Raw genomic sequence first — 57,671 nt, 5'->3', positions numbered from 1 at the left:
TCTGAGAAGCATTCAAGGCTTGCTTGAGTTGTTTAAAGCCCATCTCATCATAGAATTTCCCAAGATTTTCCACATCTGGACCGCTATAAACCAAATCATCCAGTCCAATCTCAATCGGTGCTTTCGTATCAATCGTTGCCAGTGTTTTAGACAGAAAGGCTTGCTCCTTATCATTGATGAGATTTTCCTTCATCTTAGAAGCCTTCATCCCATCGATATTTTCATAAATACCTTCGAGCGAGCCATGTTCTAACAAGAGCTTGATACCCGTCTTTTCACCAATCTTAGTTACACCAGGGATATTATCTGACTTATCTCCCATGAGGGCTTTAAGATCAATGAACTGAGTTGGTGTGAGGCCCATCTTTTCCATGAGATATTCTGGTGTAAATGCCTCAAACTCAGCTACACCTTTCTTAGAAATCTCAACCACTGTATGTTCATCTGTCAACTGGATCAAGTCCTTGTCTCCACTGACGATAGTTACATCAAATGAATCCTTTTCAGCCAAACGACCCAAGGTACCAATGATATCATCCGCCTCATACTGGTCTAACTCATAATGACGAATCCCAAGATGATCTAGCAACTCACGAATAAAAGGGAATTGCTCGCGAAACTCATCTGGAGTCTTAGCACGACCACCCTTATAATCAGCATACATCTCTGTACGGAAAGTCGTTTTACCCGCATCAAAAGCAACCAAGATATGACTCGGTTGAACACGCTCCAACAGGTGATTTAGCATCAAATGAAAACCATAGATTGCATTGGTATGTAGTCCATTGTCATTTTTAAAACGATCTAGTTGCTGATAAAGGGCAAAAAATGCTCGGAAAGCAACTGAAGAACCGTCAATTAGTAATAATTTTTTCTTGTCCATACACCCATTATAAAGGAAAGCAGGGAAAAATACCATTAGGAAGAGCCCAAATGCTGAATAACACTTATGAGGCTGGTTTTTCTACTCGAACTCCATCACCATCAACTTGAAATCCATCGATAGTAGTATTTACTGCCAATTCTCCAGATGCATTTACATAGTAATGTTTTCCTGAAACCTGGAACCACTGACTGGTTTTCATAGCTCCAGAACTTTCCAGATAATACCAAATGCCCTTATCCTTTAACCAACCTGTCTGCATTTCACCAGATGACTTCAAGTAATACCAATTCGAACCTTCTTTTAACCAGCCTGTCGTCATTCTACCATCAGCTTGCAAATGATACCAATTCCCATTTATCTTCTTCCAACCGACTGCTTTTTGACCATTGTCATAGTAGTACCAACTTGTTCCCTCTTTTTCCCAACCATTTTTAGAGCTGCCTGTTTTAGTTAAGGGGATATAGCGTCTGTTTCCACTTCGTGAAATATAACTAATCCATTTATAGCCTTCTTTTTCAAAGGTTTGATCATAATGAACACTCATTCCAGCTTCGTAGTAATCAATGACAGTAGCTGTCAGTGTCGGCTGATCCATAATAGCTGATTTTTCTGTGAAGTGATGAGTTCCACTGAAAGCTAGTAGAGACTGATGAGGCCCTACACTAGCATTCCCAACATCTTTAAAGTGAATAAAACCAGTCATAGAACTCGCCTTTACAATTCTACGATGATACGTTTCTGTATAATCGTAATTGTACTCCTCAATTTCAATCATGTCTCCAATCACGTTAGATACCCAAGCTACGTGACCATATTGCCCTCTTGTACTCCAAGCAATCGCACCAATTGCTGGTTGCTGGTCCACACGATATCCTTCTTTTTGGGCTCGATAACCCCATTGATTGGCATTCCCATAAGCAGCTGGTAGCTCAAAACCATTGACACTACTTAAACGAAAAGCAGCAAAAGAGGTACACTGTCCTGAGTACATGCGCCACTTATCAATTTTTTGACTTCCATTTTTATAATAATAGGGATAATCATCTCCACGTGCCTGTGATCCATTGTTTGCCTGGTTGGCATGAACAGTTCCTCCACCAAATAAAAAAGCTCCTGCTAGTAATAGTGAAGCTGATCCTACAGCTGTCTTTCTGAGAAAAGTTCCCTTTTTATGTCCTGCTTTAGTAAATGTCATTCATTCTCCTTCAAATAATTAGATTTTTGAGGTTGACCTCATCTATATCATTCGAAAGAAAATAAAAAAAGTGAGAAATCTTCTCACTTTCATGATTATCCTTAATCCAAATAATGAATTAAGTTCTTTTCTGTCAAAATATCTGAATAGGTGAAAGATTCAACATAGACATTAGCCTGTTTGTCTCCTTCAACATTTCCAAACTCAACGATGAAGAGCGATGGATAAACCTCAATTAGTTTTCCCAAACGATTCTTTTGGCGTTTACGGCCATTTTCTAAGGTCATTTCCACCACTTGTCCCTCATGCGCCTTAATCTCTTCTTTAATTTTTTTCATTTTAGCCACATCTGTAAATGCGTCTGTCATCTTGGTTCCTCCATCTTCGAAATACTTGAAAATTTATTATATTCTTTTTGGAAAATCAATTCTACCGTTCCGCGAGCACCGCTACGGTTTTTCTCGATAATCACTTCTACTTTATTATTTGGAATTCCTTCCTCCTCTTCACCACCGCGCTCATAATAGTCATCACGATAGAGAAAGGCTACGATATCAGCATCCTGCTCAATAGATCCAGATTCACGAATATCAGACAAAACTGGTCTCTTATCTTGACGTTGCTCTACACCACGAGAAAGCTGACTAAGAGCTATAACTGGAACTTTGAGTTCTTTTGCTAGGATTTTCAACTGACGGGAAATCTCAGATACTTCTTGTTGACGATTTTCTCGACCAGTCCCTGTGATAAGTTGAAGATAGTCAATCAAAATCAAGCCTAGATTACCTGTTTCTTGAGCCAGTTTACGGGAACGAGAGCGAATTTCTGTGATCCGAATCCCTGGTGTATCATCAATGTAGATACTTGCATTAGCCAGATTACCCTGAGCAATCGTATACTTGCGCCATTCTTCCTCGGTCAATTGACCTGTACGGATAGAATGCGACTCTACCAAGCCTTCCGCAGCCAGCATACGATCGACCAAACTTTCAGCACCCATTTCCAGAGAGAAAATAGCAACTGTCTTGTCTAATTTGGTTCCGATATTTTGCGCAATATTCAAAGCAAAGGCTGTCTTACCAACCGCAGGACGAGCTGCCAAAATAATCAATTCTTCCTCATGCAGACCTGTCGTCATGTGATCTAAATCTCGATAACCTGTCGCAATACCCGTGATATCTGAAGTCTGTTGCGAACGAGCTTCTAAATTCCCAAAGTTGATATTCAATACATCGCGAATATTTTTAAAGCCATTTCGATTGGCATTCTCACTAACGTCAATCAAACCTTTTTCTGCACGAGCGATAATTTCGTCCGCAGGTTGAGAAGCTTCATAGGCTAGGTTTACAGACTCTGTCAACTTAGCAATTAGACGTCGAAGCATAGCCTTTTCTGCTACAATTTTAGCATAGTATTCCGCATTGGCAGAGGTTGGCACCGAATTGACAATCTCAACCAGATAAGACAAGCCTCCAATAGTTTGTAAATCACCCTGACTATCTAGTATCGTCCGAACTGTGGTTGCATCAATAGCATCTCCACGATCAGATAAATCAACCATAGCCTGAAAAATCAAACGGTGAGCATACTTAAAGAAGTCCTGTGAATCGATATATTCTCGGACAAAAACGAGTTTAGTCTCATCAATAAAAATAGCTCCTAAAACAGATTGTTCTGCCAGGATATCTTGAGGCTGAACACGCAGTTCTTCAACTTCTGCCATCAGACTTTCCTTCCTTTTACAATATTGTCAACCAATCGTAAATTAAGCTTCCTTGACACGAAGATTGATTACACTTGTTACATCTTGATAAATCTTAACCGGAACATCAATCAAACCAACTGCTCGAATTGGTGATTGAACTTGAATGTGGCGTTTATCAATTTTAATACCAAATTGTTTTTGCAATTCTTCTGCAATCTTCTTGTTAGTAATTGACCCAAAAGTTCGTCCGTCTGGACCAACTTTTTCGACAAACTCAACGATTGTTTCTTCTGCTTCCAGTTTTGCTTTAATTTCCTTCGCTTCTGCAAGCATCTCTGCATGTGCTTTTTCTTCTGATTTTTGCTTACCACGCAACTCACCAATGGCTTGAGCTGTAGCTTCCTTAGCAAGGTTTTTCTTAATTAAAAAGTTTTGTGCATATCCAGTTGGTACTTCTTTAATTTCACCTTTTTTCCCTTTACCTTTAACATCTGCTAAAAAGATTACTTTCATTCTTCTGACTCCTTTTCTTTTGTTTCATTAAAAATAACTGTTTTCAGTTTATTTCCTGCTTCTTGCAGGCTCATATCTGTCAAACGTGCCGCAGCTAAGTTAAAGTGACCACCGCCACCTAACTCTTCCATAATTCGCTGGACATTGATCTTACTTCTGCTTCGCGCAGAAATGGAGATTGCTCCTTGACTATTCTTAGCAACTACAAAGCTGGCCTCTATACCAGACATGGCAAGCATAGCATCAGCAGCCTTACTAATAACAACCGTATCGTACTCTTTATCCTCCAAAGCTTGAGCAACCAGGATTGATGGCTGTACCATTTGCCCCTGCAAAATGAGTTCATTTACCAATCGATATTCTTCAAAATCAGTGGCCGAAATTTCCTGAATGACAATGCTATCACTCCCTCTCGTTCTGAGATAACTTGCAACATCAAAAGTTCGACTAGTTACCCGAGAGGTGAAATTTTTAGTATCCAGCATCATCCCTCCCATAAGAACACTAGCCTGAATACGACTCAAACGTTTCTTCTTAGAGTTTTGAAATTGAATCAATTCTGTTACTAGTTCACTAGCACTACTAGCTCCACTCTCGATATAGGTAATGACCGAATTATCTGGAAAATCTTGGTCACGACGATGATGGTCAATGACAATCGTCTGGGTAAACAAGTCATAAAACTCTTTGGATAAGGTTAAAGCTGTCTTAGAATGGTCAACCATCACCAGTAAGGAGCGTTTGGTAACCATTGTCATCGCTTGATTTAAAGGAAGAAGTTTTGAAACACCCTCATCTTCCAAATAATTGATCGCTCGAGCGATATCTGGAGACAGCTGTGTAGGATCATAAACCACATAACTATCTTCTAGTACATTACTCGAAAACAACTGCATTCCAACTGCTGAACCAAGAGCATCCATGTCAAGATTCTTGTGACCAACAACAAAAACTCGATCGACACTTTTAAGTTTATCTGAGATAGCTGTCATCATAGCACGAGTTCGTGTCCGAGTTCGTTTAACAGATGCTGCTGAACCGCCTCCAAAGTAGATTGGATTTTTGGTTTCATCATTCTCTTTTACAACTACTTGGTCACCACCACGAACTTCGGCTAAGTTGAGATTGAGGAGAGCAACCTTCCCAATCTGGTCGTGATTCCCATCACCATAGGAAACTCCTATACTCATCGTTAGTGGTAAATTCCGTTGCTTAGCTTCCTCACGAAAGGTATCAATAACAGAAAACTTATCCTGCATCAAGTGATCAAGTACAGTGTAGTCAGTAAATAGATAAAACCGATCCATACTCACTCTACGAGAAAACATGGCATGTTTCCCAGCAAATTCTGAAACAAAATTTGCAACAAAGCTATTAATATGACTAATGTCTGATTCAGACGTTTCATTTTCCAAATCATCATAGTTATCAACTGAGATAATCCCGATTACCGGTCTACTTGTCACAAGCTCAGCAGTAGCCTCATACTCACCAGAAACATCAAAAAAGTATAAGACACCTGAATTTCTATCTAAATGCACTGCATAACGTTTCTCCCCAACAATGGCATAAGCCCCTGGGGAAGAAATCGAACTCTTTAAAATCTTTTGAAATTGAGGAAAATCAATTTCTCCATCCTCAGTTGTTAAAATTAATTCCGCATAGGGATTGAACCATTCAATCTCACTGCTGTCCATGTTTAATTTAACAACCCCGACAGGCATTTGCTCTAGGAGGGCACTCAAACTATCCGTAGCCTGATGATTGACATACTGGATTTGCTCGATATCTGTTTTTTTGTAATATTTTTTCTGGAAATTAAATAGCAGAACATAGAATACGATAATTAAAAATAGACTTGCTATAGTGATAAGATTATCCTTTACTAACACAATCAAAATGGTCATAATCGTAAAGGTTACTATAGCAATCAGATACATAAAAAAGGGATTTATTTCATTTTTTTTCATTACAAACCTCTTGCGCATTATTATACCATAAATGTAGCCAAAATGCGACTTTTAAAGAGGTAGCCCTAAAGTCAATCAAGAGTAAAATGTCCAAACTAAAAAGTGGTTTACACTAGTGTAAACCACTTTTACAGACTAATTTTTTTGATTATTTAACTTCTAGAAGACCAATGTCTCCATCTTCACGACGATAAATAACATTTGTTGTTTCATCTTCAACATCTACATAGATGAAGAAGTCATGTCCCAATAAATCCATTTGTAGGATAGCTTCTTCCAAATCCATTGGTTTCAAATCAATTTGTTTTGAACGAACAACTTTTGGTTGTGCTACATCTAAGTCCTCAACTAAAGCATCTGTAAAGAGTTGACTTGTTGATACTTTATTTCTGTTCTTACGTTCAATTTTAGTTTTGTTTTTACGAATCTGACGCTCAATCTTATCTGTCACCAAATCAATAGAACCGTACATATCTTGAGAAATATCTTCTGCACGAAGAGTAATAGATCCAAGCGGAATGGTTACTTCTACTTTAGCAGTCTTTTCGCGGTAAACTTTCAAGTTAACACGCGCATCCAATTCTTGGTCTGCTTGGAAGTATTTTTCGATCTTTTCGAGTTTAGAAACTACATAATCACGAATTGCTTCTGTTACTTCTAGGTTTTCACCACGGATACTATATTTAATCATATAAGTACCTTCTTTCTAAACATATTTGTTTTTCTAATTATATTATAACGCTTTCATATTTTTTTTGCAAACTTTTTCCTCATCTTGCGAGGGAAAAAGTTTTAATATTCTGACAACCAGCCTCTAATAGCATACTTTTAAGACGATTCAGCGTGGTACCAGTCGTATAAATATCATCAAATAGTAAGATATTTTCTGGAAGCTTCACGCCATCTTTCAGCAAAAAGGGAAATTCTGCAAGTAAGCGATCCGATCGATTTTTTGAAGAACTAGCCTCCACTTCTTTTTTAACCAAAATATCCAGATATGCTAACCCAGTATCCTTTATCAAACCTTCAACTTGATTAAAGCCTCTGCTTTTTAAACGATGGTCACTCAGAGGAACAATCACAATCTGATAGTCCTTATACTTCTTTAACTCTTTTTGCAATATCTCAGAAAATACCTTTCTAAGAAGATAATCACCATCAAATTTATAGCGACTAAAATATTCTTTCATAGCCTGATTATAGGAATAAAGAGCCACATGATCAACCTTTACACCTTTTTTACACCAAAATTGACAATCTTGACAGATGATTGACATTCCTTTTTTAAAACAAGTAGGACAATGATTACCACCAATGCTCTCGAAAGACGAAATACAGGATTCACAGACTAGTTCCTCCTCCTTTTTAAAACAGAGCAGGTTAGTAAAGGTTATCTCTGTTTGCAACCTTTTACCACACAATAAACACTTCATACTCCTGCCTCCTGATTCATTTGCTTAATCTCCTTTATGGCTTTCTTAATGGACAGATTGAGTCCGTCATGGAAAAATATCAATTCTCCAGTAGGACGATCCATGCTTCTTCCAACTCGCCCACCAATTTGTACTAAACTTGACTTGGTAAAGAGTTGATGATTGGCTTCCACCACAAAAACATCTACACGAGGGAAGGTAACTCCACGCTCTAATATAGTTGTGCTTATTAATATCGTCAACTCTCCATCTCGAAAGGCTTGTACCTGCTCTAATCGGTCTTCTGTGATTGAAGATACAAATCCTATCTTCTCATTCGGAAACTTCTCCTGCAAAATTTCTTTTAGCTTTTCCCCCTTTTTTATTTCAGATGCAAAGATTAGTAAGGGATAGGCTGTCTTTCTCTGTTTCTCAATGTAAAGTTTTAATTTTGGAGGTAAGCCATTTTTTTCTAAATATCTATTAAAATGCGATAACCAGATTGGCTTGGGAACAATGAGAGGATTTCCATGAAAACGACGAGGTAAACTAAGACGCTTTAACTCCCCTTGTTTAACTTTTCTATCTAACTCATCAGTTGAAGTTGCTGTTAAAAATATTCTCAATCCGGTCTCCTTTACACAATTGTTGACAGCATGGTAAAGCACTGGATTATCAACATAAGGAAAGGCATCCACTTCATCCACAATCAATAAATCAAAAGCTTGATAAAATTTTAGTAGTTGGTGAGTGGTTGCTACAACTAAAGGTGTACGAAAATAGGGATCCGACTCCCCATGTAATAGTGCAATCTCACATGAAAAATCATTTTGTAGTCGTTTATGTAGCTCTAAGCAAACATCTATCCTTGGACTGGCCAAACAAACAGCTCCACCTTGATCAATCACCTTAGCGACAACTTGGTAGATCATCTCTGTCTTACCAGCTCCTGTCACTGCATGTACCAAGGTGGCCTCCTTCTTATCTACCGCCTGAAGGAGTCCTTGTGATACCCGCTCTTGAAATGGAGTCAGTTGACCTGACCATTTTAGTACATCTTGCTGTGGAAACCTTTCTTGCGGAAAGTAATAGAGTTTTTGATCACTTCTTATTCGCTTCATAATCAAGCATTCTCGACAATAAAAAGCACCAATAGGCAAATGCCATTCTTCTTCTATCTGACTACCACAACGCTGACAAGATAGTTGCCCCTTTTCTTTTTTCATGGATGGAATTTGTTTTGCTTGTTGTCTCTCCTCATGACTTAATTCTTGCTCGGTAAAAAGGCGACCGAGATAATTTGGATTTACTTTCATATTTCTTTATTCGTAAAATGTAGAACTTTACGCTATTTTTTAGTACAATAAAAATATGGAATACAGAACTATAAAAGAGGACGGACAAGTCCAAGAAGAAATCAAAAAATCACGCTTTATCTGTCATGCCAAACGTGTCTATAGTGAGGAAGAGGCTCGTGATTTTATCACAACTATTAAAAAAGAACACTATAAAGCTACCCACAACTGCTCTGCTTTTATTGTCGGTGAGCGTAGTGAAATCAAGCGAACTAGTGATGATGGAGAACCTAGTGGGACTGCTGGCGTTCCTATGCTAGGAGTTCTGGAGAATCACAACCTTACTAATGTCTGTGTTGTAGTTACTCGTTATTTTGGTGGTATCAAACTAGGGGCTGGTGGTTTGATTCGCGCTTATGCTGGTAGTGTTGCCCTAGCAGTTAAGGAAATTGGCATTATTGAAATTAAAGAACAGGCAGGGATCCAAATTCACATGTCCTATGCCCAGTATCAAGAATATGGGAATTTTCTTAAAGAGCATAATCTCATAGAATTAGAGACAAACTTTACAGATCAAGTTGACACTATGATTTTCATTGATAAAGAAAAGAAAGAAGGTATCAAGGCTGATCTCATTGAATTTTTCAATGGAAAAGTTACTCTAACTGACAAAGGTTTACGTGAAGTTGAAGTACCTGTAAACCTATCGTAAAGAAAGGAAATATCATATGGCTTTTGGAAGATTAATTCAGGGACTCGCTGGAAACTTCAGTGAGCAAAGTAAAGAAGCTCTTACCAAGGAGTTTGGACAATATTTATTAGAAAATGAAGAAATTCAAAGCGGATATAAACTCATTCGTGACTCAATTATCTTTACAAATATCCGAATCATCTTTACAGATAAACAAGGGGCAACCGGACGGAAGATGTCTATCAAATCAATTTTCCTCATGAACATTGTCAATGTTGAAATGGAAACTGCTGGACTTGGGATTGATGATAGTGAGATTACGATTACTTATTTAGAAAATGCCTTTTTAAAATCTCACAATGAGCATTTTAATTCTCACAAATTTGAATTTCCAAAGAAAACTGATATTGTACCTCTTTACACCTATCTATTTGACTTAGCTTATCATAATCGTTTGAATATGAATGGTTTGAATCACTGATATAAAAAAATCCTATCACTCCGATAGGATTTCTATATTTTACAAAAGTTAAAGTTAGCGTTATACTAGTAGCATCTTATATAAAGAGGTGCTAATATGGCAATTTATAACAATATCACAGAACTCATCGGTAGAACACCGATTGTTAAATTGAATAACATTGTACCAGAAGGTGCAGCAGATGTTTATGTAAAACTTGAAGCTTTTAACCCAGGATCGTCAGTTAAGGACCGTATCGCCCTAAGCATGATTGAAAAAGCAGAACAAGAAGGTAAATTGAAACCAGGTTCTACCATTGTAGAAGCAACTAGTGGGAACACTGGTATTGGTCTCTCATGGGTTGGTGCCGCTAAAGGCTATAAAGTTGTTATCGTTATGCCTGAAACAATGAGCGTGGAACGTCGTAAAATTATCCAAGCTTATGGAGCTGAACTAGTCCTCACTCCTGGTAGCGAAGGAATGAAAGGTGCGATTGCAAAAGCGCAGGAAATTGCTGCTGAGCGTGATGGTTTCCTACCATTACAGTTTAATAACCAAGCTAACCCAGAAGTTCACGAAAGAACAACAGGAGCTGAAATTCTAGCTGATTTCGGAGCTGATGGTTTAGACGCCTTTGTTGCCGGTGTTGGTACTGGAGGAACTATTTCTGGTGTTTCTCATGCTCTTAAAACTGCTAACTCAAACATTCAAGTTTTTGCTGTTGAGGCAAACGAGTCAGCTATCTTGTCTGGTGAAAAGCCAGGTCCTCACAAAATTCAAGGTATCTCTGCTGGATTCATTCCAGATACACTTGATACAAAAGCTTACGATGGTATCGTTCGTGTAACATCAGATAATGCTCTTGCACTTGGCCGTGAAATCGGTGGAAAAGAAGGATTCTTAGTCGGTATTTCTTCTGCAGCAGCTATCTATGCAGCAATTGAAGTCGCTAAAAAACTTGGAGCAGGTAAAAAAGTCCTTGCGCTTGCACCAGATAACGGAGAACGTTACCTATCTACAGCACTCTATGAATTCGAAGTGTAGTCTCCTAAATACACTAAGCCCTTGTATAGGGCTTTTTGTTTACCGTTTAAAATAAAAAAAGGATTCCTATGAATCCCCTCTAACAAAAGAAAAGGAAGCAAATTAGCTTCCTTACTTTTTTATTAGTTATTCAAGGCTGCTGCCATTGTAGCTGCAACTTCTGCTTCAAAGTCGTTTGCAGCTTTTTCGATACCTTCACCAACTTCAAAGCGAGCGAACTCAACTACTGAAGCGTTAACTGATTCAAGGTAAGCTTCAACTGTCTTGCTGTCATCCATGATGTAAACTTGTGCAAGAAGTGTGTATGCTTGGTCAACTTTAGTGTTGTCAAGCAAGAAACGATCCATTTTACCTGGGATGATTTTATCCCAGATTTTTTCTGGTTTGCCTTCTGCAGCCAACTCAGCTTTAATATCAGCTTCAGCTTGAGCAATCACTTCATCAGTTAATTGAGCTTTTGATCCATATTTCAAGTGTGGAAGAGCTGGTTTACCAACCATAGCACGGCTTTCGTTATCTTGATCGATAACGTGATTCAATTGTGCCAACTCATCTTTAACAAATTGCTCATCCAATTCTTTGTATGAAAGAACTGTTGGTTTCATAGCAGCGATGTGCATTGAAATTTGTTTAGCAAGTGCTTCATCTCCACCTTCGATTACAGAGATAACACCGATACGTCCACCGTTGTGTTGGTATGCTCCGAAGTGTTGTGCATCTGTTTTTTCAATCAAAGCAAAGCGACGGAATGAGATTTTTTCTCCGATAGTTGCTGTTGCAGACACATAAGCCGCTTCAAGAGTTTCACCTGAAGGCATTGTCAAAGCAAGAGCTTCTTCGTTGTTAGCTGGTTTTCCTTCTGCGATCGCTTTAGCTGTTGCGTTTACCAACTCAACAAATTGAGCGTTTTTCGCAACGAAGTCAGTTTCAGCATTTACTTCAACAACTGCTGCAACGTTACCGTCAACATAAACACCAGTCAAACCTTCTGCAGCAACACGGTCAGCTTTCTTAGCTGCTTTTGCCATACCTTTTTCGCGAAGCAATTCGATCGCTTTTTCGATATCGCCTTCAACTTCAACCAATGCTTTTTTAGCGTCCATAACACCAGCACCAGATTTTTCACGCAACTCTTTAACAAGTTTAGCTGTAATTTCTGCCATTTTGATTCTCCTATATTTTTTAAAAATAGGAGAGCCGGGCTAAGCCCCGCCCTCCTAGGTAATTACTATTTATATGAATTAAGCGTTGTCGCCTTCTACAACTTCAACGATTTCTTCGATTGAGTCTGCTTGAGCTTCTGAAGCTGCAAATTCTGCTTCAACTGCTGCAACAGCATCTTCACCTTGGCGACCTTCGATGATAGCGTCTGCCAATTTAGCTGTAATCAACTTAACTGCGCGGATAGCGTCATCGTTAGCTGGGATGATTACATCGATATCGTCTGGATCTGTGTTTGTGTCAACCATCGCTACAACTGGGATTCCCAATTTTTTAGCTTCTTTAACAGCGATTTGCTCTTTATGTGGGTCAACTACGTACATTACATCTGGAATACGAGGCATATCTTCGATACCACCCAAGAATTTTTCAAGACGTGCACGTTGTTTGTTAAGAAGTGCAACTTCTTTCTTAGGAAGAACTTCAAAAGTTCCATCTTCTTCCATACGTTTGATTTCTTTCAAACGAGCGATACGTTTTTGGATTGTTCCCCAGTTTGTAAGAGTTCCACCCAACCAACGGTGGTTGATGAAGTATTGACCTGAACGTACTGCTTCTTCAGCAACTGCGTCAGCTGCTTGTTTCTTAGTACCAACAAACAATACAACTGCATCATTAGCTGCAGCATCACGCATGAAGTCGTATGCTTGGTCAGCGTATTTTACAGTTTGTTGCAAGTCGATAACGTGGATTCCGTTACGTTCAGTGAAGATGTACTTAGCCATCTTAGGGTTCCAGCGACGAGTTTGGTGACCAAAGTGTACACCAGCCTCAAGAAGTTGTTTCATTGAAATTACTGCCATGAGTATTTCTCCTTTTTGTTTTTTTCCTCTTCTTGATTTCAGCTTGCAAAACGACCCGAAGGCAACAGCTTCACAATTCATCAAGAATGAGTATTATCGTTTACACGACAAGTTACATTGTATCATAGTTGAGCCTTTTTTTCAAGTAATTTTGCTAGTTTTTCCTTCATAACCTAACTTCCCAACAGAAATTTTAAAAAAATTTATTAACTTTAAATAAAAAAACATCCCAACATAAATTGTTACTGCTAAATGTGCAATAACCGCTTATGTTGAGATTCAGATAAATACAAAATATTTCGAGTTGATAACTTAAATATTTTGATATGAAAGAATCTACTTTATATTTTTTGATAGCAAGTGTCATATCTTCATACTCTATGTTATCAAAAAAACAATTACTAAAGATTAAACTTGCCAATAAGTCTTTGACTTTCTACTTGCTACTTCGAAGTTTCTTCCGGATTTTATAGGCTATATTAAACAAGAAATACAATGAGCTAGTTGGGAAATTAAACTCACCAGTAAATTCCTCGATAGTGGGATTAAACTTAGATTTAAAATTAAATAACCCACCCTCTAAATTATTTTCAATTCCACCCATATTATGAGTCTCTGCTCCACGTTCAAATGAATGCTGAGCAGTCTCAAACCATGTAGGAATAGCAGGTTGATAATGTCTAAATTCCTCATTCATTCCAGCATATAAGTTTTCAGAAGTTTTCCCAAATTCGATGGTTAAAGTTCCAGACAATGGAACGACACTGTCCCCTCTATCAATATGGCTCTTAAGAAAAGAAATTTCTTCCTCTAATCGTTTTCTCTCTTGCTGATTCTCTTTTATTTTGCCTTCTTTCGTTTTATCAGTAAATTTCTGCGCTATTTTAAGATTCTTTTCGAGTTGCTGCTCAACTTCTTTCAGTCTATTAGGTAAATCTAAATAGCTCAGTGTGATAAAAGAGTGATCAGGATAAGTAGTCAGTAACTTCTGATAATAATCTTTGCCTCGTAAACTGATATTCTTACGAGACTCTGTTTTCTTCATTAAAAATGAAAATTCATCTAATAAGTCGAGTCCACCGAATTTCACTTCCAATCCTTTATTTCTTGCAGTTCGGATTGCCTGTCTAGTAGACTTGGATAGTTGATCTAGCGAGAAGTTTTCTTTATGAATATTAGCTTGAAAACGAGGTTGTATGTTTTCTGCCATATCCTTTGTCAAACCTGTCCAATGAACTTTGTTTTTTTGCAATTCCTCAACAATTTCAAAAGTTTTAGAATTTTGAATAGTTTCTTGGTCGATAAGACTTCGACTGATAAACAGACTTGGATCAAATTTGATCATTATTGCATGGCTTTTTTTAGCAAGTTTTTTCAATGTTAAAAGCACAAATTTCAGAAGTTCTTTATCTTCATAATTAATAACTGGGCCTCTTGGAATATAGAACATGGAAAATCCTAATGGAAGAGGCTGAATTAAGATATTCGCTACTCCAACTAGTTGATTCTCTTTATAAAAGCCAACTCTCTCGTTCCCCCAAGTATCCTTTATCTTGGCCCAATCACTACTCTGCAATAAATTCCCTTGAGGATGATTTTTCAAAAATAAATCCCACTCTTGAACATCAACATTCATTTTATAAGTAAACATAATTCCAGTACCAACTCTCTTAAACTCTAGTTTTTATTTCGTTTGATAAACATATTTATTCTAGCTACATATCTGATAATTTTCAATCCATATTTAACTCTCTAATTATAAAAATATTTAGATGAAAATTTCTTATCAATACTATACAAAGGGTGAGATTAATAAAACCTCACCCTAAATTTAATAATAATTAATATGTTAGTTTGGATAAATGTATCTTACTGTACCACGTGATGCTGTAGGATTAAACCATCCACGATAATTTCCGATTGGTTGAGTTCCGCTACCATCATAGTTACATTCTGAAACTTGAATACGCGTTGTTGATTCAACAGCTGTAACAACCGCTACGTGTCCATAGCCACCATCATCCCAACAAGCAATCGCACCAACTTGTGGTGTAGAACCTGTACGGAAACCTGCTGCTGCTGCACTAGTAGCCCACTGACCACCATTACCCCAATAATCACCAGCCCATGGAGCCAAAGTCTTAGCACCCCATGTACATTGACCTGTAGGGTAACTTGAAGCATTTGAACTATAAGTTGGTCGTTGACTTACAGTAGTTGCTGCAGGTGTGTAGCTTGATTCATCATCTGATGATGAAGATGATGAAGAACTTGAAGTTGCTTGTACTTGTGCAGCAAAAGTTGTGTTGGCTGAAGCTGCAAGTGATTGTTGTTGACTTGCTTGTTTAGCTTTATATGCTGCTTCTGCCTCCGCTGCTGCTTTAGCTTCTGCCTCTGCTGCTGCTTTTTTCTCTAGCAAGCTAGCTTTTTCGTTTTCTGCTGTAGCTTTTTCAGCTGCAAGATTTAACTCAGCTACTTTCAATTCTGCTTGTTTTGTTGTCAAAGCTTGAGCATCGTCAGCAAGCGTTTGTTGGTTAGCAATGACTGTATTGATTGCTTCGTTGTTTGCAACTTGTTTTTCAGAGATAGCTTTCTTATCTTCTTTTTGTTGCTGCAACATTTTATTGTTTGCTGATACGATTTCACTCATAGCTGCTACACGAGAAATAGCTTCTGTGATTGAGTCAGAGTTAATAATCGTATTGATGTAACTTGTAGCAGTTCCGTTCGTTTGTGCGCTACGAGCTTGGTTTTCAAGCGATTCGTTACGTGCTACGATATTTTTTGAAAGCTCTGCGATTTCACCTTCAAGTTTTTTTGATTCTTCTTGAAGTTTTTCGTTTTCAGATTGTAATTTTTCTTGTTCTGATTGAATAGCTGAAACTTTAGTTTGAATTTCGTCTACTTGTTTTTGAGCTTCTTTCTGTTGAGCTGTCAAGTTACTAATTTTACTATCTTGAGCAGCAATCTTTTCATCTGTTGTATTTGCTTTAACACTTGAAAGAACAGCTCCTTGTGAGACCAATACTGTACTTAACAAAAGTGATGCTAGGATTTTTTTCTTCATAAGTGTAAATACTCCTTCTTTTAAGACAATACTAGTATATCAAAAAAAGGCTTAATAAATATTACGCCTTTATTACAGTTTTGTTTCTTTCTTATAGATATATTTTTTCAAAAATAAACTGAAAAACTAACATCCAGAGACAGTTTAATATCATTGACGGAACTAGACCATAGACGATAAAGACTGTTATACTTTCAGCAGTTAATCCAATCATTTGCGCTAGAAGAAAACTACCAAATTCAAAAGAGAAAGTCATCATTAAAATAGCTAATAGTCGAGTCCATCTATTTGACAAAATAACTGAGTTGCTTTTATACACTATTGCTCCAATAATCACAAATAGAAGACTAGCGACTCCAATCAAATGGAAGAAATAAATATCGTATATAAGCCCTAGAACTAGGCAATAAGCTAAAAACAGATACTCAGATACTTCTATTGTTTCAAACAACAAGAAGATGAAGATAAAGTGGCTCACAATTTGAAAATGTGGAAAAAAACTATTTACAAATTGCCCTAAATGACTGTCTATTAAGACAACTATAGGCAAGAGTAAAAACATCCCTATCTGCTTCAACAGTCTCATGATGGATTCCCCACTAACTCTACGACTTTTAGATTCATTGGATCAGCATGGAGTTTGACCATAACTTCTCTGGTTAGATAATCACTACTATGGGTAACTGATACAACCTCTCCTACGGGAATATCTGTAGTTTTAAAGTTGCCCAGACCTCCTGTAACTACCTTGTCTCCTTGGCTGATATCACTACTACTATTTAACTGGCTTATTTTAAGCAAGTCTTTTTCTTTGTCGTACCCAATGATAATGCCATATATACTAGTAGAACCGTGTTGGATTTTAACGGAGATTTTCTCCGTATTTTCCGCGTTGGTCAATAAGTTGACCACAGTAGAGTTATCTTCAACCTTTCCCACGCTTCCAATCAGTCCCCCACCAGCAATCACAAGCATATTACTGGTCACACCTTGTTGAGAACCTGAATCAATTGTCAACTCTTGTTTCCAGGTTGCCGGAGTTCTCGTGATAACGTCAGAAGCAATTAACTTGGTTGCATTCAATTTTGATTTCATATCCAATAACTGACGTAGTTGCTCATTTTCTTCCTTCAGACTGTCTGCTTCATTCGTTTCCTTCTTCATCTGATAGAGTTCTTTTTTGAGAGTTTCATTCTCATTATAGGTTCTGGTCAAACGACCTAAATCAGATTTTACGGAAGAAAGCCATTGAAAAGGCTTTTGTACTATTCTATCGACCAATGAAATTCCATCTCCAGCTTTTGTCACAACTGAACTTGATTGTGTTGTCACTAAAAAAACGGATACTACTAATACAACGACAAATAGAACAATGATATATTTTGATTTTTTAAAACGGTTCATACCTCTACCTTATATTACATTCTAAGATTTTAGCAAAAATAGAATTGCACCCAATACACAAACAAATAATAGCGCTATACTGTCTCTGTTCATCCAATTTAACTGTCGATACTGGCTACGTCCATTACCTCCTTGATAGCCTCTAGCTTCCATGGCTGTAGCAAGAGAATCTGCTCTTTTCAAACTGGTAGCGAACAAAGGAATCAAAATAGGAATCATGGCCTTAACCTTTTGAATTACATTTCCTTCTCCAAAATCTACACCACGCGCCTTTTGAGCATTCATAATTCGAATCGTATCATCCATCAAGGTTGGCACAAAACGTAAACTCATTGACAACATGAGTCCAATCTCATGAACTGGAACCTTAAATCTTTTTAAAGGTCCAAGCAAGGATTCAACCGCTGTTGCCAAGCTCAATGGCATGGTTGTCAAAGTAAGCAAGGTTGAGAAAAAGATAATCAACACAAAACGACAAAAAATAATTCCTGCCTGCTCAATACCATAGCTTGTGATTTTTATAAATCCCATCTCGAACAAGATTTGACCACCAGAGATAAAGAACAGTTGAAAAAGGGTTGTAAAAGCAATCAGAAAAAACATAGACCGCAAACCTTTTATAAAAAAAGATAAGGGAACTTCTGATAAAATGACAAATATGCCTGTTGCAATGAAGAGTATGAGATTTGTAATTGGATTATTGGCCCAAAAAGCGATGATGATCAATAAAATCATTGCTACTAACTTACTACGAGGATCCAAACGATGAATAATCGAATTTCCTGGTATGTATCGACCTAAAATCATATTATCCATTGATAAACTCCTTAAACTCCTCTATCGTTATCGGCAATTGTTCGAAAGAAATTCCTCTGTCAACTAGCCTTTGAGCAAATCGTGTGATTTTAGGAACACCCAATTGGATTTTTTCCATAAATTCGACATTTTGAAAGACAAGACTTGGCTTCCCACCCTTAACTAGTTTCCCTTTTTCCATCACATAAACTTGGTCAGCAAATTCGGCCACATCATCCATAAGGTGGGTTACTAAAACAATTGTTATGCCATCTTGATGAAGCTTTTTAAACAAGGTCATCAACTCTTTTCGACCAATTGGATCCAAACCAGCTGTTGGTTCGTCTAAGACCAAAATGCTAGGCTCCATCGCCAAAATTCCAGCAATAGCAACCCGCCTCATTTGTCCACCTGAGAGTTCAAATGGACTTCGTTCAAAGAGTGATTCATCGATTCCTACTAAAGCTAGTTTTTCACGCGCGATAGCTTCTGCCTCTTCTACAGAAACTCCAAAATTTTGAGGGCCAAAAGCCACATCTTTTAGGACAGTTTCCTCAAAAATTTGGTTCTCTGCAAACTGAAATACCAATCCAACTTGTTTACGAATTTGACGAATTTGCTTATTGACAGATGTTGATGTAATCAATGTATCAAAGACACGAACACTTCCTTCTGTAGGAACTAGCAAACCATTCAAAAGTTGAAGGATTGTAGACTTTCCGCTTCCTGTATGCCCAATAATCGCAGTATAAGAGCCATCCTCTATTGCCAAACTGACATCAGACAAGGCAGCTGAGGCAAACGGCGTTCCTTCTTGATACGTATAACTAACATTGTCTAGAATAATTCCCATAAAGCCTCCTCAAGTTCCTCTTCTGTAAGATAGAACTCTGGCAAATTCAAACCACTAGTACGTAGTGATTCTTTCAATTGGTTGACAAAGGGTTGATCTAAGCCAATTTGATTTAAATCTGACCTAGAAAATAATTCTCTAGGAGTGCTTGTTGACTCGACCTCTCCTTTTTTCATCACTAAAACACGGTCACTCATGGCCACCTCATCTAAATCATGCGTAATAGAGATAACTGTCATCTGGTGGTCTTGGCGAATCTTCTGGACTATCTTAATCAACTCTAGTCGTCCTTCTGGGTCCAACATACTTGTAGCCTCATCCAAGATTAAAATATCTGGTCGCAGAGCTACAACTCCTGCAATAGCTACTCTCTGTTTCTGACCTCCTGATAAACGAGATGGTTCCTTTTTAGCAAATTCAGCCATCCCAACCAATGATAAAGCCTCAGAAACGCGTTTCTTCATCTCTTCAAGTGGGATTCCTTGATTTTCCAGTCCAAAAGCAACGTCGTCTTCAACAGTTGCTCCTACGAATTGGTTATCAGGATTTTGAAAGACCATACCAATCTTACGTCTTTTTTCCCAGACATTTTCTGGAGTTAGGCAATCACCGTCTATCCAAATTTCTCCAGATTCAGCCTCGAGCAAACCATCAATCAAGCGAACTGTCGTTGATTTACCACTACCATTATGACCAACGATTGACAACCATTCTCCACGTTTCACGTGAAACGAAAGGTTATGAACATCATAATATTCTTGATCTGCCTGATATCGAAAAGACAGGTCTTTTATCTCAATAATCGATTCCATATCTAACGAAAGGTTCCTTTAAACAAATATGCGCTTCCCTTGAAATAATCATAACCAGAATAAACTGTGAAGAACAAGGCAATATAAAGAGTTATCTGACCAAGAACAGTCCAGTGAAGTAGCAAGAATATAATCGCAAACATCTGACTAAATGTCTTGATTTTTCCAGGCATAGCAGCAGCTAGAACGGTACCTCCTGTTTCAACTAAGAGCAAGCGCAAACCAGTGACTGCAAGTTCACGACAGATAATTATTGCTACCACCCAAGCTGGTGCCATCTTTAGACCAACCAACATAATAAAGGCTGACATGACCAATAATTTATCAGCCATTGGATCCGCAAACTTTCCGAAATTACTAACCACTTGCCATTTTCTAGCTAAATAACCATCTAGATAATCAGTGATACTGGCAATAGCAAAAATAACTGCTGCTATTTTATGTAACACAGGAGATGGTCCAACTGATAGAAGGAGAATAAAAATCGGAATAAATAAAATTCTACCAAGCGTAAGCATATTAGGAATATTCTCTTTTTTCATGTTATCCTTCCTTTAGTTTGAACTTAATGTTAGAGTAATCCAACCAGTTTGACCAGTTAATTTTGAAGTGTCAATTTCCTTATTATCAATTTTCACCGATACTCCTTTAACAACACCCAATGTTATGGTTACTGGAGATCCTTTAGAGATGGTTGTTTTGGCTGTTTTATTATTAGGTTCAAGAGTCACTCCTCCTGCTAAATCAGTATCCGAAACACTAATCCAGCTTGTTGTATCTGTTACAGATAAGTGAAGATCCGCAGAATCTTTAGATGTCTTATATTCCACTGACAAAGTATCTCCCTGACCTGAAACAGTCAAAGTAGTTGCCTCACTCGAACTTGATGAACTAGTAGCTTGACTACTACTTGATGCTACACTACTAGAGCTACTTGTTGAACTCACAACACTATAAGTTGCCGCAGAAGACGCAGTTGGTTGGGTTTGAATATAATTCCACACATAGTAGGTTACAAAAATTAAAATTGATAAAGAAAAAAGAACAAAGTAAAATAGCGGGAGAAATGAATTTTTCTTTCGATTAGACCGTCTACGTCCTGAAAGTTCAATCTCATCTACATCAACTTCTTCATAAGTAATCATACTTCCCGAATCATAGGCATCTAGAACGATATTTTCATCTAATTCAACAGCCCAAGCATACTTTCTCAAAAATGAACGAGCATAAAAAGTACTCGGTAGTTTATCAAAATCATCTGACTCCATTGCCTCCAACAAATCCAGCTGAATATCTGTCTTTCTGTGCAATTCCTCTAAGCTCAGTCCTTGGTTAATTCTTGCAAGACGTAAGACCTCACCAATTGTTTTTTTTCTCATACTTAACATTCCTTCTTTCTAGTGTATTTTCTAGCGATTATATCGGGAAAATTGTATAATCAACCATATCGCTATTATCTATCAAATCATGTCCAGCCTCTAGAACATCTTCTAAAGTAATTTCCTGCAAAAGTTTAGGAAGGTCAAACAGGGTAGAACCTGTATCGGTTGGATGATACTGAGTGGCAATGTATTCAAGGGAATCCATACTATGAAGAAATTCTCCATACATCTCAGTTTTTACAATATCCAAGTGATCCTCAGTTACATCCTCATCTTTAACAAAATTGCGAATAGCTTTACGAAATTGATGAGAAAGTGCCACAGGTTCCTTTGTATCCATTGTTAATATCACAAAATGGAAACGAGGATCTACTTCAATTTCTAAAGACAGGGAAGCATCCAGTTTACCTGTCTCATATAATTTTTGAAATCTTTGTGAAGTCCAACCAAACATCATTGTAAACAACAATTTCAATAAAAGATGATAACGATACTGATCTCGATTTCCGATGTCTTTATTTCCTCTAATACCAATCGCTAATTTTGGAGAAGCTACTTCCATCCGTAAACTTTCAGTAGTCTTTACAGGATGTAAAGGCATTTGTTCTCTCTTAAACTCATGTTTTTTTTCTTGAGGATGAGATTTCTTAGCAAAATAATCTTCAAGCAGTTCAAAATCAAAATTCCCCACTAAAAAGATATTACTATTGACAGGTCTGTAAAACTCTTTAAAGTTCTCTTCTAAATCCTCCAAACAAATAGCATCAATAGAGTTTTCACTACCAACAATATCTGAAGCTAAAGGACTTTCTGGATAGAGATTTGCCAAAGTCTTGAAAAATAGACATGAATCCGGATCATCCTGATACATCTCTCTTTCCTGCTGAATGATATCCTTTTCGCGCTCCACAGATTCTTCAGTCATATTGAAAGTAGTGACAAGTTCGTCTAGTAAATCTAAACACTCTAGAACATTTTCAGAAGTCGAGAAAAGATAGCTAGTGTTAGTAAAGCTCGTAAAGGCATTACTTTCAGCACCCAACTCTGTAAAAGCTGCCATAACATCTCCAGAATCTTCTCTTTCAAAAAGCTTATGTTCTAAGAAATGAGCGATTCCTTGTGGATATTGTTGTAAGTCCTTATCATCCACTGTAAACCTTGTGTCAACAGAACCAACTTGGACACTTACAACGCCATAAACCTCGTTAAAGTCCTTTTTAGGTAGTAAAGTAACTGTCAAACCATTTTCTAAGCTAGTTTGATACAAAGTTTCTTTTACAGCAGGATAATATTTCTTTTGAAAAGTAGGTCTGGTCATTCTGCTCCTTCCATAAAATAAATAGCCTGCAACTTAAAACTGTTTGCTGCTTCACAAATTGCTTCTCTATCAACTTGTTCAAGCTTATCGATTAAAGTTTTTGTGTCAAGATTCGACTTACCAAAAAAAGTTGACAAATAATATTTATCGACGATAGAATCTTGATTATCCTGAGCAAGTAGTATTGATCGACGAATCATTTGTTTGGTCTGATCAATCTCCTTATCTGTAAACTTGCCATTTTTTATGTCAAGCAACTGATGATTCATCAATTTTCTTACTTTGTTTCGATTTTGCCGATCAATTCCAGCAAACAATCGTAAAAATCCACTAAAGAGATCCAAATGACTTGATACCGTATAGGCCAGTCCCTCTTTTTCTCGCACTTGGGTAAATAGTTTCGAATGAGGAAAGGCTCCTAAAAGACCATTTACAAGAAGCACTGCCATCTGTTCTTCATCACCATATGCCACTGAACTATGGTAGCCCATCTCTAAAACAGACTGTCCTAATCTCTTTCTAACAATACCTTCTCTAAGAATATTAGAATAGGCTTGCTGATATTGAATGTTTACAACTGATTTACGACCTGTTAAAGGAAATTTATGTAAAAACTCTAAAACTTCAATTTCATTAAAATCGCCTAAGAAGAAAATATCTATTTGGTCTTCTTTTAGCATTTTTTGATAGCTTGAAAAACATGTTTTTGAAGTCTCTTCTGAAATTCTAGAAATCAAATCTTTTGGAACTAGCTGCATTGATTCTTCTTGGAAAAACAATTGATCCAACTCTTTATGTGCAAAGAAGAATGGGTCTTCTAATTCTGATTCCAGCCTTGATAAGATCTGTTTTTTCTCGATGTCAAAAGCATTTTTCTCAAATCCATCCTCATCCGACAATGGTGTAAACAGAACCTGATGCAGTAATTCTAAAATTTGAGAAGTTAATACGTTTTTCTTACTTAAAAATTCATCACGCACATAGGTAATATTCAAATCCACAAGATGACTTTGTCCTCTTCGATAGGCGTGCGCTGACAAATCAGTTCCATACAAGGTTGCTAAACATTTTCTAAACAGTTGAGCAGTTGGATAACTTTGGTTGGCAGTTTCAAGCATACTGGCACTTAACATGCGACTTGAAATTGAATCCAAAGACAATGGAGCTGTGAAACGCACAGTAATTTTATTGGTTTTAAATTTTTTTGATTGGATAAAATGCACTGCAATTCCAGGTACTAACTCCATCTCTTACCTCCTTCTACATAGAGTTCTATTATACCATGAAAAGAGAAAATTTTCTTGTTCTCTTTACCCCTTTTAGAATTAAAATCGCTTTCATTTCTAACGAATTTACCTCTGCCATTTCAAGGTAAAATATGGTATAATACCAAAGATTGAGGTGAACTATGGAATACAAATTATTTGAAGAATTTATCACTCTCCAAGCTCTCTTGAAAGAACTTGGTATTATACACAGTGGTGGAGCTATTAAATCCTTTTTAGCTGAGCATCATGTCTACTTTAATGGTGAATTAGAAAATCGTCGTGGAAAAAAAGTAAGAATCGGAGACTCTATAGACATTCCTGACATGAAAATCCAAATCATTCTGACGCAACCGAGCTTAGAAGAACAGGAAGAATATGTCCAAGAAAAACTTGAGATAGAACGTGTGGCTAAACTTGTCAAAGAAATGAATAAGACGGTCAAAAAAAAACCAACAAAAAAGACCCAAAAAGCTAAAACAAAAACTGCACCACGTTTCCCAGGTAGATAAGTATGTGGCTAAAAAACTTATCCATCAAGCAATTTAGAAACTATCAGGACACCGAAATTGAATTTAATCCTAAATTAAATGTATTTGTGGGTCGAAATGCTCAAGGCAAAACTAATCTTCTGGAAAGTATTTACTTTTTAGCTTTAACTAGAAGTCATCGGACAAAGACAGACAAGAATTTAATCCGATTTGAAGAAGAACAACTTCAAGTTTCTGGAATTCTTCAAAAAAGAACGGCTACTGTACCACTTGAGATTGACTTAACCCCAAAAGGTCGGATTACTAAAGTCAATCACTTAAAGCAAGCTCGGCTATCTGACTATATTGGACACATGAATGTTGTTCTATTTGCACCCGAAGATTTACAACTTGTCAAAGGAGCACCAGCTATCCGACGTAAGTTTATAGATATGGAACTAGGACAAATCAAACCCATATACTTGTCAGATTTGTCAAGCTACAATCATGTGCTCAAACAAAGAAATACCTACTTAAAGTCAGCGAATCAGATTGACGAAACATTTTTATCTGTTCTAGATGACCAGCTAGTAGACTACGGTTGTCGGGTGATGGTCCACAGAGAAGAATTTATAAAAAAAATGGAATCTTTTGGTCGTAAAAAACACTTTGATATTTCGGACCAATTAGAAGAATTGTCAATTCGTTATCAACCATCCGTAAACTTCACTGACAAGGGAAAACTAGCAGAATCTTTCTATACCGCACTTCAAAAAAGTAGATCAAGAGATTTATTTAAGAAGAATACTGGAGTTGGCCCTCATCGGGATGATATGATTTTCTTAATCAATGGAATGGACGCAAGCTTTGGAAGTCAAGGACAACATCGTAGCCTTGTTCTTTCTATTAAACTAGCTGAAATCGAATTAATGGAGAGCATTACAAAAGAATCGCCTATACTTTTACTTGACGATGTTATGAGTGAACTTGACAATACTCGTCAACTTAAATTATTAGAAACTATATCTCAAAATATTCAAACCTTTATTACAACAACTAGTTTAGAGCATCTTCAAAACTTACCAGATAATCTCAGTATATTTACTGTAAAGAACGGTCAATTATCTGTAAACTAAATTTTACATTGGCGTAAACAACAAAAAATCTCCTGTTTTACAGGAGATTTTTTATTACATTGAGTAGTTTGGTGCTTCATTTGTGATTTGCACATCGTGTGGATGGCTTTCTTTTAGACCGGCACCTGACATTTCGATAAATTGAGCATTGTCATGCAATTCTTTAAGGTTAGCTGCACCACAGTAACCCATACCAGATCGGATACCACCAATCATTTGGAATACGATATCAGCTGCTGCTCCTTTATATGCAACACGTCCTTCAATTCCTTCTGGAACGAGTTTATTTGCTTCATTGACAGAGCCTTGGAAGTAACGGTCGCTTGAACCTTTCTTCATTGCAGCGATTGAACCCATACCACGATATGTCTTGAACTTACGTCCTTGGAAGATTTCAGTTTCTCCTGGAGCTTCATCTGTTCCTGCAAACATTGATCCAAGCATTACTGCATTTCCACCAGCAGCAAGGGCTTTAACAATATCTCCAGAATACTTGATTCCACCATCAGCAATGATTGTTTTGCCATATTCACGTGCAACTGCTGCTGCATCATAGATAGCTGTAACTTGTGGAACTCCTACACCTGCGATAACACGAGTTGTACAGATTGAACCTGGCCCAATACCAACTTTAACAACGTCAACTCCTGCATCATAAAGGGCACGTGCACCTTCAGCAGTGGCAATATTTCCGGCAATTAGTGTACGATCTGGGAAGTGCGCACGGATTTCAGCAATTTTACGAAGAACACCTGCTGAGTGACCATGGGCAGTATCGATAACAATGGCATCTGCTCCTGCTTCAAAGAGGGCTTCAGCACGTTCAAAAGTATCAGAAGTTACACCTACCGCACCAGCAACTAGAAGACGACCGAACTCATCTTTAGCTGCATTCGGAAACTCAATCACTTTTTCAATATCCTTAATCGTGATCAAGCCAGAAAGACGACCTTCTTCATCAACCAAAGGAAGTTTTTCAATACGGTGTTCTTGAAGAATGCTCTCAGCTGTTTCAAGATCTGTTCCAACAGGAGCAGTAACAAGATTCTCACTGGTCATATGATTTGAGATTGGTTGATTGTAATCTGAAATAAAACGAAGGTCTCGGTTTGTTAAAATACCAACCAATTTACGATTTTCAAGAGTTTCAACCACTGGAACACCACTGATACGGTAACGTCCCATGAGTTCATCTGCTTCTGCAATTGTATGCTCTGGAGTCAAGAAGAATGGATCAATGATAACACCATTTTCAGAACGTTTTACCTTACGAACTTCATCTGCCTGCTGTTCAATAGACATATTTTTATGGATAACACCAAGACCACCTGCACGCGCAATAGCAATAGCCATTTGGCTTTCTGTTACAGTATCCATGGCTGCTGTAATAATTGGGATATTTAAAGTCAAATTATCTGCCAATTTTGTTGTTAAATCCGCATCATTAGGCAATACATGACTCTCTGCTGGAATAAGCAATACATCATCAAAGGTAAAACCTTTTTTCAAAAATTTAGTGTCCCAATTAGACATTGAAGTTTCCTCTTTTCTTTCTTTTTGAGCTTGACGCTTTTTGTATTGTATCTATCATACCATTCTATGAAAATTTGTCAATTATATTGATAATAGATAATGTAAAAAAACTATCCCTTTAATTTTAAAGAAGAGATAGTTTTAGAGTTCATATTTTATCTATTAATGAAAGTAATTTAGACCCATTGCAGCTTTTACTTCTGAAAGCGTTTGACCAGCAACTTCTCGAGCTTTTTCACTACCTTTTTGAAGCATATTATACACTTCACCCATATCTTTAGCATATTCTAGACGACGTTCACGGATTGGACCAAGTTCACGTTCTAGGATTTCCAGTAGATACCGTTTAGTCTTGACATCACCTAAACCTCCACGTTGATAATGCTCTTTCATGTCAGCAATTTCTTGAGCATCTTCAGGACGTCCGAAAACATCTAAGTAATGGAAGACCATATTTCCTTCAATCTTACCTGGATCCTCGACACGAATGTGATCTGGATCTGTATACATACTCATTACTTTCTTACGCAAAGTATCTGCATCATCTGACAAGTAGATACCATTATTAAGCGATTTAGACATTTTGGCATTTCCATCAAGACCAGGTAAGCGACCTGCTCCTTCATTTTCAGGATAAATTCCTTCCGGTTCTACTAAAACATCACAATTATAGGCATGATTGAATGAACGCACAATCTCACGCGTTTGTTCAATCATCGGTTTTTGGTCTGTACCTACAGGAACAAAGTTAGCCTTAAAAGCTGTGATATCTGCTGCTTGAGCAATTGGATAAACTAAAAATCCAGTTGGAATACTTTCTCCAAATCCTTTCTGAGCAATTTCTGTCTTTACAGTAGGATTACGCTCCAGACGAGCCAAAGACACTAGATTCATGTAATACATAGACAACTCTGCCAATTCTGGAATCTGGCTTTGAATGAAAATCGTTGATTTATTAGGATCCAATCCCACTGCAAGATAGTCCAAGGCAACATTCCCTATAGACTCTACAATAGTTTGTGGATCTTTTGCATGGTCAGTTAAAGCTTGCTGGTCAGCCAAAAAAACAAACATGTCATATTTATCTTCTTCCTGTAATAACACACGATTTTTTAAGCTACCAACGTAGTGCCCAATATGTAATTTCCCCGTTGGACGATCTCCTGTTAAAATAATGGGTTTATTCATCTTATTCTCCTTTGATATGGTCCTTTCAATTATAGCATTTTTTTGATAAAAAGACAGATAATTTTTTTATCAAATAATTACGATTTCAACTACTTAACTGTAAACTTTCTGTAAATATTATTTACAAATAATTGACAGATAAAAATTTGAATATTTGCTGATTTTCTAGTAGAATTAGAGTATTACATATAATAGGAGAAAAAAATTGCTAACAGTATCTGATGTTTCACTACGTTTTAGTGATCGCAAACTTTTTGATGAGGTCAACATCAAATTTACAGAAGGAAACACCTATGGTTTAATTGGTGCTAACGGTGCAGGTAAATCAACATTTTTAAAAATCTTAGCTGGTGATATCGAACCTACAACTGGTCATGTTTCTCTTGGTCCTGATGAACGTCTTTCTGTGCTTCGTCAAAATCACTTTGACTATGAGGATGAACGTGTTATTGATGTTGTTATCATGGGTAATGAAAAACTATACAACATCATGAAAGAAAAAGATGCTATCTATATGAAAGCAGACTTTACTGATGAAGATGGAGTTCGTGCAGCTGAGCTTGAAGGAGAATTTGCTGAACTAGGTGGTTGGGAAGCTGAGAGTGAAGCTTCACAACTCTTGCAAAACTTGAATATCCCTGAAGATCTTCATTATCAAAATATGAGCGAACTTGCAAATGGGGACAAAGTGAAAGTACTTCTTGCTAAAGCTCTATTTGGTAAACCAGATGTACTTCTTCTAGATGAGCCGACCAACGGTCTTGATATCCAATCTATTACTTGGTTAGAAGATTTCTTGATTGACTTTGATAACACCGTTATTGTCGTATCCCATGACCGTCACTTCTTGAACAAAGTATGTACTCACATGGCCGACCTTGATTTTGGAAAAATCAAACTCTATGTCGGAAACTACGACTTCTGGAAAGAATCTTCTGAGCTTGCTGCTAAATTGCTAGCAGACCGTAATGCAAAAGCAGAAGAAAAAATTAAGCAACTCCAAGAATTCGTTGCTCGTTTCTCTGCTAATGCTTCTAAATCAAGACAAGCAACATCACGTAAGAAAATGCTTGATAAGATTGAACTTGAAGAAATTGTGCCATCTAGTCGTAAATATCCATTTATCAACTTTAAAGCTGAACGTGAAATCGGAAACGATCTCTTGACAGTAGAAAATCTATCTGTCAAGATTGATGGCGAAACTATTCTTGACAACATCAGCTTTATCTTGCGTCCAGGTGACAAGACAGCTCTAATCGGTCAAAACGACATTCAAACAACTGCATTGATTCGTGCTATTATGGGTGATATTGACTATGAGGGAACTGTCAAGTGGGGAGTTACAACTAGTCGCTCATACTTGCCAAAAGACAATTCAGCTGATTTTGCTGGGGGTGAATCTATCCTTGACTGGCTCCGTCAATTTGCAAGTAAAGAAGAAGATGACAATACCTTCTTGCGTGGTTTCCTTGGTCGTATGCTCTTCTCTGGAGATGAGGTTAACAAACCTGTAAACGTCTTGTCAGGAGGAGAAAAGGTGCGCGTGATGCTATCGAAACTCATGCTTTTGAAATCAAATGTTCTTGTACTTGACGATCCTACAAATCACTTAGATTTGGAATCTATTTCAAGCTTGAACGATGGATTGAAAAACTTCAAAGAATCTATCATCTTCGCCAGTCATGACCATGAATTCATTCAAACATTGGCCAACCACATTATTGTCCTATCTAAAAACGGTGTAATCGACCGTATCGATGAAACTTATGATGAATTCTTAGAAAATGCTGAAGTACAAGCAAAAGTCAAAGAACTTTGGAAAGACTAAATAATACTTTAAAACTCAGTTGGATTACCCAACTGGGTTTTCTAACATTCTATGAGGTAACATGAAAACATTTTTCAGAAACTATTGGACCCATCTTATTTCTTTCATCATTCCCCTAGTGATTATGTTCGGAGTCTATCTTTCTCAAGGTATCTACTGGAACAGTGATACTTCACCTTTATTAGGAGATGGATTTCATCAATATGTTATTTTTGATCTTAATCTTCGTAATATTTTACATGGGAGTGATAGTCTATTTTATACTTTTACCAGTGGTCTAGGTCTCAATTTTTATGCCTTGTCCAGTTATTATCTTGGTAGTTTTCTATCTCCTCTTGTTTATTTTTTTGATGTATCAAGCATGCCAGACGCAGTCTATCTGTCAACCTTGTTGAAATTTGGCTTGATAGGTCTGTCAACCTTTTTTAGCTTGAGTAAAATATTCAAAAATATACCAGCCCTACTTCGATTAGCTCTATCTACCTCATATGCATTAATGAGCTTTACAGTTAGTCAACTTGAGATTAAAACCTGGTTAGATGTTTTTATTTTAATCCCCTTAATTTTAACTGGTTTACATCTACTCATAACGGAAAAAAAACGCATTCTATACTTTACAAGTTTGTCAATATTATTTATCCAAGATTACTATTTTGGTTATATGACTGCCCTGTTTTTGGTAGTTTGGTATTTTTGCCAACTTTCCTGGGATTTTAAAAGTCGCAAGTATTCTTTCCTTGATTTTTTCATAACATCCTTACTCGCTGGTTTAACAAGTTTCATCATGACACTCCCAACCTTGTTTGATTTAAGAACTCATGGTGAAAAATTAACCGCTATTACAAAAATAAAAACAGATGCCAGTTGGTATCTAGATCTGTTTGCTAAACAATTCATTGGTGCTTTCGATACAACTAAATATGGTTCCATCCCAATGATTTTTGTTGGCCTCCTTCCTTTTATCTTAACAATTGTATTCTTTACATTAAAATCAATTAAGTTTCACGTGAAACTATGCTATGCAACTCTACTAATTATCATCATTGTTAGTTTTTATATAGAAGCCTTAGATTTATTTTGGCAAGGAATGCACGCACCAAATATGTTTCTTCATCGCTATGCGTGGATTTTCTCTACTCTCTTGATTTATATTTCAGCAGAAGTTTTAAATAGATTTAAGGATATTAAGTTATGGAATATTTTATTCTCAATGACCTTCCTTTTATTTGGCTATCTGGCAACCATTTATTTTAAAAATCATTATTCATTTCTAACTAAATTAAATATACTCTTAACGATTGAGTTCTTAGTGGTATACTTACTATTGTTATTAGCACTTATCCGAAAAATGATTTCTCTAAAAATCTTTTCAATTCTTATTTTGATCTTTACAGTAAGTGAAGTTAGTTTTAATGCTTCATCTCAATTAAATGGAATTACGAAAGAATGGGGATTTGCTTCTCGTAGTACCTATGATAAAGATATTCCAAGTATGGAAGCTATTTTGGAGTATACCAAACAGCAGCCAGATACATTTACACGAACTGAAAAGTTACAAACTCAAACTGGAAACGATAGCATGAAATTTAACTACAATGGCATCTCACAATTTTCATCTGTTCGTAATCGTTCTGCAAGTACAACGTTAGATAAGTTGGGTTTTAAATCTTCAGGTACCAACCTTAATCTTCGTTATGCAAATAATACTATCATTGCAGATAGTTTATTTGGAATCAGCTACAATATTTCTGAAACCTATCCAGATAAATATGGTTTTCATCCAAGCTATCAAAAAAATAATCTAACCCTTTATAAAAATCAATTCGCTCTCCCAATTGCTTTTGCTACACAGTCTCTTTACAAAGATGTCACTTTTAATGACCATACTCTTGATAACCAAACTCAATTTTTAAATCAAATTGCTGGCTTAAATGAAGAGTACTTTTATCCGATAAATCATCATACAGATTCTGGTGACAACGTGGTCAATCTAAACGGAACTGATACTGAAGATGCAACTATCAGCTACAGCATTGAAGTACCAGATAATAGTCAGGTTTACCTTTCCATGACCAAGCTAAATTTTTCAAACGATAAGAAAAAGCAAGTTGACATCATTGTCAATGGTGAAAAAAAATCCTTTACCACAGATAATGTTTTTACATTTTTTAATCTTGGATATGCAGAACATAAACAAACTTTTGATATCCAGGTTAAGTTCCCAGGAAATGCTCAAGTATCATTTGAATCTCCAACTTTCTATCGCTTAGATACTAAGAAATATACGGAGGCTATACGCAAAATAAAAGAAAATCCAGTAGAAGTGAGCTCTTATAAAAATAAAGTCACTGTAAATTATAAGGTAAAGAATGAGACATCGATCTTTTTCACAATTCCTTACGACCGAGGATGGTCTGCTTACCAAAATGGTAAAAAATTACAAATTCAACAGGCACAAACTGGATTTATGAAAATTGATGTTCCTGAAGGTGAAGGAACTATTACCCTTTCCTTTATTCCAAAAGGATTTGTTGCTGGTGCAAGTTGTTCTCTTATAGCCATTATTGTCTTTATTTTTTATGATATTCAAAGAAAAAAATATTCTAGATAAAAAAACAATCGACCGAATTGGTCGATTGTTTTTAGTCTTCTTCAGCTTTTTTAGGTTGATAGGCTAGCATTCCTAAAGCAACAAAAATCATTACTGTAAAGATAAGGAAAATAATCTGACTATGAATATTGCCTGTCATAGAAATGGTTTGTCGCAAACCTGAAACTGAATAACTCATAGGTAACCATGGATTAATAGTTTTAAAGAATTGATTCGTCAAAGCTAAAGGATAAGTTCCTGCACTTGATGCTAATTGAAGGAGTAATAAAATTAAGGAGAAGAAAGCGCCTAGGCGAGAATTCCAGGTTGTCAATGCTGTTACCATCGCCATGAAAGCAAGACTGGTTAAAATGATCAAAGCAAAGGTTTTGAATTCGTGAACTGCAGTAAGTCCAATTAAATGTACTCCACCATAAACTAATACTCCTGCCAAACCAGCAATGATACCGTTAATTTCAAAGCGAGACTTAAACCAAGCCCAGCGACTTTCTGGATGGCGCCCAGAAGGTAATTTAGCAAAAATCATATTAGTTGAAATAGCAGCAACAAAAAGAGCAACTGATATCATATATGGAGCCATGGCAATTCCATTAACTGCTACTTGGTCCGTATCAGTTTTTGAAAGACTTAGAGGATCAGCCAGTAAGTCTGCATTTTTTGGTTCAGTTGAAGCCTTATTCAATTGTTTATCAGCATCTGTCAACCCTTGATTTAATTGACTTGAACCATCACTTAATTTTCCGAGTCCTGATTGTAAAATTTCAGATCCTTGAGCAAGTTGATCTGCTCCACTAGCTATTTTTTCAGAACCATTAGCCAGTTGATTTGCTCCTGAAACTAGCTGGTCTGATTTATCAGCTAATTGTTGAGAACCCGCTTGTAATTGATTAATTCCAGCAGTTAAATCTGATGTTTTATTGTTTACTTGGTTGACACCTGATGCAAGTTTATCAATTCCTGTTGCTAATTCTGGCCCATTCGCTGCTAATTTAGCAGTAGCACCTGTCAATGTAGAAGATTTTTCTGTCAACTGATTAGAGCCTTGTAGCAACTTATTGAAACTTCCTGTCAAGTTCGAATTTTTCGAACTCAACTGACTTGCTCCTAAAGCTACTTGGTCTACAGATTTTGTATAGCTGTCAATACCAGATGCAAGAGTTTGACTAGCTGGCAATAACTGACCATCAATTGCTGTTTGAACCTGTGTTAATCCACTTGACAAACTTGTCAATGTTGAAGAAGCAGTTGGTAATAATTGACTTGAGTGATTCTTTAATTGAGTTAAACTATTTGTTTGAGTGGTTACATTTTCTAAAGAAGATTGTAACGTTTGAACTGTAGTTAAAATTGTTCGTGCTGATTCACTAGTAGAAGATGATTGATTAGAAACCACAGAAGTTATCTCTGCCTGTTGGTCAGGAGTTAAGCTTTGATAAGCACTCGTAGATTGAATAGCTGATAAAGTAGTTTCTTTTTCAGATTGATTTGAAGTAATGATGCTTTGTGCTGAATTTGCAATCGTTGATAGACTACTAGAAAGCTGGTTTGTTACTTGTGTTATCTCTCCACTATCTGCTGTTTGAATATTTTGAATAGCTTGATTAAATTGCTCTAAACTAGTTGCTAATTGTTTAATCTGATCTTTTTGTTGGTTTGCACCATCTAATTGAGTAGAAAGTTCTTGAATACCTTGATTAAGTTGTGTTAATCCTGTACGTAGAGTCTCTGATTTTGTAGAAATCTGATTTGCACCTGATGATAGACTTTGAACTCCATTTGTATAAGTATCAATACCAAGTGAAAATTGATTTAATCCTGAATTGAGTTGAGAAACACCACCTGTATAGGCTTGTGTGCCTGCATCAAGTTGAGTCAATCCTGATACCAGTGCCGGTGTCTGTGAATTCAGTTGGTTTAATCCATTATCGATTTGTGAAATAGCGCTGGTATATTGATTTAAACCAGTATTAAAATTACCAAGACCAAGATTTAACTGATTTACACCAGCTGTATAGGTTCCTAATCCTGTAGATAATTGATCAGCACCATTAGAAAATGTGAGACTCGATTGAGCTAAGGTTTGAAGATTGGTTGATAAGGTTTGACTCCCATCAGAAAGCTGATTCGAACCATCAGCCAACTGTAAACTTGCATTTGCCGCTTGAGATAAACCAAGTTTTAAATCCCCCATCTTATCAAATAAAGCTTTGGTATAAGATTGAGTAACTTTAGCAGCCACAGTCTGTTTGATTTGTGTCATGGCAGAATCACTCATCTTGCTTGCAATAAAACTATGACCACTTGATGTCTGATAGTCAATCGTCATCTGTTCAGGATGATTTGTAAGGATAGAAGAAGCTTTCTCAGAAAGATTACTTGGCAACGTTACAACCATGTAATAATCTCCATCCCGCAGTCCTCTTTCTCCCTCACCTTCATCTACAAAATGAAAATCCAGACTATCACTATCTTTTAAATTAGACACCATGTCTTCACCAATAGTAAGTTTTTCATCATTATAAGTAGCAGCTTGATCCTTATTAACAATTGCTACAGGTAACTCCGAAAGTTTACCGTATGGATCCCACATTGATGATAAGAAAATGATATTGTAAAGAGCTGGAATTAAGGAAATTCCTATCATGACAATAATAAATGTCGGTTTTTTAAAGATTGCTTTCCATTCTTTAAACATATTGTCTCCTTTTTTAAACTACTTGTCTAAATTTTTGATATAATAGATTATACATAAAAAAATTAAAAAGACAAGATAAAAAATCTATTTTTAAACACATTGTCTAAAAATGTTCATCTGGAGGGAACATGCAAGAAAGTAATAAACGATTAAAAACAAAGCGCATTATCGAAAATGCCATGGTAGAATTATTGATGGAACAACCATTCGATCAGATTACAACTGTTAAATTAGCACAAAAAGCTGGAATTAGCCGCTCCAGTTTCTATACTCATTACAAAGATAAATACGATATGATTGAACATTACCAAAGTAAACTATTTCACACCTTCGAATATATCTTTCAAAAACATGCTAATCACAAACGAGATGCTATTCTAGAAGTATTTGAATACTTAGAATCAGAACCGCTTCTAGCAGCTCTTTTATCTGAAAATGGAACCAAGGAAATTCAAAATTTCCTGCGAAATAAGCTTCACATCCTACTGAGCACAGACCTTCAAAAACGTTTTATGCAACTCAAACTAAATGAAGTAGAATTAGAATACAGTAGCGTCTATCTAACAAATGCTCTCTTTGGAGTCTGTCAAACCTGGATTGCCCACGGAAAAAAAGAAAGTCCACAAGAAATCACGGACTTTTTGATGAAAATGTTAGGGGATACAAATTAATAAAAAGCTCTATAATAGTTATAGGAAATCAAACCCCTATGGATATTATGGAGCCTATTTTGTTGTTCTTATTAGGCTAAGGTAATACAATTTTCTTAGTTTTATTTTCGGACAAAAATCATTCTCTCTCAATATATTGAATATGCCTTCCCTCATTACATCGAACAAAGAATCAAAAAAGGAACACCAAATTAGTGTTCCTTTCATCTGACTCCGCCAGTAGGACTCGAACCTACGACATCATGATTAACAGTCATGCGCTACTACCAACTGAGCTATGGCGGATTAAATAGTCCGTACGGAATTCGAACCCGTGTTACCGCTATGAAAAGACGAATTCTTAACCAACGGACCCTCTACCTGTAGCAGATATAACCATTATATCAATTTATCAAAAATTGTCAATTACTTTTTTTGGTTTTTAGCCATTAGTTCTCTCAATTTTTTAGTTTTTAGACGAGAGATAGGACAACGATGATCTTCATAAAATACAACTTCCATTTTTTTACGATCAATTTCTCTCACATTACCAATATTGACTAAAAATGACTTGTGAGCTAGATAAAAACGTTGGGTTTCCCTATCCTTTTCTTGAATATCTGTCATTGTTCCATAGAATTCTTTGGCAAAATTCTTACCTACAATTCGTAATTTATGAGAAGTTCCCGTTGTTTCAATGTAGAGAATATCATGATAAGGAATACAAAGATCATTTCCTTTATAACTATAATCAAAATAATCAACGACTGATTGGTTTTCAAGTAAAGTAGTCTTAGTGTAAAGCACACAGTCGGCAACTCTATTTTTAAAAACTTGATCACTGGTTTCTTTATCAATAAAATCCAATGCTGAAACTTTGTATTTATAAGTCAAAGTAGCAAATTCAGATCGACTTGTAATAAAAACAATAATGGCATAAGGATTGCGATGACGAATAAATTGAGCAACCTCAAATCCTTTTCTCTCAATCCCATTGATATCAATATCTAGAAAATAAAGCTGATTGACTTCATCATGCTCTACATATTCCATAAATTCTCTTACTTTTCCTGTTGTTTTATAGGAGATAGGAATATTTGTTTCCTTAGAAATTTTATTTAGAGTTGTTTCCAACCTTACTTGGTGTTCTATAATATCTTCTAAAATTAATACTTTCATATCAGTTCCCTCTTAAATCTAATTACTTGTTTAAATACATCATTATCAATTTCTGTTTCTAAAATAACATTGTCATATTTTCCTAAAATTTCTTTAACATTATTAAGTCCAAGTCCTCTATGTCTTCCTTTAGTTGAAAATCCTAATTCAAATAAATCTTCGGATTTTACCTTTCTTTTTTTACAAGAGTTTTGGATGACAACTAGGGTTTCAAGATCCAACTTGATAATAGCTACCTCTAGTTGTTTTTGATAGCTTTCAACTGCCCCTTCAACAGCATTATTGAGCAGAACGCTCATCACGCGCACTAAATCTAACAATTCCATAGATAAAGGTGTAATAATATCTTTTACCTCTAATGTGTACTCTACATCATTAGTTTTCGCATTGACAATAGATTGGGCAATTAAACTACGAAGTGCTGAATCCTCAATATTGTTCAAATCGAAATAGGTATACTTGTCTGAACGTAATTTTTGATTCGCCTTTACAAGTACTTCACTGTAAACTCTGTCAATTTCTTGTAAATCTTTACTTTCGATCGCCATTCTTAAGCTGACAAGCATGCCTGTATAATCATGGCGAAAACCACGAATTTCATTATATAAAGTAACAATCTCATCCGTGTAAGTTTGTAAATGTTTTTGCTCAAACTTCTTTTGTTCCAATTCAATCTCTTTTTCTATCTGAACTTTATGAGAATTCATGGAGAAAAAAGTCAAAAGTAGGCCAACAAAAACAATGGATGATAAAATACTTCCAAAACCATTTAAGTGACGAATCGTACTCACAATATCTGAAGTGAAAGAGACAACGTGTAGAAAAATAAATGCAAAGAGCACTTTCTTCAGAAAAGGATATAGATAGTCTTTATCAAAATATTTAAATTCGAGATGGAAATAAGACACAACAACTTTAATAACCAAATAAGTTAAGATCAGGATAAATAGAGAAAAATAATTGTTATACTTCAATGCAAACTCATCTCCTGTAATAGATGATAAGGTTACTGATAAAAAGTTATTAGTACTATTATATAAAAGAGAAAATAATAGACTGATAAAAATTCCCTTAGATTTCTCATACTTCTTAAATCCAACAAAGTAACCAAATAGGAGGAAAGGAAATAAAAATTTAGACAAACTAAAACTATCTAATTTCAAGAAATAGAGAATTATTTCCAATACTAATGGTATTAGAAATATATAAAGACTAAAAAAATATTGGTCTTTTCTAGTTGCTTTACAAACCCATTCATGAATTTTACTAATAATAAAAACATAAACAATAGCAATTACTAATCCGAATAAATTCATTATTTCCCACCTTTATTTTTACTTACTTTCTTTTTGGAAAAAGAAAATTATTTATTGTATATGGAGGTCTCCATTCCCCACCTCTGATTTCCTGCAGTTCTTTTTCGTTCAATTCTTGGAAATCTTTCATTTGAGCAAAATCTGTATTCTTTTTCATAATATAAACTCCTATAATGTTTTTCTTGTAAATTAACTTACAAAAATATTATATAAAATCTACGATTCCTATAGAGAATTATTTCTCAAATGCTCAAATTTTATTCTGAAATGTCAAATTTTTACAAAAAAAGCTGGGATTTTTTCCCAGCTTACGATTTAACACTGATCCCAGCAGGATTCGAACCTGCGACCGTTCGCTTAGAAGGCGAATGCTCTATCCAGCTGAGCTATGAGACCTTACTAATCTATCTTATCAAAAAAAGCTAGCTTAGTCAATCATCTATTTATGATAGGGAGAGCCCTGTTGAATCGAAAACGCTCTATAAATTTGTTCTACTAAGACTAATCTCATTAGTTGATGAGGAAGCGTCAATCTCCCAAAACTAACAGAGAGATTGGCTCTCTTTTTCACCTCTGGAGATAGTCCTAAACTCCCACCAATGATAAAAGTGATTGTCGAAAATCCATTGATAGAAGCTCTTTCAAGCTGCTTACTGAACTCTTCAGAAGAAAAAGTTGTTCCTTCAATAGCTAAAACAATTACAAAATCACGTTCCCCTACTTTAGCAAGAATGCGGTTCCCTTCCAACTCCAAAATCTTTTGATTTTCAGATTCGCTGGCCCGATCTGGTGTTTTTTCATCAGCCAACTCAATCATTTCTAGATTAGCAAATCGTGAAATTCTCTTGGAGTATTCTGCTATGCCATCTTTGAGATATTTTTCTTTCAGTTTTCCAACTGTTACCACTTTAATTTTCATTCTTCTATTCTAACATATTCACACTCAATTTCACATCTTATTCACAGATAAGATTTTGAAAAACTTCAATAAATTCACAGGTTTTTGAAAGTTATCCACAAGTTGTGAAAAACTTTTTGTTTTTAAGCTTGAATTAAGCTAGCTATTTTATACTTTCATTGATAAAAAAACATGGAGGCTTCTATGAAAAACTTACAAACTAGTTCCAAAAAATGGGGACAACTTTTAGTAGTCATTCTCATTAGCTTTTTTAGTGGTGTTTTAGGTACTTTTACCACATTGCAACTCAGTCAAAAACAAAATAGTGGTACGACAACTACAACGACTGTAAGCAAAACAGCTGTAAAAAATGAAAACTCAACTACTCAAGCAGTTGATAAAGTTAAAGATGCTGTTGTATCTGTCATTACTTACTCATCAAACTCTCAAAACAGTTTACTCGGATCTGATGAAACTGATACAGATACCAATGCTGAACAAGTATACAGTGAAGGTTCTGGTGTCATTTATAAAAAGGAAGGGGATACTGCTTACCTTGTAACCAATACTCACGTTATTAATGGTGCTAAAAAAGTTGATATTCGTTTAGCAGATGGTACAAAAGTCCCTGGTGAAATTGTGGGTTCTGATACTTATTCAGATATTGCCGTTGTAAAAATTGCTGCAGATAAGGTCACAACAGTAGCCGAATTTGGTGATTCTAGTCAACTAACAGTTGGAGAAACAGCTATTGCAATCGGAAGTCCTCTAGGTTCTGAATATGCCAATACTGTGACACAGGGGATTGTATCAAGTTTAAATAGAAATGTATCTCTAAAATCTGAAGACGGACAAGCTATCTCAACTAATGCTATCCAAACAGATACAGCTATTAACCCTGGGAACTCAGGTGGTCCTTTGATTAATATCCAAGGCCAAGTCATCGGTATTACATCAAGTAAAATTGCCTCTAATGGTGGAACATCTGTCGAAGGTCTCGGTTTTGCCATTCCTGCAAACGATGTAATTAATATTATTAAGCAGTTGGAAAAAGATGGAAAAGTAACTCGACCTGCTCTTGGAATCCACATGGTTAACTTATCAAATCTTAGTACAACTGATCTTCAAAAACTAAAACTTCCTGGAAATGTTACTTCTGGTGTAGCTGTTCGTTCTGTTCAAAAAAATATGCCTGCCAATGGACATCTGCAACAATATGACGTCATTACAAAAATAGATGATAAAGCTATTTCTTCCACTACTGAATTGCAAAGTGCTCTATATAGTCATTCTATTGGAGACAGTATGACTGTTACTTACTACCGTGATGGTAAGGAAGAAACAACAACTATTAAATTAGATAAAAGTACTAGTGATTTAGATAAGTAGTTTACAGATATGTAAAGTTGCTTTACAGAATATCTAAGTTGTGTTAATGTAGAATTATGGAAGAATTTAAAATTGTTCAAATAAAAGATATTCAAAAAAATCCCTATCAACCTCGTAAGGAATTTTCAGAAGAAAAAATTCAAGAACTGGCACAATCTATTAAGGAAAACGGCTTGATTCAGCCTATTATCGTTAGAAAATCTCCAGTACTTGGATATGAAATTCTAGCTGGAGAAAGACGGTATCGTGCTTCAATAGCTGCTGGACTTTCAGAAGTTCCAGTCATTGTTAAGCAACTTTCTGATCAAGATATGATGCTTCATTCTATCATTGAGAATCTCCAACGAGAAAATTTAAATCCTATCGAGGAAGCTAAAGCATATCAATCCTTAATTGATAAAGGTTTTACCCACACAGAAATTGCTGAAAAAATGGGGAAATCTCGACCTTATATTACAAACCTAGTTCGATTGTTAGGATTACCTAAACATATCCTGACAGAAGTTGAAAGTGGTAGACTTTCTCAAGCTCATGCTAGACTCCTCATTCAATTATCAAGTGATAAACAAGATAAACTCTTGAATCGTATTCAAACTGAAAATCTCTCTGTTCGACAAGTTGAACAAATACTACAAAAAACGAAGAAGAGCAGCAGAAAAGAAAAAGACCACTTTGTCAAAGACGAAGAGCAAAAATTGAAAAAAATACTCGGATTAGATGTTCAGATTAAGCTACAAAAAAAAGATAGTGGTAAAATTTCAATTTCCTTCCATAACCAAGATGAATACCAACAATTTATTAACAGCCTGAAATAAGGCTGTTATTTTAGTATTCTTAACTAACATGGTTATCCACTACATTTTAGTTTTTAAAAGCCCAGTATTTCAGAATCTTTCTTAGTTATCCACATTTTGTGGATAACATTTAAAAACATTGTTAATTGTTTTCCACAACTTGTGGAAAAATAATCTTATCTATGGTAAAATGATTCTATCAATAAACCTTTTAAATTCTATAGTAAAGGAGGAGAAAATCATTGAAGGAAAAACAATTTTGGAATCGTCTTTTAGAACTTGCACATGATAAATTAACTCAGTCAGTTTATGATTTCTATATTTTAGACGCAAAACTGGTTAAAGTTGAAGAAAATACTGCAACGATTTTCTTACCCCGCGATGAAATGCAGATATTCTGGGAACGAAATATCAATGGGATGCTTTTAGCAGCAGGTTTTGAAATCTATGATACTGAAATAAAAGCTCATTATATCTTCACGAAAGTTGAAGAAGCTAGCTCACAAGTAGCTTTCGAGTCTGAACCTGGCAACGATTATCAACCAAGTCAATCCACTATTCCATATTCTGAAACTGGACTCAAGGAAAAGTATACTTTCGATAATTTTGTTCAAGGGGATGGTAATGTTTGGGCTAAGTCTGCTGCTTTGGCTGTTTCTGAAGATCCAGGATTAACTTACAATCCTCTATTTATCTACGGAGGGCCTGGACTTGGAAAAACTCACTTGTTAAATGCCCTTGGAAATGAAATTCTAAAAAAGAGCCCAAATGCGCGTGTAAAATACATACCTGCTGAAAGTTTCATTAATGAATTTCTAGAGCATTTGAGACTCAATGATATGGAAAAATTCAAGAAAACTTACCGTAGTTTAGACCTCCTACTCATTGATGATATTCAATCACTTAGTGGAAAGAAAGTACAAACTCAGGAAGAGTTTTTCAATACATTTAACGCCCTTCACAATAATAATAAACAGATTGTTTTGACGAGTGACCGTAGACCTGAACATTTAGAGAGTCTGCCCGAACGTCTGGTCACGCGCTTCTCATGGGGATTAACGACAGATATCACACCACCTGATTTTGAAACACGTATTGCTATTTTACAGAGTAAGACTGAACATCTCAACTATCACTTTCAGAATGATACACTCGAATATCTGGCTGGACAATTTGACTCTAACGTGCGAGAACTCGAGGGAGCACTCAACGACATAAGCCTAATGGCCAAAGTCAAAAAGATTAACGATATCACAGTTGACATTGCAGCTGAAGCTATCCGTGCTCGTAAACAAGACGTTAGCAAAATGATCGTGATTCCAATTGATAAAATCCAGACAGAAGTTGGAAACTTCTATGGTGTTAGTGTCAAGGAAATGAAAGGAACTAGACGTGTTCAAAATATCGTTTTAGCCCGTCAAGTTGCCATGTATCTAGCCAGAGAAATGACTGATAATAGCCTTCCTAAGATTGGAAAAGAGTTTGGTGGTAAAGACCACACAACGGTCATTCACGCTCATGGAAAAATCAAATCCATGCTTGAAACAGATGATAATTTACGTATAGAAATTGAAAACATCAAAAAGAAAATTAAATAACTTGTGGATAACTTTTTAAAAAATCTCTTATTTATCCACATCTTTTAAACAAGGCTCTGTCCTTGAGTTTTCTTGATTACAAGTGTTTTTCCACAGATTTCACACGCTCTATTATTACTATTATCCTTCTAATAATAAAAAGAATAAAGGAGAATCCATGATTCATTTTTCAATTAATAAAAACTTATTTTTACAAGCTTTAAATACAACAAAGAGAGCTATTAACTCAAAGAATGCAATTCCTATTTTATCAACTGTAAAAATTGATGTTACCAATGAAGGAATTACCTTGATTGGATCAAATGGTCAAATCTCAATCGAAAATTTTATCTCGCAAAAAAATGAAAATGCAGGTCTCTTGATTAACTCTTTAGGTTCAGTTCTACTGGAAGCTTCTTTCTTTATCAATGTTGTTTCAAGTCTTCCAGATGTAACACTTGATTTTAAAGAGATTGAACAAAAGCAAATTGTCTTAACTAGTGGAAAATCAGAGATTACTCTTAAAGGAAAAGATAGTGAGCAATATCCACGTATTCAGGAAATTTCTGCAAGCAATCCTTTAGTTCTTGAAACAAAACTTCTTAAAAAGATTATCAATGAAACAGCTTTTGCAGCTAGTACCCAAGAAAGCCGTCCTATTTTGACAGGTGTCCACTTTGTTTTAAGCAACCACAAAGAATTAAAAACAGTTGCGACAGACTCTCACCGTCTCAGTCAGAAGAAATTGACTCTTGAAAAAAATAGCGATGATTTTAATGTTGTCATCCCAAGTCGTTCGCTACGCGAATTTTCAGCTGTTTTTACGGATGATATCGAAACAGTAGAGATTTTCTTCGCTAATAATCAAATTCTCTTTAGAAGTGAAAATATTAGCTTCTACACACGTCTCTTAGAAGGAAATTATCCAGATACTGATCGATTGATTCCAACAGATTTCAATACAACAGTGACTTTTGATGTTGCTAAACTACGCCAGTCTATGGAACGTGCTCGCCTCTTATCAAGTGCGACACAAAATGGTACTGTTAAATTAGAAATCAAAGAAGGAGTTGTAAGTGCCCATGTTCATTCTCCAGAAGTAGGGAAAGTAAACGAAGAAATTGATACTGAAAATGTAAGTGGTGCTGATTTGACAATTAGTTTCAACCCAACTTATTTGATTGAAGCACTAAAAGCTTTGAATAGCGAAAAAGTTACAATCAGTTTTATTTCAGCAGTTCGTCCATTTACTCTAGTTCCAGCTGATACAGATGAAGATTTCATGCAGCTCATCACACCAGTTCGTACAAATTAATGGAAAGAGGTTGAGCCTAGCTCGCCTCTTTTATGATATAATCGAAAAAGAAAAAGGAGACTAACTATGTATCAAGTTGGAAATTTTGTTGAAATGAAAAAACCTCATGCTTGTACGATTAAGTCAACAGGCAAAAAGGCAAATCGCTGGGAAATTACCCGTGTTGGAGCAGACATAAAGATAAAATGTAGCAATTGTGATCATGTGGTCATGATGAGTCGCTATGATTTTGAAAGAAAAATGAACAAAATCATCGACTAGGAACCCAATAGTAAGAGGGTTAGCAAGTTTTCCCTTTTTGTGTTATAATATTGAAGATTGAAATGTGAACGGAGAATGAGAAACTATGGCTTTAACAGCAGGTATTGTAGGTTTACCAAACGTTGGTAAATCAACCCTATTTAATGCAATTACAAAAGCAGGAGCAGAGGCTGCAAACTATCCTTTTGCGACCATTGATCCAAACGTTGGAATGGTAGAAGTTCCAGATGAACGCCTCCAAAAATTGACGGAAATGATTACTCCTAAAAAGACAGTTCCAACAACCTTTGAATTTACAGATATTGCAGGGATTGTAAAAGGAGCATCAAGAGGAGAAGGTCTTGGGAATAAATTCTTGGCCAACATCCGTGAAGTTGATGCGATTGTTCATGTGGTTCGTGCCTTTGATGATGAAAATGTCATGCGTGAGCAAGGTCGTGAAGATGCCTTTGTGGATCCGCTAGCAGATATTGATACCATTAACCTAGAGTTGATTCTTGCTGATTTAGAATCAGTCAATAAACGCTATGCGCGTGTAGAAAAAATGGCGCGTACGCAAAAAGATAAGGAATCAGTTGCAGAATTTAACGTTCTCCAAAAAATTAAACCAGTTCTTGAAGATGGAAAATCAGCTCGTACCATTGAATTTACAGATGAAGAGCAAAAAGTTGTCAAAGGACTCTTTCTCTTGACCACGAAACCAGTTCTTTATGTAGCTAACGTTGATGAGGATGTGGTTGGAGACCCAGAATCTATCGATTATGTGAAACAAATTCGTGAATTCGCAGCAACAGAAAATGCAGAGGTAGTGGTTATCTCTGCGCGTGCTGAAGAAGAAATTTCTGAGTTAGACGATGAAGATAAAAAAGAGTTTCTTGAAGCTATTGGTTTGACAGAATCAGGTGTGGATAAGTTGACTCGAGCTGCTTATCACCTACTAGGACTTGGAACTTACTTCACAGCTGGTGAAAAAGAGGTTCGTGCTTGGACCTTTAAACGTGGCATGAAAGCTCCTCAAGCTGCTGGTATCATCCACTCAGACTTTGAAAAAGGATTTATTCGTGCAGTGACCATGTCTTATGACGATTTGGTAAAATACGGCTCTGAAAAGGCTGTAAAAGAAGCTGGACGTTTGCGTGAAGAAGGAAAAGAATATGTCGTGCAAGATGGCGATATTATGGAATTCCGCTTTAACGTTTAATCAATATTTAAAATAATGTCAATTAGGTTGGAAAAAAATTCCAACCCTTTTGACTTTTGAAAGGAAATATAAATGACAAAATTACTTGTAGGATTGGGAAATCCAGGAGATAAATATTTTGAAACTAAACATAATGTTGGCTTTATGCTGATTGACCAACTAGCCAAAAAACAGAATGTTACCTTTACACACGATAAGATATTCCAAGCTGAGTTAGCCTCATTTTTTCTTAACGGTGAAAAAATTTATCTGGTGAAACCGACGACTTTTATGAATGAAAGTGGAAAAGCTGTTCATGCATTGTTAACCTACTATGGTTTAGATATTGAAGATTTACTGATTATTTACGATGATCTTGACATGGAAGTCGGAAAAATTCGTCTTCGAGCTAAAGGATCAGCTGGTGGTCATAATGGAATCAAGTCGATTATCCAACATATTGGGACACAAGTTTTCAATCGTGTAAAGATTGGTATTGGGAGACCTAAAAAAGGAATGTCAGTTGTTAACCATGTTTTGAGTAAGTTTGATCAAGAAGATTATATCGGTATTTTACAGTCAATTGACAAGGTTGACGATGCTGTAAATTATTATTTACAAGGAAAAAACTTTGAAAAGACGATGCAGAAATATAATGGGTAAGGAAATGGCATTAATCGATTTCTTTTTAGAGAATAAACAAATTCTATCTTGGCATGAGAACTTACCACAGAAACAAAGACAATTATTGCTAGAACTTTCTGGATCAGCAAAATCGTTAGCGATTGCTAGTAGTCTGAAGAGTCAGGATAAGGTTTTAGTGATGACCTCTACATATGGAGAGGCTGAGCGTCTGATTAATGATCTAATCTCCATATTAGGTTCGGATCTGGTTTATCCATTTCTAGTAGATGATTCACCAATGGTTGAATTTTTGGTATCATCTCAGGAAAAGATTTTTTCTCGGGTTGAAGCTTTGCGTTTTCTAAGAGATGAGTTTCAAAGAGGAATTTTAGTTTGTAACGTCGCAGCTAGTCGAGTATTCTTGCCGAATCCTCAAGTTTTTGATGATAGTATCTTAGAACTTCAAGTGGGGCAAGAATGCGAACAAAGAGAATTAAAAAATCACTTGATTTCTCTTGGTTATAAGAAAGTTACACAAGTTCAAAGTCAGGGAGAATTTAGCCTTCGTGGAGATATTCTAGACATATTTGAAACCTCTCAAATATGTCCTTATCGGATTGAATTTTTCGGTGATGAGATTGATGGCATTAGAGAATTTGATACTGAAACTCAATTATCAAAAGATAGTCAAACTCAAGTACTAATCTATCCAGCTAGTGATATTTTGTTAACGAATGAAGATTATCATCGTGGTCAGAAATTTTTAGAACATGAGATTGATAAGGCACTTTCTCCAACTTTAAAGTCTTATCTAGAAGAAGTTTTTAGTTGTACGAAAGAGCAAGTTCTTCATGCAGATATTCGCAAGTTTTTGTTCGTATTTTATAAAAAACAGTGGACCTTGATAGACTATTTGAATCAAGTTCCTGTTATATTTGATGATTTTCAAAAAATCATGAACCAGTACGATGCTTTTGATAAGGAAACAGCTAGCTACTTTACAGAAGATTTACATAATAGTAAAGCAGCATCAAGTTTACAATATTTTGCTGATGTAGAAAGTCAGTTTAAAAAATATGTACCAGCGAGTTTCTTTTCAAATTTTCAAAAAGGGCTTGGAAATTTGAAATTTAATAATCTGTACCAGTTCAATCAATATTCTATGCAAGAGTTCTTTAATCAGTTTTCTTTTCTGAAAGAAGAAATTGAACGTTACAAAAAATTAAAGTATACGATTGTTCTTCAATCAAGTAGCAAAACTGAACTAAAGAAACTGTCAACGATTCTTGATGAATACGATATTAAAGTTGATAATAGTAATGAAAGTAAAATCTGTAAAGGAACTGTCAATCTTGTTGAAGGAAATCTACGACATGGCTTTCATTTTGTAGATGAAAATCTTGTATTTATCACTGAATATGAAATTTTTAAAAAGAAGATTAAACGCAAGTATCGAAGACAAAATATCAGTAACGCTGAACGATTAAAGGATTATAATGAACTCCAAAAAGGAGACTATGTTGTTCATCAAATCCATGGTATTGGTCAATATTTAGGGATTGAAACGATTGAAATCAAAGGAATTCATCGAGACTACGTAAGTGTCCTATATCAAAATGGTGATCGTATTTCTATTCCTGTAGAACAAATTCAAACCTTATCTAAATATGTTTCAAGTGATGGAAAAGCTCCAAAGTTAAATAAACTAAATGATGGACGTTTTAAAAAAGCGAAGCAAAAAGTAAAGAGTCAAGTTGAAGATATTGCAGATGACTTAATTAAGTTATATGCAGAGAGAAGTCAACTTAAAGGTTTTGCATTTTCAAAAGATGATGAAGACCAAAACGCTTTTGACGAAGCTTTCCCATATGTAGAGACTGAGGACCAACTTCGAAGTATCGAAGAAATAAAAAAAGATATGCAGGCTCCTCAACCGATGGACCGACTATTAGTTGGAGATGTTGGTTTTGGTAAGACAGAAGTTGCCATGCGAGCTGCATTTAAGGCTGTCAATGATCATAAACAGGTTGTCGTTTTAGTGCCAACAACCGTTCTTGCTCAGCAACATTACAGTAATTTTAAGGAAAGATTTGAACAATTTGCTGTCAACGTAGATGTTTTGAGTCGTTTCAGAAGTAAAAAAGAACAGACTGAAACACTTGAGAAGTTAAAAAAAGGTCAAGTAGACATCTTGATAGGGACTCATAGAGTCTTGTCTAAAGATGTTGAGTTTGCTGATTTGGGGTTGATGATTATTGATGAGGAACAACGTTTTGGTGTTAAGCATAAGGAAGCACTTAAGGAATTAAAAAAGAAGGTGGATGTCTTAACCTTGACAGCTACACCAATTCCTCGAACTCTTCATATGTCTATGCTAGGTATCCGAGATTTATCAGTCATCGAAACTCCTCCAACCAATCGATATCCTGTACAAACCTATGTCCTTGAACAGAATGATCGTGTCATTCGTGATGCTGTATTGAGAGAAATGGATCGTGGTGGTCAAGTTTACTATCTTTACAACAAAGTTGACACTATTGAAAAGAAGGTTTCAGAGTTACAAGAACTAATTCCAGAAGCTTCTATTGGATTTGTCCATGGTCAAATGAGTGAAATTCGCTTAGAAAATACACTTCTTGATTTCATTGAAGGACAATATGATATTTTAGTGACTACAACAATCATTGAAACAGGTGTAGACATTCCAAATGCTAATACCTTGTTTATAGAAAATGCAGATCATATGGGCTTGTCAACCTTGTATCAATTAAGAGGTCGTGTTGGTCGTAGTAATCGAATTGCTTATGCCTATCTCATGTATCGTCCAGATAAAACTTTGACAGAAGTTTCTGAGAAGAGATTAGAAGCTATCAAAGGTTTTACTGAACTGGGTTCTGGTTTCAAAATTGCTATGCGTGATTTATCCATTCGTGGAGCTGGGAATCTTTTAGGAAGCTCTCAGTCTGGATTTATCGATTCTGTTGGTTTTGAGTTGTACTCTCAGTTGTTAGAAGAAGCAATAGCTAAGAAAAATGGAACTGACAAAAAACGTGAAAAAGGAAATGCTGAGTTACTTCTACAAATCGATGCCTATCTCCCAGATGATTATATATCGGATGAAAGACACAAAATTGAGATTTACAAGAGAATTCGTCAGATTGACAATCGTGTCAATTATGAAGAATTACAAGATGAGTTGATCGATCGTTTTGGAGAATATCCAGATGTGGTTGCTTATCTTTTAGAAATTGGATTAGCTAAAGCATATCTTGATAAAGTATTTGTCAATCGTGTAGAAAGAAAGGTTAATAAGCTGGTCATTCAGTTTGAAAAAATATCGCAACAATTATTTTTAACACAAGATTATTTCCAGGCTCTTTCTCAGACAAGTTTGAAGGCTAATATTTCAGAAAATCAAGGTTTAATTGAAGTTGTTTTTGATATTCGTAATAAAAAGGATTATGAGATTTTAGAAGGTCTTTTAACTTTTGGAGAATCATTAGCAAATATAAAAGAATCAAAAGAGTCACATTAGGAGTTATCTTTTTTCTTCTATAAAAGGTAGAAAAATGGTACAATAATAATTTGAGGTAATAAAAATGAGATTAGATAAATATTTAAAAGTATCAAGAATTATTAAGCGTCGTACAGTAGCTAAAGAAGTTGCAGATAAGGGACGTATCAAGGTAAATGGTATTCTTGCTAAGAGTTCTACAGATTTAAAAATCAATGACCAAGTTGAAATTCGTTTTGGAAATAAATTGTTGCTCGTAAAAGTGTTAGAAATGAAAGATAGCACTAAAAAAGAAGATGCTGCAGGTATGTATGAAATTATCAGCGAAACAAGGGTAGAAAACGATGTATAAAAAAATTGTACAAATGAATAATTCTTTTATTCAAAATGAACACCAACGTCGTAAATACTTGATGGAAGAACGACAAAGACGAAATCGTTTTATGGGCTGGGTTTTGATTTTGATTATGTTGTTGTTCATCCTACCAACCTATAATTTGACTCAAAGTTATCAGCAACTACTCGAACGTCGCCAACAGTTAGCCGATCTGAAAAAACAGTATCAAGAATTGAGCGATGAAAAAGATAAAGAATCAAATCTTGCAACCAAATTAAAGGACGAAACATACGCAGCCAAGTATTTGCGTGCAAAATATTACTATTCAAAATCATGGGAGGAAGTTTATACTATTCCGGACTTACTTCCTAGGTAATGTAAAATGGAAAATTTATTAGATATTGTAGAAAAGTTTTTAAGTCAATCAGATGAAAAATTAGAAGAGTTAGCTCAAAAAAATCATCTGTTACGGCTACAAGAAGAAGAGGAAAAAAAGAATGCGTAAATTTTTAGTGATATTACTACTTCCTATTTTTTTTAAAAGTGTCCAAGTAGTAAGCACTGAGAATCCAGTTATCATTCCAAACCAAGAAGTTTATTCCTTAACCCACGCTTCGTATCATTTTTACTATCAAGATGTTATAGAATCTCCAAAATTTTATGGTGAAACATCTGTTTATTCTACAGAAGATTTGATTAAAGAATCAGGAAAAGTCAATGCAGATACGACATTATCTGTTTTAGAATGGAGATTAAATAAACAAGGACAGCCTGTGTTTAAATTGTCAAATAATCAATTTGTGATGGCTGATAAACGACTTTTATACGATAGTTCAATTGTCAACGATTTTTCTAAACGAGTATGGTTAGAACTAGGATTTGTCGTTTATAATAGTCCTTATGATCAACAAGAATTAAAGTCTACTTTAGCAGCTTATCAAGAGGTTGAAGCAGATATGTCTATTTTTGCTGGTGGTCATGAATTTTTACATATCAAACAAATTGGTTGGATTTCGACGGATTACATTTCCAACGATGACAATCGTATCCAGAAAGTTCAAGAGTTGTTATCTGCGAATTATCAAAATGAACAGTTTTCTATTTATGTTAAACAATTGAGCACGGGTAAGGAAGCTGGAATTAATGAAGATCAAAAAATGTACGCTGCTAGTGTTATGAAATTGCCTTATCTTTATTATGTTCAAGAAAAAATCAATCAAGGTGATTACCAACTTGACACGAAATTGAAGTACGTTTCTGAAGTAAATGATTTCTCTGGTTCTTATAAACCGGAAGGAAGTGGAAGTCTCCCTAAAACCGCGGACAATAAAGAGTACACTCTCAAAGATTTAATTACAAAGACAGCGAAAGAATCTGACAATGTAGCTCATAATATTCTTGCTTATTATATTACGAATAAATCAGATGAAACCTTTAAAAAAGAAATGGCTACTATCGCAGGTGAAGAGTGGGATGTGACAGATAAGTTGGCTTCAGCTAGAATGGCTGGTCAAGTTATGGAATCTATTTACAATCAAAATGGTTTTGTTTTAGAATCGCTATCGCAAACAGCTTTTGATAATCAGAGGATTGCTAAGAATATTTCTGCTAAGGTAGCCCATAAAATTGGGGATGCAGATGAATTTAAACACGATGTAGGAATAGTCTATACAGATTCTCCTTTCATTATTTCAATCTTTACTAAAAATTCTGATTATGATACCATTTCTAAAATTGCTAAGGATGTCTATGAGGTCCTAAAATGAGAGACCGAGATTTTTTAAATCATTTTCTAGAAAAAGGTTATTTTAAAGATCATTCACGAGTTGTACTAGCCTTGTCTGGTGGATTGGATTCGATGTTTCTTTTTCATCTCCTTTCAACTTACCAAGAAGAACTTGGGATTGAATTATTTTTAGCTCATGTAAACCATAAACAACGATTAGAATCGGATCATGAAGAATATGAATTAATAAAACTAGCTGAACAAGTTGGAGTTCCAATTTACGTAGCTCATTTTACTGGAGATTTTTCAGAAGCAAATGCTCGTCAATTTCGCTATAAATTTTTTAGGAAAGTAATGGGGAAAACTTCCTCTACAGCCCTTGTAACAGCTCATCATGCAGATGATCAGGTTGAGACGGTATTTATGCGAATGATTAGGGGTGTTAGATTACAACACTTATCAGCTATTAAAGAAAGACAAACGTTTGATAAGGGAGAATTAATTCGTCCTTTGCTGTCTTTTTATAAGAAGGATTTTCCTGAAATCGAGCATTTTGAAGATAGGACGAATGAAGAAAATTACTATTTTCGAAATCGAGTTCGTAATATTTACTTACCACAACTGGAAAAAGAAAATATTCAGGTAAAGAGAGCATTTTTAGAGTTTGGAAAAGAAGTATCTGACTATCAAATTGCTCTGACTGAATTATCTCAAACAGTCAATGTGGAAGATTTAACTCAGTTTTTATTCTTTTCTGAGGCAACACAGCGAATGTTACTACAACAATACCTTAGTTGTTTTGCTGATTTAAATGTAACAAGAGAACAATTTCAAGAAATTCATCATATTTTAAAAACTAAGAGTCAATATCGCCATTATATAAAAAATGGTTATGAACTTGTAAAAGAATACCAGCACTTTCGAATTGGTAAAATCAGACCAAAGTCTGATGAAAAAAGTAGTGAGTGTGTGTTAAACTATCAAAATCAAGTTCATTATGAAGGTTATTTATTTTCATTTGGAATCCCTCTAGAAGGTGAAAGTATTCAAAAGATGAATGTTTCTCGTGAAACATCGTTGATTTTAAGGCATCGACAGCCTGGTGATTATTTGATAAAAAATGGTCATCGTAAAAAACTAAGGCGACTTTTTATTGATTTAAAAATTCCTAAAGAAAGACGAGAAAAAGCTATTATCATTGAGCAATTTGGAAAAATTTGTTCAGTTTTAGGAATTGAAATCAGTGATTTGAGTAAAAAAATGAAAAATGATATAATGAACACTGTACTTTATATAGAAAAAATAGATAGGTAAAATCATGTTAGAAAAAGATATCAAGAAAATTTTGATTTCACAAGATGAAATTACAGAAGCAGCTAAAAAATTGGGTGCTCAGTTGACAAAAGATTATGAGGGTAAAAATCCGATTTTAGTTGGAATTTTAAAAGGTTCTATTCCTTTTATGGCAGAATTGGTGAAATATATTGATACACATCTTGAAATGGACTTTATGATGGTCTCTAGCTATCATGGTGGGACTGTAAGTAGTGGTGTCATTAATATTAAACAAGACGTAACTCAAGATATTAAAGGTCGACATGTTGTCTTTGTAGAAGATATCATTGACACTGGTCAAACCTTGAAAAGTTTGAAAGATATGTTTACTGCAAGAGAAGCAGCGTCTGTGAAGATTGTTACCATGCTTGATAAACCAGAAGGTCGCACTGTAGAAATCGAAGCAGATTATACATGTTTTACAATTCCAAATGAATTTGTTGTAGGATATGGACTAGACTATAATGAAAACTATCGTAACCTTCCTTATGTAGGTGTATTGAAAGAGGAAGTTTACTCAAAATAGAAGGGTAAGTGTTTGAATGCAAAAACAAAATAATGGTTTCATAAAAAATCCATTTCTTTATTTGTTGATGATTTTCTTGCTAGTGACAGGATTTCAGTACTTTTTTGCTGGCAGATCCGCTGGTCATAGTCAACAAATTAAGTACTCAGAATTGGTTCAGGAAATCACTAACGACAATGTAAAAGAAATGACCTACCAACCAAGTGGTAGTGTTATTGAAGTGTATGGTGTCTACAAAAATGCTAAGACAGAGAAACAGGAAACGGGAATTCAATTTTTTACCCCCTCTGCTACAAAAGTAGAGAAATTTACAAGTATTGTCCTCCCATCAGATACAACTGTAGCGGATTTGCAAAAGTTAGCAAGTGAACACCAAACTCAGATTGAAGTGAAACACGAAAGCTCAAGTGGTATGTGGATTAACATCCTGGTTTCAGTAGTACCATTTGCTATCTTATTCTTCTTCCTCTTCTCTATGATGGGAAATATGGGCGGAAATAGTGGACGTAATCCAATGAGCTTTGGACGTAGTAAAGCTAAAGCTGCTAATAAAGAAGATATCAAAGTTCGCTTCTCAGATGTCGCAGGCGCAGAGGAAGAAAAACAAGAACTTGTTGAAGTTGTTGAATTCTTAAAAGATCCAAAACGATTTACAAAATTGGGTGCCCGGATTCCAGCTGGTGTTCTCTTAGAAGGACCTCCAGGAACTGGTAAAACATTACTTGCCAAAGCAGTCGCAGGAGAAGCTGGTGTACCATTCTTTAGTATTTCAGGTTCTGACTTTGTAGAAATGTTCGTCGGTGTCGGTGCGAGCCGTGTACGTTCTCTCTTTGAGGATGCAAAAAAAGCAGCACCAGCTATTATCTTCATTGATGAAATTGATGCCGTTGGTCGCCAACGTGGTGTCGGTTTAGGTGGAGGTAATGATGAACGAGAACAAACCTTAAACCAACTCTTGATTGAAATGGATGGTTTTGAAGGAAATGAAGGAATTATTGTCATTGCGGCAACAAACCGTTCAGATGTTCTTGATCCGGCTCTACTTCGTCCAGGCCGTTTTGATAGAAAAGTATTAGTTGGTCGTCCAGATGTTAAGGGACGCGAAGCAATTTTGAAAGTCCATGCTAGAAATAAACCTTTAGCTGAAGATGTAGATTTGAAATTGGTAGCACAACAAACTCCAGGTTTTGTTGGTGCCGATTTGGAAAATGTATTGAACGAAGCAGCTTTAGTTGCAGCTCGTCGCAATAAATCAGTGATTGATGCTTCTGATATTGATGAAGCTGAAGATCGTGTTATCGCTGGACCATCTAAGAAAGATAAGACAGTTTCACAAAAAGAACGTGAATTGGTTGCCTACCATGAGGCAGGACACACCATTGTCGGTCTAGTATTGTCAAATGCCCGTGTTGTTCATAAGGTTACTATAGTACCACGTGGACGTGCAGGCGGATATATGATTGCACTTCCTAAAGAAGACCAAATGCTTTTATCTAAAGAAGATATGAAAGAACAATTAGCTGGCTTGATGGGTGGACGTGTTGCCGAAGAAATTATCTTTAACGTCCAAACAACTGGAGCATCTAATGACTTCGAACAAGCTACTCAGATGGCGCGTGCTATGGTTACAGAGTATGGTATGAGTGAAAAACTTGGTCCAGTACAATATGAAGGAAGTCATGCCATGTTTGGTGCGCAAAGCCCTCAAAAATCAATTTCAGAACAAACAGCTTATGAAATTGACGAAGAAGTTCGTTCATTATTGAATGAAGCACGAAACAAAGCTGCTGAAATTATCCAGTCAAATCGTGAAACTCACAAGCTGATTGCAGAAGCATTATTGAAATACGAAACATTGGATAGTACACAAATTAAATCTCTATACGAAACAGGAAAGATGCCTGAAACAGTAGAAGAGGAATCACATGCACTATCTTATGATGAAGTAAAATCAAAAATGAGTGAAGAAAATTAATTATCTTAAATACTATAAACAGAGGAGGCACAAGTTTTCTCTGTTTTTTTAAAAAAAGTTGAGGGAACTCGAATTTAAATCAAAGATTTTTATATAATAGAAAACAAAATACAAGTTCACCTATGTTAATGCTCTCTTAGAGAAAATGATTCAAATTTTCTGAAAATAAGAATGCAAGAGTTACTTGAGTAATATGAAGAAATATTTCAAAAAATGATATGTGCTTCATAAAAAACAATTATTGTAAGAAAAAAATTAACCGAAACTCTGGGAAGACGAACGGTTTAAAGGCCGCAAAGCCCTTCTCAGAGAGCTGAAGGAAACATTACAAGACTTCTAAAAAAAAATTAAAAAAAGGTGTTGACAAAGTACGAAAAGTCGGTATAATAGTAAGAGTTGAAAATAACAACTCCGGTCCGTTGGTCAAGGGGTTAAGACACCGCCTTTTCACGGCGGTAACACGGGTTCGAATCCCGTACGGACTATAGTATGAAGCAGATAAAACACTTGATGAAAAAAATTAAAAAAAGTTTCAAAAAAGTGTTGACAAGCGAAAGCAGCTGTGATATACTAATATAGTTGTCACTTGAGAGAAGTGAGTGACAAAGACCTTTGAAAACTGAACAAGACGAACCAATGTGCAGGGCACTACAACTAAGGTTGTAGTACTGAACAATGAAAAAACAATAAATCTGTCAGTGACAGAAATGAGTGAGAACTCAAACTTTTAATGAGAGTTTGATCCTGGCTCAGGACGAACGCTGGCGGCGTGCCTAATACATGCAAGTAGAACGCTGAAGGAGGAGCTTGCTTCTCCGGATGAGTTGCGAACGGGTGAGTAACGCGTAGGTAACCTGCCTGGTAGCGGGGGATAACTATTGGAAACGATAGCTAATACCGCATAACAGTAGATATTGCATGATATCTGCTTGAAAGGTGCAATTGCATCACTACCAGATGGACCTGCGTTGTATTAGCTAGTTGGTGGGGTAACGGCTCACCAAGGCGACGATACATAGCCGACCTGAGAGGGTGATCGGCCACACTGGGACTGAGACACGGCCCAGACTCCTACGGGAGGCAGCAGTAGGGAATCTTCGGCAATGGACGGAAGTCTGACCGAGCAACGCCGCGTGAGTGAAGAAGGTTTTCGGATCGTAAAGCTCTGTTGTAAGAGAAGAACGAGTGTGAGAGTGGAAAGTTCACACTGTGACGGTATCTTACCAGAAAGGGACGGCTAACTACGTGCCAGCAGCCGCGGTAATACGTAGGTCCCGAGCGTTGTCCGGATTTATTGGGCGTAAAGCGAGCGCAGGCGGTTAGATAAGTCTGAAGTTAAAGGCTGTGGCTTAACCATAGTACGCTTTGGAAACTGTTTAACTTGAGTGCAAGAGGGGAGAGTGGAATTCCATGTGTAGCGGTGAAATGCGTAGATATATGGAGGAACACCGGTGGCGAAAGCGGCTCTCTGGCTTGTAACTGACGCTGAGGCTCGAAAGCGTGGGGAGCAAACAGGATTAGAT

52 protein-coding genes, 3 tRNA genes and 1 rRNA gene (1 of these 56 running past the window's edge) are annotated in these 57,671 nt (G+C 36.0%); 25 read left to right on the top strand and 31 right to left on the bottom strand.

Translation table 11 applies throughout. The features are described from left to right. From polA to TZ96_RS00240, 9 genes are all read right to left on the bottom strand, one after another. Positions 1 to 883, bottom strand: partial view of a DNA polymerase I gene (gene polA, locus TZ96_RS00280; RefSeq protein WP_045762432.1) — the beginning only. 1,751 nt of this gene lie to the left of the window's left edge; only the first 883 of its 2,634 coding nucleotides appear in the window; the start codon lies at positions 881 to 883; its stop codon lies beyond the left edge, outside the window. A gap of 64 nt (positions 884 to 947) precedes the next feature. Then, complete coding sequence (locus tag TZ96_RS00275) at positions 948 to 2,081, bottom strand: N-acetylmuramoyl-L-alanine amidase family protein (protein WP_045762431.1); 1,134 nt, start codon at positions 2,079 to 2,081, stop codon at positions 948 to 950. A gap of 101 nt (positions 2,082 to 2,182) precedes the next feature. Continuing rightward, positions 2,183 to 2,449 (bottom strand): Veg family protein, encoded by a 267-nt coding sequence (locus tag TZ96_RS00270; protein WP_000128621.1) that lies wholly within the window; start codon positions 2,447 to 2,449, stop codon positions 2,183 to 2,185. Next, complete coding sequence (gene dnaB / locus TZ96_RS00265; protein ID WP_000852500.1) at positions 2,446 to 3,804, bottom strand: replicative DNA helicase; 1,359 nt, start codon at positions 3,802 to 3,804, stop codon at positions 2,446 to 2,448. The genes TZ96_RS00270 and dnaB overlap by 4 nt, the downstream gene beginning before the upstream one ends. 42 nt (positions 3,805 to 3,846) lie before the next feature. Then, positions 3,847 to 4,299: a 50S ribosomal protein L9 gene (gene rplI, locus TZ96_RS00260; RefSeq protein ID WP_000864204.1), complete on the bottom strand. Its 453-nt coding sequence runs from the start codon at positions 4,297 to 4,299 to the stop codon at positions 3,847 to 3,849. Further along, positions 4,296 to 6,269: a DHH family phosphoesterase gene (locus tag TZ96_RS00255; RefSeq protein WP_045762430.1), complete on the bottom strand. Its 1,974-nt coding sequence runs from the start codon at positions 6,267 to 6,269 to the stop codon at positions 4,296 to 4,298. Before TZ96_RS00255 ends, rplI begins: the two co-directional genes overlap by 4 nt. Positions 6,270 to 6,417: 148 nt before the next feature. Further along, on the bottom strand, positions 6,418 to 6,960 hold the full coding sequence (gene hpf, locus TZ96_RS00250) for a ribosome hibernation-promoting factor, HPF/YfiA family (RefSeq protein ID WP_045762429.1): 543 nt from the start codon (positions 6,958 to 6,960) through the stop codon (positions 6,418 to 6,420). A 79-nt stretch (positions 6,961 to 7,039) separates the two neighbouring features. After that, the gene (locus TZ96_RS00245; RefSeq protein ID WP_045762428.1) at positions 7,040 to 7,702 is read right to left on the bottom strand and encodes a ComF family protein; all 663 of its coding nucleotides are present in this window, start codon (positions 7,700 to 7,702) and stop codon (positions 7,040 to 7,042) included. Next, positions 7,699 to 8,997, bottom strand: coding sequence for a DEAD/DEAH box helicase (locus TZ96_RS00240; protein WP_045762427.1), 1,299 nt, complete (start codon positions 8,995 to 8,997; stop codon positions 7,699 to 7,701). The genes TZ96_RS00245 and TZ96_RS00240 overlap by 4 nt, the downstream gene beginning before the upstream one ends. 55 nt (positions 8,998 to 9,052) lie before the next feature. Between TZ96_RS00240 and TZ96_RS00235 the strand changes: the two genes are divergently transcribed. From TZ96_RS00235 to cysK, 3 genes are all read left to right on the top strand, one after another. After that, entirely contained in the window at positions 9,053 to 9,688 is a 636-nt protein-coding gene (locus TZ96_RS00235; protein WP_045762426.1) for a YigZ family protein, read from the top strand. A 16-nt stretch (positions 9,689 to 9,704) separates the two neighbouring features. Then, entirely contained in the window at positions 9,705 to 10,148 is a 444-nt protein-coding gene (locus TZ96_RS00230) for a PH domain-containing protein (protein WP_045762425.1), read from the top strand. Positions 10,149 to 10,244: 96 nt separating this feature from the next. Further along, positions 10,245 to 11,171 (top strand): cysteine synthase A, encoded by a 927-nt coding sequence (cysK, locus tag TZ96_RS00225; RefSeq protein ID WP_045762424.1) that lies wholly within the window; start codon positions 10,245 to 10,247, stop codon positions 11,169 to 11,171. Positions 11,172 to 11,293: 122 nt separating this feature from the next. On the opposite strand, the gene tsf is transcribed toward cysK, so the two are convergent. From tsf to yfmF, 13 genes are all read right to left on the bottom strand, one after another. Continuing rightward, positions 11,294 to 12,334 (bottom strand): translation elongation factor Ts, encoded by a 1,041-nt coding sequence (gene tsf / locus TZ96_RS00220; protein WP_000808094.1) that lies wholly within the window; start codon positions 12,332 to 12,334, stop codon positions 11,294 to 11,296. A gap of 78 nt (positions 12,335 to 12,412) precedes the next feature. After that, positions 12,413 to 13,195: a 30S ribosomal protein S2 gene (gene rpsB, locus TZ96_RS00215; protein WP_000268462.1), complete on the bottom strand. Its 783-nt coding sequence runs from the start codon at positions 13,193 to 13,195 to the stop codon at positions 12,413 to 12,415. A 436-nt stretch (positions 13,196 to 13,631) separates the two neighbouring features. Beyond that, a complete protein-coding gene (locus TZ96_RS00210; protein ID WP_045762423.1) occupies positions 13,632 to 14,846 on the bottom strand; it encodes an aminoacyltransferase in 1,215 nt (404 codons plus the stop codon). A 198-nt stretch (positions 14,847 to 15,044) separates the two neighbouring features. After that, a complete protein-coding gene (gene pcsB, locus TZ96_RS00205) occupies positions 15,045 to 16,262 on the bottom strand; it encodes a peptidoglycan hydrolase PcsB (RefSeq protein WP_045762422.1) in 1,218 nt (405 codons plus the stop codon). A gap of 91 nt (positions 16,263 to 16,353) precedes the next feature. Beyond that, positions 16,354 to 16,848, bottom strand: a complete 495-nt coding sequence (mreD, locus tag TZ96_RS00200) for a rod shape-determining protein MreD (RefSeq protein WP_045762421.1) — start codon at positions 16,846 to 16,848, stop codon at positions 16,354 to 16,356. Then, positions 16,845 to 17,666, bottom strand: a complete 822-nt coding sequence (gene mreC, locus TZ96_RS00195; RefSeq protein WP_045762420.1) for a rod shape-determining protein MreC — start codon at positions 17,664 to 17,666, stop codon at positions 16,845 to 16,847. Before mreC ends, mreD begins: the two co-directional genes overlap by 4 nt. Before the next feature lie 21 nt (positions 17,667 to 17,687). Then, the gene (locus tag TZ96_RS00190; RefSeq protein ID WP_045762419.1) at positions 17,688 to 18,482 is read right to left on the bottom strand and encodes an energy-coupling factor transporter transmembrane component T family protein; all 795 of its coding nucleotides are present in this window, start codon (positions 18,480 to 18,482) and stop codon (positions 17,688 to 17,690) included. Further along, positions 18,475 to 19,314: an energy-coupling factor transporter ATPase gene (locus TZ96_RS00185; protein ID WP_045762418.1), complete on the bottom strand. Its 840-nt coding sequence runs from the start codon at positions 19,312 to 19,314 to the stop codon at positions 18,475 to 18,477. The genes TZ96_RS00190 and TZ96_RS00185 overlap by 8 nt, the downstream gene beginning before the upstream one ends. Then, positions 19,299 to 20,126 (bottom strand): energy-coupling factor ABC transporter ATP-binding protein, encoded by an 828-nt coding sequence (locus tag TZ96_RS00180; RefSeq protein WP_045762417.1) that lies wholly within the window; start codon positions 20,124 to 20,126, stop codon positions 19,299 to 19,301. Before TZ96_RS00180 ends, TZ96_RS00185 begins: the two co-directional genes overlap by 16 nt. Before the next feature lie 2 nt (positions 20,127 to 20,128). Beyond that, entirely contained in the window at positions 20,129 to 20,668 is a 540-nt protein-coding gene (gene pgsA / locus TZ96_RS00175) for a CDP-diacylglycerol--glycerol-3-phosphate 3-phosphatidyltransferase (protein ID WP_045762416.1), read from the bottom strand. Between the two features lie 12 nt (positions 20,669 to 20,680). Then, complete coding sequence (gene rodZ / locus TZ96_RS00170) at positions 20,681 to 21,505, bottom strand: cytoskeleton protein RodZ (RefSeq protein WP_080936287.1); 825 nt, start codon at positions 21,503 to 21,505, stop codon at positions 20,681 to 20,683. 37 nt (positions 21,506 to 21,542) lie between these two features. Then, positions 21,543 to 22,826 carry an EF-P 5-aminopentanol modification-associated protein YfmH gene (yfmH, locus tag TZ96_RS00165; RefSeq protein WP_045762414.1) on the bottom strand — a complete coding sequence of 428 codons (1,284 nt, stop codon included), beginning with the start codon at positions 22,824 to 22,826 and terminating at the stop codon, positions 21,543 to 21,545. After that, a complete protein-coding gene (gene yfmF, locus TZ96_RS00160) occupies positions 22,823 to 24,073 on the bottom strand; it encodes an EF-P 5-aminopentanol modification-associated protein YfmF (protein ID WP_045762413.1) in 1,251 nt (416 codons plus the stop codon). The genes yfmH and yfmF overlap by 4 nt, the downstream gene beginning before the upstream one ends. 161 nt (positions 24,074 to 24,234) lie before the next feature. On the opposite strand from yfmF, the gene yaaA reads away from it, so the two are divergent. Both yaaA and recF read left to right on the top strand, forming a co-directional pair. Continuing rightward, on the top strand, positions 24,235 to 24,603 hold the full coding sequence (yaaA, locus tag TZ96_RS00155) for a S4 domain-containing protein YaaA (RefSeq protein ID WP_045762412.1): 369 nt from the start codon (positions 24,235 to 24,237) through the stop codon (positions 24,601 to 24,603). A 2-nt stretch (positions 24,604 to 24,605) separates the two neighbouring features. Next, a complete protein-coding gene (recF, locus tag TZ96_RS00150) occupies positions 24,606 to 25,697 on the top strand; it encodes a DNA replication/repair protein RecF (RefSeq protein ID WP_045762411.1) in 1,092 nt (363 codons plus the stop codon). A 54-nt stretch (positions 25,698 to 25,751) separates the two neighbouring features. Here the strand turns inward: recF and guaB are convergent, their stop codons facing one another. After that, positions 25,752 to 27,230 (bottom strand): IMP dehydrogenase, encoded by a 1,479-nt coding sequence (guaB, locus tag TZ96_RS00145; protein WP_045762410.1) that lies wholly within the window; start codon positions 27,228 to 27,230, stop codon positions 25,752 to 25,754. A 162-nt stretch (positions 27,231 to 27,392) separates the two neighbouring features. Then, positions 27,393 to 28,418 carry a tryptophan--tRNA ligase gene (gene trpS, locus TZ96_RS00140; RefSeq protein ID WP_045762409.1) on the bottom strand — a complete coding sequence of 342 codons (1,026 nt, stop codon included), beginning with the start codon at positions 28,416 to 28,418 and terminating at the stop codon, positions 27,393 to 27,395. A 205-nt stretch (positions 28,419 to 28,623) separates the two neighbouring features. Here trpS and TZ96_RS00135 point away from each other — a divergent pair, with 205 nt between their 5' ends. Together TZ96_RS00135 and TZ96_RS00130 are read left to right on the top strand one after the other, a co-directional pair. Further along, positions 28,624 to 30,246 carry an ATP-binding cassette domain-containing protein gene (locus tag TZ96_RS00135; protein WP_045762408.1) on the top strand — a complete coding sequence of 541 codons (1,623 nt, stop codon included), beginning with the start codon at positions 28,624 to 28,626 and terminating at the stop codon, positions 30,244 to 30,246. A 61-nt stretch (positions 30,247 to 30,307) separates the two neighbouring features. Further along, positions 30,308 to 32,857 (top strand): YfhO family protein, encoded by a 2,550-nt coding sequence (locus TZ96_RS00130; RefSeq protein ID WP_045762407.1) that lies wholly within the window; start codon positions 30,308 to 30,310, stop codon positions 32,855 to 32,857. Positions 32,858 to 32,888: 31 nt separating this feature from the next. Here TZ96_RS00130 and TZ96_RS00125 read toward each other — a convergent pair whose 3' ends face one another. Next, on the bottom strand, positions 32,889 to 35,552 hold the full coding sequence (locus TZ96_RS00125; RefSeq protein WP_045762406.1) for a YhgE/Pip domain-containing protein: 2,664 nt from the start codon (positions 35,550 to 35,552) through the stop codon (positions 32,889 to 32,891). A gap of 128 nt (positions 35,553 to 35,680) precedes the next feature. Here TZ96_RS00125 and TZ96_RS00120 point away from each other — a divergent pair, with 128 nt between their 5' ends. Next, positions 35,681 to 36,223, top strand: a complete 543-nt coding sequence (locus tag TZ96_RS00120; RefSeq protein ID WP_001158257.1) for a TetR/AcrR family transcriptional regulator — start codon at positions 35,681 to 35,683, stop codon at positions 36,221 to 36,223. A gap of 211 nt (positions 36,224 to 36,434) precedes the next feature. On the opposite strand, the gene TZ96_RS00115 is transcribed toward TZ96_RS00120, so the two are convergent. The 6 genes from TZ96_RS00115 to rlmH form a co-directional block, all read right to left on the bottom strand. Then, positions 36,435 to 36,508, bottom strand: a tRNA-Asn gene (locus TZ96_RS00115). 120 nt (positions 36,509 to 36,628) lie between these two features. Then, positions 36,629 to 37,381, bottom strand: coding sequence for a competence system response regulator transcription factor ComE (gene comE, locus TZ96_RS00110; RefSeq protein WP_045762405.1), 753 nt, complete (start codon positions 37,379 to 37,381; stop codon positions 36,629 to 36,631). Beyond that, on the bottom strand, positions 37,378 to 38,697 hold the full coding sequence (gene comD, locus TZ96_RS00105) for a competence system sensor histidine kinase ComD (protein WP_045762404.1): 1,320 nt from the start codon (positions 38,695 to 38,697) through the stop codon (positions 37,378 to 37,380). The genes comE and comD overlap by 4 nt, the downstream gene beginning before the upstream one ends. Positions 38,698 to 38,719: 22 nt before the next feature. Then, positions 38,720 to 38,854 (bottom strand): competence-stimulating peptide ComC, encoded by a 135-nt coding sequence (gene comC / locus TZ96_RS09990; RefSeq protein WP_080936286.1) that lies wholly within the window; start codon positions 38,852 to 38,854, stop codon positions 38,720 to 38,722. 165 nt (positions 38,855 to 39,019) lie between these two features. Beyond that, positions 39,020 to 39,093 (bottom strand) — tRNA-Arg (locus TZ96_RS00100). A gap of 43 nt (positions 39,094 to 39,136) precedes the next feature. After that, positions 39,137 to 39,616 (bottom strand): 23S rRNA (pseudouridine(1915)-N(3))-methyltransferase RlmH, encoded by a 480-nt coding sequence (rlmH, locus tag TZ96_RS00095; RefSeq protein ID WP_045762403.1) that lies wholly within the window; start codon positions 39,614 to 39,616, stop codon positions 39,137 to 39,139. A gap of 183 nt (positions 39,617 to 39,799) precedes the next feature. On the opposite strand from rlmH, the gene TZ96_RS00090 reads away from it, so the two are divergent. From TZ96_RS00090 to TZ96_RS00010, 17 genes are all read left to right on the top strand, one after another. Next, positions 39,800 to 40,984 carry a S1C family serine protease gene (locus TZ96_RS00090; protein ID WP_045762402.1) on the top strand — a complete coding sequence of 395 codons (1,185 nt, stop codon included), beginning with the start codon at positions 39,800 to 39,802 and terminating at the stop codon, positions 40,982 to 40,984. 56 nt (positions 40,985 to 41,040) lie between these two features. Next, positions 41,041 to 41,799 (top strand): ParB/RepB/Spo0J family partition protein, encoded by a 759-nt coding sequence (locus tag TZ96_RS00085; RefSeq protein WP_045762401.1) that lies wholly within the window; start codon positions 41,041 to 41,043, stop codon positions 41,797 to 41,799. A gap of 221 nt (positions 41,800 to 42,020) precedes the next feature. Beyond that, the gene (dnaA, locus tag TZ96_RS00080) at positions 42,021 to 43,376 is read left to right on the top strand and encodes a chromosomal replication initiator protein DnaA (RefSeq protein ID WP_045762400.1); all 1,356 of its coding nucleotides are present in this window, start codon (positions 42,021 to 42,023) and stop codon (positions 43,374 to 43,376) included. 157 nt (positions 43,377 to 43,533) lie between these two features. Continuing rightward, positions 43,534 to 44,670, top strand: a complete 1,137-nt coding sequence (gene dnaN, locus TZ96_RS00075) for a DNA polymerase III subunit beta (protein ID WP_045762399.1) — start codon at positions 43,534 to 43,536, stop codon at positions 44,668 to 44,670. 66 nt (positions 44,671 to 44,736) lie between these two features. Next, on the top strand, positions 44,737 to 44,931 hold the full coding sequence (locus TZ96_RS00070; protein WP_000285188.1) for a DUF951 domain-containing protein: 195 nt from the start codon (positions 44,737 to 44,739) through the stop codon (positions 44,929 to 44,931). 85 nt (positions 44,932 to 45,016) lie between these two features. Beyond that, positions 45,017 to 46,132 carry a redox-regulated ATPase YchF gene (ychF, locus tag TZ96_RS00065; RefSeq protein WP_045762398.1) on the top strand — a complete coding sequence of 372 codons (1,116 nt, stop codon included), beginning with the start codon at positions 45,017 to 45,019 and terminating at the stop codon, positions 46,130 to 46,132. 72 nt (positions 46,133 to 46,204) lie between these two features. Next, positions 46,205 to 46,774, top strand: coding sequence for an aminoacyl-tRNA hydrolase (gene pth / locus TZ96_RS00060; protein ID WP_045762397.1), 570 nt, complete (start codon positions 46,205 to 46,207; stop codon positions 46,772 to 46,774). Then, positions 46,767 to 50,270, top strand: coding sequence for a transcription-repair coupling factor (gene mfd, locus TZ96_RS00055; RefSeq protein ID WP_198921484.1), 3,504 nt, complete (start codon positions 46,767 to 46,769; stop codon positions 50,268 to 50,270). Before pth ends, mfd begins: the two co-directional genes overlap by 8 nt. A 64-nt stretch (positions 50,271 to 50,334) precedes the next feature. Further along, positions 50,335 to 50,601, top strand: a complete 267-nt coding sequence (locus TZ96_RS00050) for an RNA-binding S4 domain-containing protein (protein ID WP_001234970.1) — start codon at positions 50,335 to 50,337, stop codon at positions 50,599 to 50,601. Next, a complete protein-coding gene (locus TZ96_RS00045; protein WP_000277028.1) occupies positions 50,594 to 50,962 on the top strand; it encodes a septum formation initiator family protein in 369 nt (122 codons plus the stop codon). Before TZ96_RS00050 ends, TZ96_RS00045 begins: the two co-directional genes overlap by 8 nt. Before the next feature lie 6 nt (positions 50,963 to 50,968). After that, entirely contained in the window at positions 50,969 to 51,091 is a 123-nt protein-coding gene (locus TZ96_RS11030) for an SP_0009 family protein (protein ID WP_045762396.1), read from the top strand. Continuing rightward, on the top strand, positions 51,084 to 52,352 hold the full coding sequence (locus tag TZ96_RS00035; protein ID WP_045762395.1) for a serine hydrolase: 1,269 nt from the start codon (positions 51,084 to 51,086) through the stop codon (positions 52,350 to 52,352). Before TZ96_RS11030 ends, TZ96_RS00035 begins: the two co-directional genes overlap by 8 nt. Further along, the gene (gene tilS / locus TZ96_RS00030; protein ID WP_045762394.1) at positions 52,349 to 53,626 is read left to right on the top strand and encodes a tRNA lysidine(34) synthetase TilS; all 1,278 of its coding nucleotides are present in this window, start codon (positions 52,349 to 52,351) and stop codon (positions 53,624 to 53,626) included. Before TZ96_RS00035 ends, tilS begins: the two co-directional genes overlap by 4 nt. A 4-nt stretch (positions 53,627 to 53,630) precedes the next feature. Next, positions 53,631 to 54,173, top strand: coding sequence for a hypoxanthine phosphoribosyltransferase (gene hpt / locus TZ96_RS00025; protein ID WP_000890189.1), 543 nt, complete (start codon positions 53,631 to 53,633; stop codon positions 54,171 to 54,173). A gap of 16 nt (positions 54,174 to 54,189) precedes the next feature. After that, positions 54,190 to 56,148 carry an ATP-dependent zinc metalloprotease FtsH gene (gene ftsH, locus TZ96_RS00020; protein ID WP_045762393.1) on the top strand — a complete coding sequence of 653 codons (1,959 nt, stop codon included), beginning with the start codon at positions 54,190 to 54,192 and terminating at the stop codon, positions 56,146 to 56,148. A 413-nt stretch (positions 56,149 to 56,561) separates the two neighbouring features. Further along, positions 56,562 to 56,633 (top strand) — tRNA-Glu (locus tag TZ96_RS00015). A gap of 241 nt (positions 56,634 to 56,874) precedes the next feature. Then, positions 56,875 to 57,671: ribosomal RNA gene (locus TZ96_RS00010) — 16S ribosomal RNA — on the top strand; the annotation flags it as partial.

This window comes from Streptococcus infantis, from assembly GCF_000963255.1.
Lineage (GTDB): Bacteria > Bacillota > Bacilli > Lactobacillales > Streptococcaceae > Streptococcus > Streptococcus nidrosiense.
Note: the sequence above shows the minus strand (reverse complement) of the source record. Positions and strands in the feature narration are given on the sequence as shown.

Coding starts and splice junctions, on each gene's coding strand:
- TZ96_RS00240 (WP_045762427.1), bottom strand. CDS start 8,997: ATGAAAGTAAATCCAAATTATCTCGGTCGCCTTTTTACCGAGCAAGAA.
- yfmF (WP_045762413.1), bottom strand. CDS start 24,073: ATGGAGTTAGTACCTGGAATTGCAGTGCATTTTATCCAATCAAAAAAA.
- mfd (WP_198921484.1), top strand. CDS start 46,767: ATGGGTAAGGAAATGGCATTAATCGATTTCTTTTTAGAGAATAAACAA.
- rlmH (WP_045762403.1), bottom strand. CDS start 39,616: ATGAAAATTAAAGTGGTAACAGTTGGAAAACTGAAAGAAAAATATCTC.
- TZ96_RS00050 (WP_001234970.1), top strand. CDS start 50,335: ATGAGATTAGATAAATATTTAAAAGTATCAAGAATTATTAAGCGTCGT.
- TZ96_RS00210 (WP_045762423.1), bottom strand. CDS start 14,846: ATGTTTACTTATAAAATGAATGTTGATGTTCAAGAGTGGGATTTATTT.
- trpS (WP_045762409.1), bottom strand. CDS start 28,418: ATGAATAAACCCATTATTTTAACAGGAGATCGTCCAACGGGGAAATTA.
- dnaB (WP_000852500.1), bottom strand. CDS start 3,804: ATGGCAGAAGTTGAAGAACTGCGTGTTCAGCCTCAAGATATCCTGGCA.
- pgsA (WP_045762416.1), bottom strand. CDS start 20,668: ATGAAAAAAGAGAATATTCCTAATATGCTTACGCTTGGTAGAATTTTA.
- recF (WP_045762411.1), top strand. CDS start 24,606: ATGTGGCTAAAAAACTTATCCATCAAGCAATTTAGAAACTATCAGGAC.
- TZ96_RS00275 (WP_045762431.1), bottom strand. CDS start 2,081: ATGACATTTACTAAAGCAGGACATAAAAAGGGAACTTTTCTCAGAAAG.
- TZ96_RS00235 (WP_045762426.1), top strand. CDS start 9,053: ATGGAATACAGAACTATAAAAGAGGACGGACAAGTCCAAGAAGAAATC.
- pth (WP_045762397.1), top strand. CDS start 46,205: ATGACAAAATTACTTGTAGGATTGGGAAATCCAGGAGATAAATATTTT.
- rpsB (WP_000268462.1), bottom strand. CDS start 13,195: ATGGCAGTAATTTCAATGAAACAACTTCTTGAGGCTGGTGTACACTTT.
- TZ96_RS00255 (WP_045762430.1), bottom strand. CDS start 6,269: ATGAAAAAAAATGAAATAAATCCCTTTTTTATGTATCTGATTGCTATA.
- hpt (WP_000890189.1), top strand. CDS start 53,631: ATGTTAGAAAAAGATATCAAGAAAATTTTGATTTCACAAGATGAAATT.
- dnaN (WP_045762399.1), top strand. CDS start 43,534: ATGATTCATTTTTCAATTAATAAAAACTTATTTTTACAAGCTTTAAAT.
- comC (WP_080936286.1), bottom strand. CDS start 38,854: ATGAAAAAGAATACAGATTTTGCTCAAATGAAAGATTTCCAAGAATTG.
- yaaA (WP_045762412.1), top strand. CDS start 24,235: ATGGAATACAAATTATTTGAAGAATTTATCACTCTCCAAGCTCTCTTG.
- TZ96_RS00125 (WP_045762406.1), bottom strand. CDS start 35,552: ATGTTTAAAGAATGGAAAGCAATCTTTAAAAAACCGACATTTATTATT.
- TZ96_RS00190 (WP_045762419.1), bottom strand. CDS start 18,482: ATGGATAATATGATTTTAGGTCGATACATACCAGGAAATTCGATTATT.
- ychF (WP_045762398.1), top strand. CDS start 45,017: ATGGCTTTAACAGCAGGTATTGTAGGTTTACCAAACGTTGGTAAATCA.
- TZ96_RS00035 (WP_045762395.1), top strand. CDS start 51,084: ATGCGTAAATTTTTAGTGATATTACTACTTCCTATTTTTTTTAAAAGT.
- comD (WP_045762404.1), bottom strand. CDS start 38,697: ATGAATTTATTCGGATTAGTAATTGCTATTGTTTATGTTTTTATTATT.
- TZ96_RS00230 (WP_045762425.1), top strand. CDS start 9,705: ATGGCTTTTGGAAGATTAATTCAGGGACTCGCTGGAAACTTCAGTGAG.
- hpf (WP_045762429.1), bottom strand. CDS start 6,960: ATGATTAAATATAGTATCCGTGGTGAAAACCTAGAAGTAACAGAAGCA.
- TZ96_RS00185 (WP_045762418.1), bottom strand. CDS start 19,314: ATGGGAATTATTCTAGACAATGTTAGTTATACGTATCAAGAAGGAACG.
- TZ96_RS11030 (WP_045762396.1), top strand. CDS start 50,969: ATGGAAAATTTATTAGATATTGTAGAAAAGTTTTTAAGTCAATCAGAT.
- TZ96_RS00045 (WP_000277028.1), top strand. CDS start 50,594: ATGTATAAAAAAATTGTACAAATGAATAATTCTTTTATTCAAAATGAA.
- yfmH (WP_045762414.1), bottom strand. CDS start 22,826: ATGACCAGACCTACTTTTCAAAAGAAATATTATCCTGCTGTAAAAGAA.
- tilS (WP_045762394.1), top strand. CDS start 52,349: ATGAGAGACCGAGATTTTTTAAATCATTTTCTAGAAAAAGGTTATTTT.
- pcsB (WP_045762422.1), bottom strand. CDS start 16,262: ATGAAGAAAAAAATCCTAGCATCACTTTTGTTAAGTACAGTATTGGTC.
- TZ96_RS00180 (WP_045762417.1), bottom strand. CDS start 20,126: ATGGAATCGATTATTGAGATAAAAGACCTGTCTTTTCGATATCAGGCA.
- cysK (WP_045762424.1), top strand. CDS start 10,245: ATGGCAATTTATAACAATATCACAGAACTCATCGGTAGAACACCGATT.
- comE (WP_045762405.1), bottom strand. CDS start 37,381: ATGAAAGTATTAATTTTAGAAGATATTATAGAACACCAAGTAAGGTTG.
- mreD (WP_045762421.1), bottom strand. CDS start 16,848: ATGAGACTGTTGAAGCAGATAGGGATGTTTTTACTCTTGCCTATAGTT.
- TZ96_RS00120 (WP_001158257.1), top strand. CDS start 35,681: ATGCAAGAAAGTAATAAACGATTAAAAACAAAGCGCATTATCGAAAAT.
- TZ96_RS00130 (WP_045762407.1), top strand. CDS start 30,308: ATGAAAACATTTTTCAGAAACTATTGGACCCATCTTATTTCTTTCATC.
- TZ96_RS00070 (WP_000285188.1), top strand. CDS start 44,737: ATGTATCAAGTTGGAAATTTTGTTGAAATGAAAAAACCTCATGCTTGT.
- TZ96_RS00245 (WP_045762428.1), bottom strand. CDS start 7,702: ATGAAGTGTTTATTGTGTGGTAAAAGGTTGCAAACAGAGATAACCTTT.
- TZ96_RS00270 (WP_000128621.1), bottom strand. CDS start 2,449: ATGACAGACGCATTTACAGATGTGGCTAAAATGAAAAAAATTAAAGAA.
- TZ96_RS00085 (WP_045762401.1), top strand. CDS start 41,041: ATGGAAGAATTTAAAATTGTTCAAATAAAAGATATTCAAAAAAATCCC.
- TZ96_RS00090 (WP_045762402.1), top strand. CDS start 39,800: ATGAAAAACTTACAAACTAGTTCCAAAAAATGGGGACAACTTTTAGTA.
- rodZ (WP_080936287.1), bottom strand. CDS start 21,505: ATGAGAAAAAAAACAATTGGTGAGGTCTTACGTCTTGCAAGAATTAAC.
- mreC (WP_045762420.1), bottom strand. CDS start 17,666: ATGAACCGTTTTAAAAAATCAAAATATATCATTGTTCTATTTGTCGTT.
- tsf (WP_000808094.1), bottom strand. CDS start 12,334: ATGGCAGAAATTACAGCTAAACTTGTTAAAGAGTTGCGTGAAAAATCT.
- guaB (WP_045762410.1), bottom strand. CDS start 27,230: ATGTCTAATTGGGACACTAAATTTTTGAAAAAAGGTTTTACCTTTGAT.
- rplI (WP_000864204.1), bottom strand. CDS start 4,299: ATGAAAGTAATCTTTTTAGCAGATGTTAAAGGTAAAGGGAAAAAAGGT.
- ftsH (WP_045762393.1), top strand. CDS start 54,190: ATGCAAAAACAAAATAATGGTTTCATAAAAAATCCATTTCTTTATTTG.